This is a genomic window from Paraburkholderia sediminicola, assembly GCF_046027355.1.
GTDB classification, from domain to species: Bacteria; Pseudomonadota; Gammaproteobacteria; order Burkholderiales; family Burkholderiaceae; genus Paraburkholderia; species Paraburkholderia sediminicola_B.
The window spans coordinates 1-57671 of record NZ_JAQQEK010000028.1; the positions used below are offsets into that span (position 1 = coordinate 1).

Sequence of the window (57671 nt, forward strand, 5' to 3'; positions counted from 1 at the left end):
CCAAACACGCAAACCTGGCCGTCGGTCTGCAGGATCTGTCTGAACGGACTGACACGCCCTGCCCGTTCACGCGCCGTCCTTCAACGCTACGTGAGATTCAAACCGTTAAAGACAGAGTCAAACTCAACGTCAAAACCCGACATTTCTAAATAGCTGCCGCTACGACATCTTGAAATGGCTATGACATGTGGGTTCAGCTCGAACATCGCCCGGCCGAAATGCGTCACGCTGCTTCCCGTTTCATGGGCCTTGCCACTGCGAAACACGCTCGCCTTGTCGCTGTAGAACGCGCCAGGCTTGCCGTGGCCGCGATAGTTTTCTACATAGGTCTCTACTATGGTGGCCGTTAGCTGACTGACGGGAGTTGCCCATTCCTCCTGAGCCGGCGCAGGTTCCGGTCGCGGGCCACACCCGCAAGGGCCGTCCGGCGCTGCCGAAGGACCTGCCGCGCGAGCGCGTTGAATACGATCTGAAGGACGAACAGAAAGCCGCATTCGATTCGCTCGAGCGTATCGGCGAGGAGCGCAGCGAGACGCTGCACTACGAGCCGTCGAGGCTCACCGTCATTGAACATATCCGCTTCAAGTACGCGGCGAAGAAGGATGGCGAGTCGACCATCGTGACCGCAAGTGCCCAGCCTTCGCCGCTGCCGAAGAGCAATGCGAGCGCGAGCCTGCTGGCTAACATCCTGGTCAACACCTACGTCGATCACCTGCCTTTGAACCGGCAGGAGATGCGCTATGCACGACGTGGTGTGCACCTGCCCCGGGCAACGCTGTGCGAATGGAAGCTGGCGGCAGCCGAACTGCTCGAAGTGCTGCTGCCACCGCTACGGGCTCACCAGTTGCAGGCGCCCCGCATGCACGTCGACGACACGACGCTGCCATTACTCGAGAAGGGTCGCACGGCGACGCGCACAGCACGATTATGGGGATACCTGGGCGCGGGCCGGCGCGAGGAGAACGGCGTCTGGGTTGACCACCCGCCAGCGGTCGTGTTCGAGTTCGCCGAATCGCGCTCCGGTTCGCATCCGCTGCGGTACCTGCAGAAGTACAAAGGTTATCTGCAGGCGGACGCGTACAGTGGACATGGCGCACTCTACGAAACCGGAGACATCGTCGAGGTCGGATGTTGGGCCCATTGCCGTCGACGCTTCTTCGAAATCGCGAAGGCGCAGAGCAAACCGGGACTTGCGGCGCAGGCGCTGCAGTGGATTGCCAGCCTGTATGCGATCGAGTCGCGGATCCGGGACCAAACACCTGATCTCAAATATGCGGCGCGGCAAATCGATGCGCTGCCGGTGCTCGCACAGTTCCGGCAATGGCTGGAAGGCAACGTCATCGGTTTGCCGGCTCAGGCGCCGCTCGCGAAAGCCTTCGGCTATGCGTTACGCCATTGGCCGGCGCTCGTTCGTTACACCGAGAGCGGTATCCTGCTACCTGATAACAATGCTCTCGAGCGTCAAATTCGCCCTATCGCCCTGGGGAGAGCCAATTGGACATTCGCGGGCTCGCCGCGTGGCGCCAGGGCCGCCGCCACGATGTACTCGCTACTCGGCACGGCTCGGCTGAACGCCTTCGAGCCCTATGCATGGCTCAAGGACACACTTCAGAAGTTGCCGTCGTATCCTGTCAATCGCGTGCACGAACTGTTGCCGCTCGCCCGTTAAACGCCTAGACATTCATGGACATTCTCGACTCGCTTCGGCAGGCGCCCAGCGCCGAGTTGTATCGCCTCTATCTCGCCATCGGCAAAATGCTGGACGACCCGCGACGTATTCTCGAAGTACGTCAACACTTGCACCTGGGAATGGAGGTCAGTTATATCGGGGGCGATCCGCTCGCACCACCTTCGCACGGAACGGTGGTGGAGCTGCGGCAAACCCAGGCGGTGATTCAGGACAACCAGAGCCGTCAGCGTTGGTCGGTGCTCTACGCGGCGGTTATCCCTGACACTGCGAGCGGCCCAACCCACGCGCCTGCGTCGCCGCCACCGCGAGCTCAGCGAGAGGAATTCTTCATCGGCGACACCGTCGGCTTCACCGACAAACATCTGAGCGAGCGGGTCGGTATCATCGTCCGCCTCAACGCAAAAACCGCGTCCATCGCTGTTAATGATTCGGAAGGTCATTGGCGGGTCTCTTACGCTCTGTTGCGGAAGATCGTCGACATCTAACCGCGCGACACCGTCAACACGGGTTCCGCTGACGGATACGTCTCAACGAGCTGCCGGAATTCGTCGGCGGTGCTGACGACGTACGCGCCGCTACCGAGCGCGCGCGCACGGGGCCAGTGGTCCGATGGCTGAACGATCGCGACTGAGCTGCCCATCGTCGACCGGTTGATCGTCACTGCCATGCCCGTCGCAAAGCTGGCAGCCAGCAGGATCGGCGTGATCTCGTCGAATGCCCGCTCTGCCGCTGCGGCCCCGGAGTCCATGCCGGTCGCGTTCTCAAGATAGTAGGTCTCGCCCACGGGAAGCTCTTTCGGGCGCGACTCGATCGCCGCAGCGATTTTTGCCTTCGTCTCCGCAAAGCTCGGCATCTTGATCAGCTTCCACGGACCCTCGGGCGTCGTGATCGCCAGTTCGTCCGGATCGCCCGGGATCAGCAGGTTGATCACAAAAAAGCTTAGCATTTCGTCTCCTCTTTTTGCCGCTGATTGGCATGCGGATGATAGCTCGCACGCAGATCGCATACGTGGGCCCCGCCCTGCCGGTTTTCAAGGCCTGTATGGACCGGCGGCGCAAGAAAAGCCACCTTTCCAGTCCTGCCGAGAAATCGCGACATCTGATAACTGGAGTAATCGCGAACCGGCAATGACACGAACGCTGGCTGCCGGCAGGAACCCGCGCCCCAGCTCGACGGGCGGCAAACCGCAAGGGTGTGCTACGCGCTCAGCGACTCGCGGGCGGTCGGGGTCGAAAGGGTGCGCCGGTACTGATCTGCTTAGAGAAAAAGTAGATGGTCAAACCGCTTGCTCAGCTGGCCGTTCTGTTCACGCGGCGCGTCAGCCTCGCCGCTAACCTGTCGTGCGACAAAGTAAATCTATGGCAGCGATACTCGGCGCGATCATGCGCACGCTGAAATGGCGTCGACGGCTTCCTGCCGGCAGGTTTACTGTCGCCAACGCGATAGACTACGGCCTCGATAAGCTCCTGTTAGCTCGTAGACAGTTCTGTTCTGCGAGTGAAAGTGACTCCCCCACCGCATCGCACGGCTCGCGGGCAAACCCGCCGCTCACCGACGTCAGCGCGACGCTGGCGATGACCGCAAAGCGACATATAGAAAATCACCACATCTGAGAAGGATGGTGGTTGCCGGCATTGAAACAGTGCCGTTCTGCGTTGATGAAGGACTTGCACGCTCCTCTCCGTTTGGGCCTTCAGGCGTCACCGCCCTGTTGGGTCGAAGGAGGCGCGCTGACGCACTGGCCTCCGTCCGCCGCGCAAACTGCACGTGCCGTTCTCCGGCATGCACTCCCCTCCCGCGCCACCTCCCCAGTCGCAGCGAGCCATTTAGCCGTTTAGCCTTTAGCGTTTGTACTGGCACAGCAGGTAGACCTTTTCCACCTCGCCCGCATCGTGCGGGAAGAGGACCTCGATCCCCGGATGATTCTCGAGTTTTCGGAGCGGGCCGATCTCCGTCTCGAACAGCCCATAATAGAGATCCGGCCACTCTTCACTTCGGACACAGGAAACGTGCACTGGATGATCTTTTCGATGATGGTCGCTGCACAATACTTCGAGCACAAGGCATTCCGGTCCTCGCTCGTACTGGCACTGGCAATCGCCCGCTTCCGGGCAGTCGCCTTCGGCTCCGCGCACATGGAACAGCACGGCGATTCTCGTGATCGACACTTCATCCGAGCCGGGCAGGAACGGGAACATCTTCCGCTCCATTCGCACGCCGAGCCTCCCGTCGCGCCCTTTCTCATGGCGTGAGTTCCGCAGCATCTGCCACGCATCCGGAAATTCGTGGCGCACGTCAAAGAAACACCAGCCATCGCCTGGAAGATGCTTTCTCGCTGCTTCCATGGCCGCATGGCGCAGCACGCCTCCGCCCTCGCGCGAGGTGTAGCTCAGGTTAATGATGACATCGCTCAAGGTGTCCAAGTCGAAGTCATTGTTCTCGCGCGGCAGTTCGATTCGCCAATGGCTTACCGCGCCTTGAAACTCGAATGGCAGATACCGCTCGTCGCGGAAATTGAGTTCGAACATGCCGGAGTCGTTCTGTCCGCTCGACGTCGCTATGGCCTCCCTCGCCTCATAGGAACTCACCACGCGAAGATCGTGCGGACACGCATCGTAATCGTCGCCCGCACAGCATTCACTGCAGCAGCGGGTCGCGGGGCGGTCGATCCGTGGATCGATGCGGGTCCTGCTGCCAAGGAGCGTTGCACGGCAATGCACGCCGTTATAGGGTCCAGTGACGCAAGGGATGGTCAACGTCACATTCTTGATGCGGCGCATAAATTGTCCCGGGTAATCGAGGTCGAACATCCATTCCGGAAGCTCGATCTCGCAATGGCCCGTTTCCTTGATCCGCAGAAATTCCATCGGGAAGTGGTATCGCAGCGAGAAATGCTTAGTCAGTTCATATTCCCTGACATTCTCATCCAGATACGCTTTCTCCATGTGACGCAGGGCGAAGTCCAGACGCTCGCCAGCCATGAGGCCCTGGCGCAGGTGGTCCCAGCCCTCTTCAGGAATGAACCGCCGCGTCTTCTGGCCTCGCTCGAAGTTGAACGCGCGCTGAGCCTCGTCCGCCGCTCGATGCGCCATCTCGTACATCTGTCGATAAAGCGCTGCGGTTTCCTTTCGCAGGAACAGATAAAGATCCGTCGCGGTGAATTTGTCGCTCAGGAAGTCCAGCACTTCGTTCGCGTGCTCAATCTGCCTTTGTTGATTGTTCAATTCCTGTAGCGCCTGATCACGCCGCCTTTGCGCACCGAGGATCTGAAGCTCGATCTGTTGAATCTCGATCGGCAACGTCTGCATCTGGTGGAACCATTCGGCGGATCGGCGCGTCCAGCCGGCCTGTGTCAGGTCCATCGAGCCTGTCGTGGTTTCGATGTCGGCGACCGTCTGCATGATCCTCGCGATCGTGTCGAACATGAACGCCAACTTCTTGCCAGTCGGCAACGTAAGAAAACTCGACATCGCGCCAACGTTGCTGTCCGGCAGGATATGAAAAAACTCACCTGTTCCTGAGACGACGTTTGCTCCTGTACGCGTCAACATCGCGGCGGTTGTGAGGTTCAGGTTCTGGATTTCGTCGTTGATCAGGTCTTTCTGGTAGAGATTCGCGTAATAGAGCAGATTGGTCTGATTGACGTCCTTGGTCTGCTGGAGTGCCTGGACCTGCCAGTCCGCATCGCGCCATTGATCCTGGCGAATGCTGATGCCAAGCGTCAGCATGTCCCGTTCCTGTCCGGCGTGAATCAGGGCCAGCGCTTCGGCATCGCCTTTTTCGTACGCCCCCAGCAGTGCAGCACCGAGTTCGCGGACGCGCCCGACAATCTCGTGCGCCTTCTGGATCTGGGCCACGAATCGATAGGGGCTACTGCGATGGCACCATTCGGTTTCCTCCACGCAGGTTTCGGGAACCATGCGCCAGCCGTCGCGCAGCGGATCGTCGCCCCAGTACGGCATGTCGCAATCTGGCCGCCTGTTACGCAGCCGCCGCGCGTCGTAGCAGGTGCGGATTAGGCCCAGCCGGTCGCCGACCAGGCTGTAAAGATCCATGAGCCACGGGTTCAGCGGCGGACTGACCGCTTTAAAGTCCGTCACTGATAGCGCCGACGCGGGCTCAGGCAGCAGGATCGATTGCGGGACGCGACCCATGATCCTCGCCACCGTATCGTAAATGAGCCTCGCCTGTTGAAACGCTTCGGGGGAGCGGCGGCGCCGCATGAGCGCGTCGCCCCACTCGATCAGCGTCTGGCAGTAATGCAGCACCACTGCGCGCTGGCGTGCGACCTCATCCGTGACTTTCGAGCTGTCGCAGCACATGCTGTTCGAATAGGTCCCGCCGCCTGCTGGCGGGGCGACGGCGACGGGCGCGTTCGTGTCCGTCACCACAGGGGACCGCACGTTCACACCCGTCGGCGGCGGGACCTCATTCGACCCGGCGACGCCGACCACAACCCCCGTCGCTGTTCCTGTGGGTTGGATTCCAGACGCGCCCGGCGTTTGTCCTGTTGTGCCCTGCCCTATGCTGCCTCCGGCGGAATCGTCGTCGCACACCATCCACGTGCAATCGCTATTCAGCGGATCGAAGACGCGTTTGTACCACTTGAGCGCGAGTTCAAAATCGCAATGTGCCCGCAGCGCCTCGGCCACCGCCATCGAGGGCGAGAACCATGACTCGGGGAACAGGCGCGCGCCCGGGTCGTTCCATACGAAGTACGGATAGGAAAACAGTCCGCCCGGGAAAAGCGACGAGGTCGACAGCGGCGGAGGTTTGATCGCCTGGGGTGTCCCCACGGATTCGTCGTTTGGCAGATCGTAGCGGAAGCCCGGAGGGGAAGGATCCGCGGTGTAGCCCGGGGGAAGCGTGGCGCTTCCCGTCACCTGGAAGTAGAGCGAATCTCCACCCCGGCCCAGGAACACGAGATCGGCCGGGTCCGAGATCGCGACGAAATCGTCTGATAGACGCTGCGGTCCGAATTGTCCGTTGTGAACCCGACACCAGGCGAGGCGCACCGCCGGATTCGGTTGCCATTTCGCGAGCAGCGATGGTACCTGGTCCTCCTCCTGCCATTCCGCCGATTGCTGCTGGAACAGGTCGTAGTAGGAATCCTGGAATCCGAACTGATAGCTTCCGGTGAAGCTGATGTCCGGATTGCTTTGCGCGTCCGTTTGATCCGTGTAAGCGTAGAACTGCGTGTCCACCAGCCAGAAATAGTATTCGTCGACCAGCATGGGGTGATCGCAACCGCACTCGCGACAGCACCCCGTGCGCCGGGCTTCATGATGCGGCTCGAAACCGGACCAGGCTTGCGGCACGCCGGCCGCCGCGATGCGCACGAAGCGCGTCCCGAGCTTCATCGCCGATTCCATCCATAGCGGCACAGATGTGGGTTGTGCGCTGCCGTCCATCGCCGCTCTTGCGAGTTCGGGCACGGTCATCGATGGAGCCGACGGGGTTCCCGACCCGCCGCCCGGTGCCCCTCCTCCGCCAGCCGATGCGCTCACTGGCGGCACAGCCGCGAGCCATGTCGGCATTGCCGCGTATTCCGGACTGCCCAGCGTCGCCAGCCCCTCCCGCGTTGTCGAATCTGGCAGCGCAGTCAGCGGCTCGAGCTCGGATGGAATCGCTTTCTGCAGCAGCGTCGGCGCGTGTTCGAGCGATTTGACGTCGTCCTCCCACCAATCCAGGCCGCCGGGCGCTGCCAGCGTGAGCGTCGAGCATCGCAACTCGGACTCGAGGAACCGGAACGCCTCGATGCGACGGGCTTTGCCTCGTTCGGTCCACTCGATCCAGTTCTCGCGATAGAGTTCGCGGAGCTTGCACTTTTCCCAGACGCGATACGTACAAAAACGGCTATCCCACATCCGCGCGAACTCGCGGCCAACTTCCCAATCCGGCTCGAGGCCCAGGCGGCTGCGGCGGATGAACGTCTGCACGGCCGTGATCGCCTCTTCAATGCGGCTTGCTTTTTCGCAGATACCGGTTTCGACGTCGAGCAGCAGCAGGTCACTCAGATCCCCCGGCTTGCTCGCGTAGGTCGAGGCCGACCATGGCAGCGGCACACGGTTCGCGCTGCACAGATACGACACCAGCGCCTTGCGGCCGCGTTCGCGAAGCCCATCGTTCAGACGCTTGACGTTGCCGTAGCGGCGCGGATGCCCGTCGAAACAGCCATCGTTGAAAAACGCCAGCAGATTGGCATTTCCGGTTTCGGTAACACCGGAAGCCGGCATTGGCGCGCTGGGGTCGTCCGACGCCCACAAGTCCGGCCGTGCTTTCGAGATGTCTTTTGCGTGAAAATGATCCATCAGGCAGCGGACCCAGCGATCAGTATGCCACACGCGAACGAGCCAGCGATCGTCCTGCAGATCTGCGTCCTTCACCGAATAGATCGCGCTCGTCTGGGCCTGATAGTAGCTCAGGTCGAGTCCCCGATAGTTCGGCTCGGCACCGATATGCCGTAGCAGTTGTGCTGGATCCCCCGGAGGATTGACAAGCGCTTCTTCAAACATTTGCCACAGGGGCCCGCTGCACCGGCGGTGCGCCTGCCGGCGCACGACGGTGTAATCGAAGAGGCGCTCCCACCAGTCGAACATCGCCTGCGTTTGCTGGAGCGACGGCGCAGAGCGGCCGTCTGCGCCCGGCGGATCGTAATTGTCGTTGACAGGCAAAAAATTAAAGTCGAAGTTCACCAGGTGTTGCGTGAACGTGGAGGTAGCCGTCCGGTGGTAGGCGTATCCGGCGAAACTGGCGCCATTCGTGAGCATGTAGCCTAGCTCGGATTGATGCTCTTCCCGCCTTGCGGACAAACCAAATTTCCCGGCAAAGAGCACCGCCTTGAACGCGCGCTGATACGTTCGCCGCATATCGCGGAGCGTGCTGGTATAGAGCGCTTTCAGGAATGCCTGCGCATTCTTGCTGCCCGCCAGGAAGGGGATGCCCTGATCGAGCGTCTGGTCCTGGTGATCCCGATACAAGCGATGGACCGGAAGCGTGACGAGGCAATCCTCGCTATCGGGTCCGGCGTATTTGACCTGAAACCCAGTGCGCTTGTTGTGTGGATATGCAGTCGAAAAGTCGGGCGCGGGCTGGCTATATTCGACCACGATCTGATAGGCGCCGCGCCGCAACCGGGGCTCGTGAATTTCGGGCTCCGTGTTGCCGGGCCATTCGTGGTTGAGGACCGCGAAAACCTTCGAGCCTCGTTGCAGCGTGACACGCCATTGCGATTTTTCCGCGAGCTCGAAATCGGGTCTTTCTCCCTCAGGCGTCGGCGCGCCCGCATGGAACCGGTACTCACCCTCATGCTCGACAAGCAGCACGCCGGACCACTTGACGGAGATCGGCTCCGCGCCGCCGAGGCGATGTCCGTCGCTGGTCTTCACCGCGTAGCCGTTCGTCACTGCAACCAACGGGTTCGTCGTATCCGACAGCGTAAGCGGCGGCAGTACGGTGGGAACTGCGCTATTGGTGGCGTCGCGTTCGTGGCCGAAGGCTTCCATCGGACCACGCACGTCGCGCCAGACTACCTGCTCCGCGGTACCCGCGGGCGCGGCGGCCGCATTGGAAATTTCGTATTCGCCGAGCAGACCCGTGCCAACTAACCCAAGCAGTGCGGGAATTGCGCCGCCCGCGGGCGGTGGCGTCCACATCACACTCGGAGGCCCTCCAAGAGGCTCCCGATTATCGGCATCCCAGGGAGTCCCCGTGTTTTCGTCCGAGAAGAGGTGGCTGATCACGAGCCCGGCGACCGACTGCAGATCCTCCGCGCGGCAACCGGTCCGGTGCGCCACGTGTTTCGCCAGGTGCTCGGCAATCACCTTGCGGCGGGCATTGGCCAGCGCGAAGTGACGCTGGAACCAATGCCAGCGCTTGTGCTCGTCGCATTCCTGAATCAGGTTTATCTCCGCGCTCTGCCAGTCCGGGAACAGGAATGCGACGAACGCGAGATCGAGCCGTGGCGCGAAGTATAGATCCTGCACCGCGGCTTGTTCCGCGGCGTTCAATTGCGGCAACTGGCCGAGCTTCGCGGCCACCGCTTCATCGCCGAGAGGCAATTGGACCCACAACTCCGGCGCACTCGCACTCGAGTCGTATTGGAAAGGGCTGCCAGGCGGCGAGTTCCATGCCGTGGTCGACGCCAGCGCCGTACGATACTGCCTCTGCTTTCCGCTCACCGAGAATCCGGATTCTTCGAGCACGCACGGGAAGAAATGCTGACCTAGCGAGAGCAGCGGATCCTGCCCGGTCGGGGGCGCGTAGCCGAAATGATGCCGGAATTCGTTGACGATTTTCGACCACGACAGGTCGCGACAATCGTCGTCGCCTACCTCGACCCGCAGTAGCTCTTCGCGTAGCTTCCAGAGCGAATGATGTCCGCCGTCTTCCGGCACTTCAAGCGGATACGCGAGGACGTCGTCCGCATCCTGCATCGGGAACGGATTTTCGCAATATTGCGGCGGCTCAGCGTTAAACAAGTAAAGCAACTCCCCGATCTGGAATTCGGATGCGCACATTTTGGCCAGCACTTCGGCGAAGCGCAGCGTAGAGCCGGGATTGCTATTCCAGACGTCGGTGGATGGATCGATCGTTGTCGGAGGATTGAAGCCGGCCAGACGCGACAGCGCGTCCAGATTGTCGGCCATGTGCGCAATCTGTTCCTCGCGTTCGCGCGGGCAGCCGTAGCGCGAGCGCGCATGCTTCTCGACTCCTTCGAGTAAATGGTGCTTCGCCCAATTCCAATTCCATTTCTTCGCGCCGCTGCCGACCCAGAGCGCCAGCAAGGGCATGCGGTCGGCGCCGGTCGCGCCCGGCGTTTCGGCCTTAGGATCGCACAACGGCAAATGGAACTGGTCGCGCAACATTTGGAACGCGGCAAGTTGCCGGATAAATTCGGGGTTGATCGCCGACCCGTTGAACAGCTGCAATACCTTGCAAATGTCGAAGAGTTGCGCGAACGTGTATTCCGCACCGCACAGGCATTTTAGTTTTCTCCACAGGCGGATGAACACCATCAGTTGCAGCACCACCGTCTGGCGTCCGTCGCCCGGGAGCCGTATTTCGTAATCGCCCAGACAGCATGGCTCACAATCGGGCACGCTGGATTGCCGGTCGTCGTGGGCATTCGCGTTGCCGTGACGGGTGCCCAGGGCCATCGGGAAGCCGGACTTCGACAACTCCACGAACTCGCAATAGCTAAGGCAGGTAATTTTCAAAAATTCGGGCAATGGAATCACGCCGCTATCGGAGATCTCCGTGGCCTGACCCGGCGACAAGCCGACAACCTGCAGTACCGCGCCCTGTTCCGCTGGCGCCTGCTCTCGCTGGCCGGGGTTAGCCTCGCCCGTCTGCTGCGCGCACGGCTGCGGTACGCTCCCCTGGAAAAGCGTGACGTACTCTTCCGGCGTGATGCCGAGATACTCGATCGCCGTATCGATTCGCACCGGATAGCGCCACAGGAACGACTGGAAACCCACAGGCGGTTTCGTCGGATCGAGAGCGAATTCCGTGATGCACTTGCGGAAAGTCCGCATCTCTTCGAAACGGCAGCTGCCGAGATGATGCAGGTAGGTGCGCGAAACGTCGAGCGCCTGCGAGTACGGCAGATCGCATGAAGAAAAGTCGGCTTTCAGGTTGTTGTAGACCAGCGGCTCGACCGCCTCCTTCGTTGAGCCGGCCGTGGACGAAGCGGGGACGGGCGTGGCCGGCGTCGAGTATTCGGGCAGTGCCGCGTAGATCGCCACCGGATCATGACAATCGTGATCCTTTTTTTCACGATCGGCGTCGTTGCAAAGCGCGTATCCAGCTAATTCGTCCTCCGACGTGTCGTAAACGCATCCGCTGACGGTTGCGGGCGCCGTGCCCAGATACTCCAGGCACTCGTTGACGATATCGATCGCCGGCAGAGGCGTTTCGAGGTTCGCGCAGCTTGCCAGCAGAATGCCCAAGGGCCCGCGCCGGGCCGAGACAGCGCGACCCAACGTCGACTGACCCTCCGCTGGAGCCACGAACGGATTCTCGCACGTCGAGTCCTGCGAGAGGTTCAGTAGCTCCTGCAAATAAGCGATGGGACCGGTCGGCGAGAGACACGGCGGCGGGACGCAATTCATCAGCGAGCCGTCGGGATTGATCGGCTGGAAGTTCCCTTCATCGCCCGATCCTCCGGGCGTGGGCATGTGAGCCAGCATTTCCGCTTTCGTGTGCAGGGCAGTGGCGTAGTCGTAGGCGATCGTGCCCGTCAGGGCCTGCTGGAAGTCAGGAACGGAAAGTCGGCTGATGTCGCTCGCGCTGCGAAATCCCCGCGCATAGAGCGCTTCGGCGACGGAGAAACGCAGGCTTACCTGATTCGGCAACGTAACGCCAGTGACCTCGGGCACCGCGCTCGCGACCGTGAACAGATCGTTGATCGCGGTGATCGCCTGCACGAGCCACGCCTGCGCAGCCGGGTCATCGGTGAAGACATCCTTTACTGCCGTGCCCAGATCCGACGGCGAAATGGCGGTGCCGAATGTGAACTGGGGATGCTGAAGAGAAGACAGTTTTTCGACAGCTTTAAGAATAAAGTCGTTGGCCTGTCCAGGGAGATCGAACAGCGGAGACGGATCAGTCGCAGGCAATTGCGCCGCGGTGGCAACCGTTGAGACGCTGAAGAATTGCTGCACGGCGCGAATGAACGCGCGGATGCGCAAGGCCACATAGCCATCCTTGTGCGACACCGGTACGGACGCAGCGCCGGGCGCGACTGGCCGTGTGAATGGCGGCAGCCAGCTCGGGTTCCCTATGTACGTGAAGAAGCTGGTCCATTGCGACGCGGTGACCTGCTTCAAGGTCTCGACGGTGGGGCTCGCACCAGGAGGCTTCGTGGTGGTTGGCAGCCATGCCGCGATCTGGTCCGAGAGCGAGGTCGGGATGTTCACCAGTTTCACGAACATGACCTGGGTACCCTTCGGCACGTCTCCCCAAACAGCGTCGTGGAGTGTGACCGTTGTCGCGATCGTACTCTCGACGGCGGTGCCGGGCTGAATATTGATGCCGTAAGCCGACATTCCGGGGACAACCCCACTGGCATCCGCAAAAGTCAGCACGGTTCCCGACGGACAGTCGGCAGTAGTTGCGAGGACAACGTCCGCAACTGGCGCATTGAACGTGACGACATCGGTCGTCGCCACGGTTCCGGTGGTTACCGAGGTCAAGGTGACCGTTGTGGTGCTGACGCTCGACACCACCGTTGTGCCCTCGGCAATACTCGCCCCAGTGACTTTCGCTCCGGCAAGGATTGCTTCGACGACTGGCGTTCCTTGAAAGATGAGCGTGGTGCCCGCTGCGGCGTTCACGCTCGGCGTCGCCTTGAGCGTAAGTCCACCGAAGCTGAACGTGATCTCCGTAGCCGTGGTGACGCCGGGGCCCTTAATGCCAGGCGCGGTGAGCGTAACCGTCGTCACGGTATCGATCTTCTTGACCAGTGTGCCGGAAGCAATGCCGGTTCCCGTCACCGGCATGTTCGGAGCGATTCCCAGACCGGCGCCTTGAAAGTCGAGCGTCGGCGAATTGATCGCGGCGGCCTGGCTGGGACTGTGCGTAAATTCGTCGATGACGTAGCTTTGCGTCAACGTGTCCAGGTCTAGAAAGAGATAGCCCGTCGGATCGCTGGCGGACAACGTCTGGGACCAGATGGTGAAGTTTTTGTCCTCATAGGTCGGTGGCGGATTCAGGGCTGAACCCGGCGTCGGATCGATTTGCGAAAGCCAGCCGGCGACCAGTTGGGCGATCGGCGTGCCGGCGTATACCTGCTCCGACGGGCTGTTCGAGGCGGCGGAAATGCCGAGCGCGACGAGCCGGCGTGCCGCCTGGAAGGACCTGATGCTCCCGGGGATCACGAATGTGATCAACGATCCAGACTTCACATCGGCCGGGACGGAGCCGCTGAGCTTCACGGTTGTCGTCGTCACGGTTTGCACAGTCGTGCCAGCAGGGATGTTTAGTCCGGACACGGTCATGCCCGATTGCATGCCGCCGGTCGCCCCGAAGGTGAGAAGATCGGTGCCCTGTGGACAATCGGCGGTCGTTTTCGCGCTCACGCCGGCCGCCTGAAAGCTCTCGTTATCGACAATGGATCCGGCCTGCTCGGCCGCGCTGAACACGTGCAACAGGCGCTCGACCGTATCCCCGGTTGCGTGTTGGAAGCGCTGCTTGGGGGTCGCCGATTTGTCGAGACTCACGCCGATCGCGTAGAAAAACGCCGCAGGGACGCCGAAAACGAGCCCGCTCGTACCAAAGAGGCCGACGCCTTGCAAGAGCAGTTCGTTATTGACCGATTCGGCGAGGCTCAAGGTCGGATCGACCGGAAATTCCAGCAGTGCATTCGTCGAATTCGCGCTGGTCTGCTCGCAATACAACGCAGCGGATGCAGCTGCCACGAATTTCGTCAGGCGTTCAGCCGTGCCATCGCGCGTGGCGTAAAAGCTGTTAAGAGTGCCCTCGAATTTAAGCCGGTCCTGCTCGAGATTATTCGTTCCGCCACCGCTCTTCGTGCTGCCGCCCGAAGCCGGAGGAATCGTATAGAGCGATTCCAGGGGATCGGGCGCAGGCGGCAGTTGATTTTGCTGGCTCCATACAATGTCGTACGCCATCCTCGTGCACTGAGGCGGGGTGAGCTTACTCAGGTCGATATCGGCGCCGAAAAAGGTGAGATCGTTTGTAACGGCCTCCTTCATCGCCCAAAGCAAGCCACCAGGGGTCGTGCCGTCCCCGAAGGGAGGCGCGCTCCCGTCTGTTGGGATGATGAGTCCAATGGCGTCTGACTTCGGGGCCGACAACCGGAGATACAGGCTCGTCTGCTCCGGTGCGATGACTTGATACTGATCGGGCGTTAGAGGCGTCGTGGGGTTGTAGACAAGCACGTTGTAGTACGCGCTCTCGACAGGCAACGTGATGGTGCCTTGCGTCGCGACCACGGTGATGTCCAGATAGCCTGGGGGCTGGGGCGAGATCGGGATCAGTGCGGTGGCGACCGATGCGGAGATGGGGATGTAGAGATTTGAGGGGGCATTCGGCAATGGCTCAGTGTGCTGAACAACTCCGGAACTAAGGTTATAGGTGAACGTGACAGCGTCGCTGGGATTCAGGGTAACGTCATTATCGAGCTTCACCTCCGTGGCACTCACGGCGGTTACCGTGGTCGTGGTGTTCGCCGGCACCCCCGTTGCCGTCACCAACATCCCGACCGCAACGCCATTCGTAGACGCAAACTGCACAGTTTTGGAGTTGCTTGACGGCGCATTCGGGTTCAAAGCAAAGCTGAACGTCGGCTGGTTCGCGCTCCAGTCCACGTTGATGCTAGCGACGCCAGAAGGGGGATACGTAAAGTAGAAGCTGACTGCCTCACCCGCCACGATTGCTTGTTGAATGCCCTGATTAACGGTGACGGTCTCGGTAGAACCGGCCACGGCAGCAATGTTGTTGACGATAGTATTTGACGTTGGATCGACCGCATTGGTGTTGGACGGATCGATGACGGTCGACCCAAACGGTATGCCTTTCGCGCTGTCAAGAACAAGCGTAGTGCCAAACTTGCCCCCCGACTGCACCGTCGCCTCCTTGACATTCGCGGTTACCAATGCTGAGTAATCGCCAGGCGACCACGGGATTTCCGCAAACATGAGTTCCGAACCAACCGTCGAGATTTTGCCGAGCGGGGTGCCGTTGGGATCGTTGGCGGGATAAACCGTGATCGTGAGATCTCGAAGGTAAGTACCGAATGTCCCTCCGTCGACAGGCGCGTCGGGAATGAGTCGGACTACGACGTAGCTAGACATTTTGATTTCCCTTCTATCTTTTGCCAATCAGACTAAGGCTTCAGGCTTCCTGAGGGTCCGCAGGCTCTTCCCGCATAACGCAGCCGGCTGGCTCTCCAGGTAGGAGACACCCAGCGCTGCGAGCCTGCGCGCGACCTGAAGCGAAGTGATATTGCCGATAGGCGCACCCTGCGCGTTGAAGCCTTCCGAATCGGCGATCGACCCGGCTTGCTCGGCTTTACTGAACACTTGAAAAGGCGCTCGATCGTGTCCCCGGTTGCCACCGGTTCGACGTGCTGGATGATTCCGGAGTTCAGGTTCGACTGGAACGTGACGGTCGCGTTGTTGGCAAGGCTGACATTGTTACTGAGCGTGATCGAAGTGCCGTCGGTAACAGCAATCACCGTGGTGTTTGCCGGAACACCCGATCCCGGGATCATTGTCATGCCGACTGCGATGCCGTCCGAGTGGTCGAATTTCACCGTTGGGGAACTGGTGACTTTGCCTTTCACCTTCAAATCGAACTGGAAGGAGGGATCGCTTCCGGTCCAGGTCGGATTGATCTTGACGGAGGTGGCATTGCTGTCTGCGCTTCCGGGTCCGTATGCGAAGTAAAACGTGATGAGGGTGTCCGGCGCCACGAATTTTGGGATGGTCTGATTGAGCGTCAGCGTCAGTGTCGTCGGCGGATTCGACGCTATTGGAATGCTTGAGACGTCGGTATTGTCGGCAAAGGTCTTGTTATTGCTGGTGTTCGCCCCGTCGACCGGGGAGTCGGGGTGGATCCGGATAACCAGAAAATTCGGGTTAGACATCACTGTTCTGCATGAACGCCTCTCGTTTGCGATGGTTTTTCGCGTGTTCTGACTAACTGGTCATCACATACGATTGCGAGCGCAACCTTTCGACGTGTCATCCTGTAAAAGTTAATCTCTCTGCGCCACTGTTGCATAAAGTGGATTTGCAGCATCGTCGGCGACCAAACGGGACCGCCCAGCTCTAACCTTTGGATAGTGCGGCTCTATTAGCGCAACCGGTCTGGACCAGGCCACCACGCACCTCATTTCAGACGGTCTTGACTTACACACACATCAAATATGCGCACTATCTTGTTCTGGTATATCGGGTGAACGGCCTGTTATTGAGTTTGAATTCGTCCATCATCTTCCTGGCAAACTTAAAAATCTCCGCCTTACTGGCACCCTGGTTATCCTCGATCCACTTGGCCCATTTTGGATTCCACTTCATCGTGTGAATCGCAGAGTGCTCACCCTCGGTAATCGCAACCGCATAGTCATCCACATCGAGTCCCTTTGATTTAAAGAACGCCCTGAATTTCTGAGGCAATACATGGTGCAGAGGATCTCTTGGGTAGGCGTTGCCAACTCTCATTCCTTTGTCTGCCAATGCTGAAGCGTTGCGCTGAGTATTTTGCGGCCCTCGTTTGGGTTGTACGGTTATCTCACTTTCGGATGGTGGTGGGCCAGGCGGCATCTTCCTTACAGCTGGCGTTGAAGCCGACGCTTTCTTGCCGAAGACCGATGGGTCGTCAGCAGCAGCGGCGCCTACGCTTCGCTTTGCCGTCGGATTTTCTGCATGGAATTTGTTCCACGCTTCAACGTCATAGGGATCAGCGGGCGGCGTGGGCGTGTTCGCCGATTCACCGGGCTTGATAAGTGAGATACCTTTACCGACGACCTGACCACCTGCGGCTAACGCTCCACCAACAACTGCGCCAGCGGCTGCGCTTTTGATGGTCGTATCGGCGTACTTCCTGACGGAGCTGACCTCGCCCTTCTTGACGTCTTGAACTGCTTGATCTCCCGCTCCTTGTACACCCCCGCCAACAGCACCGCCCACTACGCCCTGCAGCACCACAGGCGCCCCCTTCATGGCATTGCCAGCGGCACCTCCAACAGCCATGCTGACGCCGGTTACGGCTGTGTGAGCCGCGAACTCTTCATCGGAAATATGGGGCTTGACTGCACGGGCGTCCCGTTCGTTGGTGGGTGCACCAGCCTCGCTAACAGCAGTCAGAGTCGCGATAATCACCACCGCGGCCACGAAAAACCAGATGATCTGGCCCGTCGGATCAGCGGCAATCGTTGGCCGTGCTTCCACATAGGCATATAGATTGACGCCACCTTCAATGCCAGATGGATCACAACTCGTCCACCTCCCCAACCACGGCGCGTAATATCGTGCGCCGTGATACATCAACCCGTTCTCTTGATCGCGCTCCTTCCCCGTATACCGGTATCGTTTTCGCTGCACTTCCCCGGCGTCACTCCCGAACTGATAAGTTGTATTTCCGTAGGGGCTGTATTCTTCGTAGGTGATCAGCCCCCCCGCTTCATCGACCTCAACGCTGGCCGAGCCCAAATGATTCGCCAGTTGATACCGCTGCTCCGGCGTCGGCGCCTGAATCGCGTCGCCGTCCTCAATGGTCTTGGTTTCCACCAGCGCGATGCGCTGCTTGTCGTCCATGATGTGCAGCGTTTCGCGCTCCATCGCGACCTCGCAGCCCGAATATGCGCGAAACACCTCGAAACCGCTGACATAGAACCGCTCGCTGCTTCGCTTGCCGCATTCGCTCTCGGTCACCTTGCGGGTGCGCTGTCCGCTCGCATCGTAGACGTAATACGTTGTCTCCGGCTCGCCAGAATTCACCACCTGCCGCGACGTCGCGCTGAGCTGATCCTTGTAATTCCACATCATCAAGGGCAGATGCGGCATGCGCGCCATGTTGCCGTGTGCGTCGTAGGAATATCGCTCGACTGGAGCGCCAAGGTGCGTCTCGATCGACGTCTCGTTCAGCCGGTTGCTGTTTCTTAGCGGCTCGAGCAGACTCGCTTCGCAATATGTATAAGCACGGGTCCAATTCCGGTGCGCGGCCCGATGGAACATCTTCAGAAAATTGCCGGCAGGATCGTAGGAATAGCACTCGGTGTACCGCTGAAGCGCCTGCAGGTCATTCAACCGCGCGGCGCCTTCGAACGGATAATCGCGATTGTCCCCTTGATCCGGGAAGAAATTTAACGCCGATTGACCAATATGCTCACGGCCCTTCGCTTCGACTAGCCGGTAGACCGGGTCGTACTCATATTCGCATATCGGATCGACTTCCTGGTTGGCATGAAACACCGTCTTGAGCGCACCATCTTCGATCCGCGTGATGTTGCCGACCGGATCGTACGTATAGTGCAGATCCTGAATCGTATTGTGATGCCTGAAAATTTTCGCGGACCGTCCGGATTCGACCGTCTTGCGCATGGTCTTAAGATGCATGAGGCGGAAGGTCTTCGGGTCATACTCGTACGTCGTCTCCATGCTGTTGGCGTAGCGGCAAATCGTGCGCTGGCCCTTGGCGTCATAGTTGATGTAGGTAATGAAAGGGGTCCAAAAAGGCCGCCCGTTCTGAGCGGCGCCGCGCAGATTGACGTCAACCACCTCAAGCAGATTTGCATCGTTGTACTTCGGGCGGTAGATGCTCCCATCTGGCGCAGTGACGGCAATTGCACGATTCAATGCGTCATATTTCATCTCGCTTGCATACGTCCGGCTTTCGAACGGTTGCGGGCGCGACCAGTCCGGCGCATGCTTATATTCGCGTGTGAAACGACGCGCGCTGTGTAGCGGATTACCTTTGAAGTCGTTGAGATCGGTGACTACCACGCCCGCGCCGTCGAAATGCCGGAACGCTTTGCCGCGCAGATTGGCTTGCTTGCGCTGCGCTTCAGAGAGTCCAGTTTCAGGTCTCTCGCCATAAATCGTTAGCTCGAACAAAATTTCGTGAGACAACGTCTCGCCTCTGACAAACGATTTCACAGGGCGACGTAGATCATCATATTCGGTGCGGAAGGCAAATTCGCGGCTGTTCCACGCGCGTACTGGCTTGCCGGCGGCGTCGTTGAGCATCCATCGCTCCCCCGCCTCCATGCTCGCCTGATGAATCCGCGTGCTGATCATGTCGTAGTCGTAACGCATCGCGACGCGGTCCAGTGAGTCGATCACCGCCTGCTGATTGCCCTCGATATCGAGCACGCTTCGGGTTCGAAAATACTGGCCGTCGCCGTTGTCGGCGATACTCAAAACCGTCCGGCCCAGGCTATCGAAATGGGCGACGGTCGGCGTGTTAGCGTCCTTCGACGCCTCGATCGCGGCCGTGCGCTCATGCGGCCCTTCCATCCCGTCGATTCGCTGCTGAAACCAGGTCGGTAGATAGTCACTATCAGGCAGGCGACTGAAGTACTCGCCCACATCCTTATCCGTTTTCGGATCGAACGTCACCGTATCGTTCACGTCGAAGGTGATCTGCTTCCATGGATCAAAGACCACTTTTTCGTACGTGTTATTCGGATGCAACGTGGCGACGACGCGCAGCACGGGATCGTAAAACAGCGTGTTGCTGACACCCCATTCCTCAATCCCGAACTGTGACGTCGGGCTGAAAAACGGCTCGTATTCGCGCACCGGCTTGCCCTTGTTGTTGTAGATTTTCGCTCCGGAACCCACCCAACGAGGATTGACAACGGGCGACCCCGGATCGTCCGGACGGAGCGGGCCGGGCTCCGCCTGAATCTTGCTTTGCGCTTCGCGTCCGAATCCGTCGGAATAGACAAAATGCAACTGCACCCTGCTCCGCTCGCCCGGGGCGAGATCGCTGACGTGAGTTTCGCGCGCGATGGAAGCGGCGCACATCGGGATTCGTTTGAGGTCGTAAAGGATCCGCGTGGTCGCGGTCCCAAGATGTTCGGAGGCCAACGCGTACGGATCGTCGGCATCGAAGAACGCCTGCACTTGCGAAGGCGTGAGGTCGGTGACGAACCGATCAAAGGAATCCCCTTCGACGGTCCCGATCGCCTTGCCGAGCAGCGCCGTACCCGCCAGCATTCCCAAGGCGTCGAAACGGGCCTGCGCGCGATTGCCGTTCGGATCGGTTACCTGTCTTGGCTGAAGCACGCGGTAATCGGGCTCCGAGGCCGTCTCATTGCCGGCGGCGTCGCGCGTATAGACGAGCGACAGGTTGTATTTTTCGTCGTAGGCGACGATGGTCGCGTTGCCGAAGGGATCACGGAACCGGTGCGGCAGAAAGAAATGCGCGCGTGCGTAGGCGAGCTCCTGCAGTGCGGTATCGTCCACGTCCGGCGAATAGAAAGCCTGGTCGGAGGGAATCCAGAAAGGCCCATCCCCGTCGAGATCGCGATATTGCGCGCCGCTGAGAATCGACCGCATCTCGCCCGGCGTGGTCTTGGCACGAAAAACGTCCAGCAATCCCGAGGTCAACGCGAGCTTGTAGCTCTCGCCGGGAAGCGCCATCGACTCCACGCGGCCCAAAGGCAATAGCCCTTCCAGATCGTTTTTCCGGTACAGCGATCGCTGCCGTTCGATCAACCGCTTCTCAATCTCTCCCCCAGTGGCCTTTGCATCATAGGGAATCTCGTTGGCATACGCCACGAGGAACTCGACGGCATTGAATTCAAGAGGCTGCGCGCCGCGCAACTCGGGCGCAGTAAGCTCGTACGTACTCACCTGCGAAGGAATTGGTGTTCGATACGCGTCCGGCTGGAGGATCGCGTTCGTGTGCTGGTGTTCCGAGAGCGTTGCCAGGACCTGGCCCTGTTCATCGAATGCGGGCTTGCGTCGCCCGTATCCAATGGACGCGGACGTAAGCACGTTGCCATACTCATCAACCGCGAGCGTCAGCACGTGACCAATGCGCGGATCATCCGGATCGCGCTCGTAGTGAAACGTGATGGTCTCGCGCGGATGGGTGAAGAAAACGGCGTAGCGATTCGCCGCAAGCGGCTGGACTGTGCGGATGGTGAAATTGCTTTCCGCAACCGAATACGGGATCTGTGCTTTCGCCGTGCCATCCAGTGCGTAAACTTCCTGGCGCAGCGTGGAACCTTTGAGCGCGCGGCAGGCCTCGCGCGTTTCGTAAGGCGTCAGCCCGGCCGGCAGAATCGTATCGTCGAGCGGCGCGTCATCCTGGAAATACTCGTGCGCCATGTGGCGCGAGATGCGCCCGCTGGCGAGAAAAACACCCGTGTGAGTCCACGTTTTGGTGAGTACTGGCGGCACGCTCGACGTCGCATCGATGTTGTCGCCGGTGGGGAACGTTCCCGGAGCCATCAGGCTGGCGATATCTTCCGTATCGAGCTGGTCGACGCGGCCGAAGCCTCGAAACTCGCGTTCCAGCCCGTCGTAAAATCCATGGTGATACGTGTAGCGGCTGACGAAGCGGTTGCGGCTGACCTCATCGAAAGTCTCAACGCGCTTCACGACGTGGACTGGAAACGGCAGTCTTGTGACCCAGGGCATTCCGGCTGCCTGATCCGCCAGATAAAATTCTGTCGAGGACGCGTATTCGATGCGCGTCTCCGCACCCGCATAGTTCACGACGCATTCGAGCAAATGGGGCTTGCGCCCGCACATCAGGTCGAGATAGCGAAGCTGCCGTCCCTGCGCACCCGGCAGTGGCGACGACCATAACAAACACGCCGTGCCGCGACCCAGAAAATCCATCACGTCGACCGCTGCGACGTTATCGACGGCCGGGAAAGGATCGACGCGCCGCGCGGAACTCCAGGCGTTGCCCGTCTCGTTTAAAAAAACCTCGACCCCGCTGTGACCTAGATACAGGATGTCGGACGTGCCGGAGCCGTCGGTATCCGCCAGCCGGATGCGCCGCTGGTCGAAAAGATCGACCTCGTCGAACCACGGCGAACGATCCATGATGATCCTGGCACCGAAATGTCCGTAGCCGAGGTTCGGCCAGTAGCAGACCTCGCCATTGCGGATGCGTACGAGGTCGGACAGACCGTCGCCGGTCATGTTGGCGAGATAGATCGACTGTGTGCCGTCGGCGAAAACCACGCGCGGGCCCGACTCCTCTCCTTCGAGCGGGATGTGCACGCGCACGGCCTCGCCATAGCCCTCGTTCAACAGGGAGGCGTGCCATTTGACGGCGTCGTCTTCGGTAATCAGGATGTCCGCGATCCCGTCACCGGTCACGTCGACGAAGCGTAGATTGGGATCGCTCCAGTCCAGCACCGGCATCGATCGGAACGCCCGGAACCCTTCCCATCCGCCTTCGATGTTTCGTTCGTAATAACCGGGTGAGGACGAGGAGAAATCGACGAGATCCAGATTGCTGTCGCCGGCCAGGTCCATCAGGTGATGGGCTCCGTCGCTCAAGGTCGCGAGCGCGGGTCGCACGCTCACCGCCGCGGTCTCACTGAGACGTCCTCCGCCGAGATTTGGCTTATAGAACCATGACCGATCCTGTTCGGTCAGGACGCCAGAGATGCCGACTCCGTCCAGATCCAGAAAGCGGTAGCTCCCGCCATCGATTCCACTGGGGAGATTACGCAGGCTCTCTCCGTCGACGTCCCGGATCTCGAAGCCTTTGCAGTCCGGATCCTCCAGAGGGCTCGACGTATAAGTGAGGTCCAGGGTCGGCAGGGAGCGCGTCAGATAACGGCCGTCTTCTGCAAGCGTGTGGCCGGATTGTTTGACCTGTTTGAGAAATGAGCCAATGGGCTTTTCATCATATTCGAACGACGTCGAGCGGACGAGGTAATTTTCCTCGCCCAGTTCCTCCGGGAAATGGTGGAACATCAGGGCGTGCCGGCACAAGCGATATGTCCGCATCTCGAAGCAGGAACGGAAGGACGAGAAAGGATCGCGGCGCACGGACCAAGGGCGCTGCGCATCGTAGGACGCAGACGTGAAGATCCGACCGTCGCCGTCCGGCTCTTCTTCCTCATAGCGGCCCTCGCCGTAATCGAAGACCAGACTGAACATCCATTGCGCAGCATCAACATCATGCTGCTCGACGTGCGGCTTGCGGAGGTCCGGCGTGTCCGGATCGAACAGGAGCGGAACACGATTGCCGTAGCGGATCCGCTGCACATACCGATTCGCGGACCGGTCGCGATGACGTTCACTGGCCAGATCGACGCCGACACCTTCGCCGTTTTCTTCGGCATAGTCATAGGAGATTGCATTGCCCTTGTCGTCGAAACTGCGGCAGATCAGCCAGCTAAATACGTGCTTCGGCTTGCGCGGATCAGCGATCTGCGAATCGGCATCGAAGCCATAGACGGTCAGAATGTTGTCTTTGGAGATTGAGCGCCAGTGCGTCGCACCATCGTCGAGACGGGTCCAACGCTCAATACGGGCGAACAGGCCCTCTGTGCGCGGACGATAGGATTTGATCGCGTATCCTTCGCGTGGCGAAGTCGGCTCGTCAATCCAGTGCCCATCTTCGTCGCGCGCGAGGAGAGGAACCAGATCCTCCGATCCCGACAAAATGAAAATGTCCGACTCTTCGCAATCCGCATAACGAGGCAGGCCCTTATCGGTTCTCCGCGTGATCGAGGGCAGGGAAAAGTTCCAGCCGAAACCGAAGGGTCCGTTGCTGCCGCTCGAATCGTAGGAAAGACTGAGCTCTGGACCGAATCCCGACCTTCCTTTGCTGGTCGCGATGGGAACGCTCAAGGCTCCAGCGCCCGTGAAGGGATTGGCGGCGAATTTTTCGTCGATGCCGCGGATCGCTCCCCCACCTTGCGGCAGACTGATGGTCGGCGCCCTGAACTCAGAAGCCCCTTGACTAGCGGCTTCCGGGGAGGTGGAACCTGCGTTATCAGGCATCTCTTAAATCCTCACGATCGCGGCTCGTCTCGGTCTGGCTTTCAGATACCTATACAGCACTGCCAAGGTACCGGCGCGACATCAAGCCGAGCGCGCCCAAAGCCACAGCCTCTTCGATGACGCAGCTGTCTACCTCGTCTCCGTGGACTGCTGCAATCAAGGAGTAAAAGACCAATCCGACATTTATCTCGGCCAGAACGTAAGGATGCCTATATAATTAGGCCTGCCTAATTATTCCTGTCATCGCTCGCGCACGAGAACCTGCTGCGCATCGCGCGCTTTCTCGCCGATACACAAGCTGGTAACACGGGTTGTCAAGGGGCGACCGCATGCATAAGCGCAGTGCTCCGCGCCGAGCTTATGGGACTGACGTTGTCACGCGATCACTTCTCCATTAATTAAAATAGAAGAGGCAGAACCAAAAGCAAGGTATTTTGGTGAAGTTTGAAGTTCATGGTTTTGTCATAACGGCGCCAGCGGTCACCTTGTCTTTTCGTTGGCCGGAAAATGCTAGGCGTAGAAAAGCACAAGAGCCACATTCCCCGCGCTCGTAGCACTGGCGGACGCCGCTAACAACGACGGCAAGTTCAGCTTCGTGTCGCGAACGAGCTAGCGAGGGAAAGACGACTTCTGAAATGTCGTTCAACTGGTGGGGGGCCTGCAGGTTGCACGAGACGTTAGTAATCGTCCACGTCCGGTTGCCTGATGCCCCGGGACCGTCGTCCCGCCCGGTCCACACCCACCAAGCCACGCATAGCAAGTGGCGACATGCAATCATAAGCGGTGGGAACGCTACATCTGCGCCCCGTTAATCTAACCTTCAGGTTCGAAGATTACTATCTGAGCAGAGCGTTCACCACGTCTTTCCGGGCATCTTCCAGCATCGCCCGCATTTGTCAGTGACGGACAGGCTGCTTGCAGTGGTTACCCTTTGGGAGGCCAATTGGATTCCACGAGAATTGAATCTATTCCGCCCGCCCGCCCAGCGGGGCAGGTGAATCCCAATAGCACAAGAGTCGGCCATGCGTCTGAGAGCGTCGCCGACACGATTGTTGACCCCCATATAAAGGATTCCTTGATATTTAGCCGGCGTTGCCGTTGCATGAACACTGTGTTTCTGCAAGCGCATGCATGGTCCGGTCGCAGTCCTGCAAGCCCTATACCACGGTGCGGATTCAGCAGCCTCGTCAGAACCCCGCGCTTCGGGGCAGCAGAGCCGTCGTGCGCATGCACGCCCTCCGACTTTGTGTCCCCTGGACTTGTCGAATTCACCGAGCACCGGCGAAAGAGCACGCACTCCGGTCCCCTATTCCCATGAAATGCTTTGGGCTCCGTGTGTTCGGTTTCCTTTCAGCTTGCTTTGCCAACGGCATATATAACGAGCATGTTGCACCTACTGAATTCAATGAGGATGTTTCCCATAAAGCTGAAAATAACTGCGTAAACATTTCTATAAAACGTATTGCGAGTTGATAAGTGAGGCATACTCAACATTGTTCAGTGAAAAACGATCAGCGGCGCCTCTTCGGTTGCATATACTTCACTTCGTGTCCGGCGCGTCTATTGCTGGATCATCGCACCTCGGGCCAGAAATAAAAAAAAGACAAAGCCAATCGTCCTCGTAATGTTGTGCCGAGCATTCGATGGAAGTCGCGCCCGTGACACTGGAAGAAAGGGTCTAAAGCGCTTTAGCGCCGCGTTGCGCCGCTATCTGCTTGAGTTGCTTAAAGGTCAGAACGATATCATCTCTTTCATGGATACGTTACCGCCAGGAAGCGCCCGCCCAGCAGCCGACGCTGACCGATACCACGAAGGGTTCGTCACGACGCTCCTCCAGAGCAGCGCTCCTTGCGCGCTCATCGACGAGGTCGGTGCGATCGTGGAATCAAATCCGCCTTTCGACGCACTTCTTCTCCCCACGAACGGCGCAATGCTCGCGGACAGATTCCAGTGCAGCGTCGACCTGCCTGCGGCCTCGGCTGGCGCGCCGAAGGCGATCCACGGGACGTATCGACGAGAAAGCGGTGAGCGCGTTCCAGCAGTCATGCATGTGACTCCGCTGGCGGGGCGTGGACAAGCGAGGGCTCTGATCGTCATGACGGACGGCGGCGCTTTCCGCCAGGCCGAAGCGCAGCGGTTCGAAAGCACACCTTGTCCAATACTTCGAGTGGCTGTTGACGGCCGGATAACCTTTGCGAACCAGGAAACAAGCAAGTCGTTTTCGCTTGATCTAAGTGAGTTGATCGGCGCCCCCCTGTCGATGCTGTTCGACGCATCGTTCGATCCCGAAGTTGCGCAGAAGGTGGCTGCGTGCATTAACCGCCCGGGCCCAGAAGCTCTCGATGTCACCACATCTGCGTATGGCCGTCGAGGCGCACGGCCTGTCCACTTAGTTCTCACACCCGACCCTGCTCCATGCGGGAAGCCGCTCGGCGCGCTGGTCGTCATCCAGGCTGCGACCCAAACGATTCGCGACAAGATCAGGATGATTGCTCTAGAGGCTGAGCCGAACGGCTCGACCGAGGAGCCGAAAAGTGATGCGGCCACCGGTGAAGCTGGTTCCAAATTCTGGAAGAAGCAATTCGATCGGATCCTGCAGCAAATCCACACGCTAATCGACTTCGACCACGCCAATTTCGGCGTATATGCGAACGATATAACGCTGTTTCACGCCGAGGCCATGTATCCTCCGGACAGTCCAAAATGGCCAGCGCGCTGGATGGATCTTCCGCCTGGGATAAAGGACTTTGTCCTTTCGGAGAAGACATGGATTCCCAACGTGCCGCGATTCGTCGAAGAAAATCCTAAGCTGCTCGAGAGTGAAGTCGTGCAGTGTTACCTGGAATTCGGAGTCAACTCGGCGGTGACGCTCGTCGTGCGGCAGGGCGACCAGGCCACCTCGGCACTGACGCTTTGTTCGAAGGAGTTTGCCAAGTACAAGGACGAGGACCTCAAACTCCTGCGGGAGCTGCATCTCGAGCCGGTGCTCCTGCGCTACGAAGAGAAGATCACCGCCGAGCGACAGCAATTCTGCGACTCGATCAGGGCGGTTCTCGAAAAGCCCGGGCGGCTGCGTGAGGCAGCGACGAAGATAGTCGACGAGATCGCTTCACATTTCAAGTGGGACTATGCGGGGCTGTTTCGCGTGAACCGGCACAGGGAACGGTTTGAGCTCTATTATCAAAAGGAATCACATCCGGACTTCCTGATGCCCGCGAACTACCAGCAACCCATCAGCAACGGAATGCTGGCATCGACACTTGAGGCCGATTGTGTGCGCATAGTCGATGAGATTGGCGGGTCCTGCGAGCAGTACAGATATGTCGGAGGAGAGAGAGGGGGCCCCGGGCGCAGGAATCTGAAGTCTGCGATGACTATTCCCATCCACCTCAATGGTCGGCCCCGATGGGTGTTGAACGTGGAGTGCGAGGCGTCGCACGCGTTTCGCGGTCCGGACGAAGCTACGCTTAAGGGCGTGATCCTGAGCGTCGAGAAAGGGCTTACGCATCGGATGCTGTCTGACATGAAGAAATGCCTGCTCGAGGAAACTGACCGCGGTGTCGTGGTGGTCGGCACGGAAGGCTCAATCATGGAATTGAACGAGACAGCGGAAATTCTTCTAGGCAGAGACGAAGCGCGATGTGTTGCCGGAAGCGCCCTATTGAGCGAATTTGCCGCGGATGACCACTCCCGAGAAGTGCTCGAGGGCCTGAGCCACACGTCGAAACGTCGCATTGAGCTGAACGTGCCGACCGGCCGCAATAAGGTAGTTCTCGCGACCCGTGTTGATCTCGATTCGAGCTTCGATACCAGCGTCTGGTTTCTTACGGATGTCGAGGGCGTGGAATGGAATCGGAGCATACGTTTTCTCCGCGAGACGGTATCGGACGTTGCGCAGCAGACCCGCGCGCCGCTCGCACTCGCGTCCTTGCTTGCTCGCGAATTGCCGAAAATGTTTGGTGCGACCGGCCCAAAGACCCGTTCAGTGGGCGCGAAAGCACGCGCAATCAGTACGGAAATGCTCGCAGAGATCGGAAAAGCCGACCTCACATTCGAGCGTCTGGCGGAGGCCGTATCCATCCGCAAAAATCCGCTTCGCGTCGAGGAGCGAGTCGACCTGCTGCACTGCGTAATAGACGTGCTTGACTGTCTGCCGGAGCGTGACAGGGCGAGCATAGATGCTAGGCTCCCGGAGGAATGCGTGTACGTTTCGGGCGACGGCGGTCGCATCAGGTTCGTCGTGCGATCCATTCTTGGGCATCTTATTCGCGTGCGCCCCGACGATAGTATTCGGATCGAGGCTTCGCTCAAGGTCGTGGAAAATTACGCCAAGCTCAAACTCAAGCTAAAGGTTCCGTTCGAACCGGTCGAGGGGGGCAATGAGCAGTCGTCCGGTATCGACAAGTTACTGGCCGCATCGCAGGAGGCGCGAGAAGCTGCGAGCCTGTCATTGGGTCCGATACGAAAAATCGTAAGAGCTCACCACGGGAGGCTGGTTACCAAGGCGGACTGCGTGCCCGCACCCGACGGGTCGCCGCGCTGGATTTCGTTCAGCCTTTCTCTTCCGCACGCATGAGGAGCATGCCATGGCAAGAACAACAGTGCAGCGGCCGATTTTGATCGTCACAGGAAAGGACCAGACTTCGACAACTATCTCGAAATCGCTCTGGGACCTCGAGTCCGCAAAAAAGCAATATCCAGAACTGAACTACTTCCTTGACCGGCACCAACCTATGCGTCTCAATACCGTGGAAGCGGCAAAGGAACTGCTTAGTCCAGGCGCTGGAGCGAACATCACTCCCGTCCTTATCATCCTTGACGCGCTGGTGTTGCAGTCAACGGCGCCAGCGGCTAGGGACGGCGCTGCCGCCGTCGACTTCATGGAATGGCTGGAAAAATTCCACCCAGCCATTCCCATATTGGTCGTTGCGGCCGCGTCAACTGAGAATGTCGAGCGAAAGGTGCTGGCTCGAACCAATGCTTCGCTATGGCGCATCGAGTTTTCCGACCTGCGCAACGTCCTGGCCGAAGCCCTGGCCGGCATCGCGCCCGCGAGTCCCAAGGTTCCTCGGGCGTGGGCGACGCGACGCATCACTATTGACGTCGGGCGTGACTCGGCACGCTATCGGGTCAGCAATGGGCGCTACGAGTTCCTGTCATCGAGCCCCATCTCCTACGAGAGACGCTCCACGCTCGATCGGTTGATTGCCAAGGTGGAAGGATTTACTCCGTGGCCTGCTACAGGACAACTCGTGCCGAAGGAACGTTGGTACGAGGATGCAATAGAAGATGGCCAAAAGTTGTTCGACGTTTTGATCAGAGACACCGTCGGCACCCATCTTATCGAACTGTTGAAGCATCCTCCGCTCGCTCCGGAGACCGAGCCACCCAAGCTCGATTTGCGCTTTGAGATCGATGTCAGTCTCTCCGACTACGAGAAGCTCTTCAAGCTGCCGTTTGAACTTGTCAACGACAGCGATTTCGATGGCGTGCTGTGCTCGCGCATACCGATGGCACGCCGCATTCGCATCAACCGCGGCGATCTGGAAGATCTGCAGGGCACGGACACGTTTGCGGACGCAGGGCGTGCGCTACGAATCCTGTTCATGGATGCAAATGTGAGTGGCAATGTCCGCTTGCAGAAATCCAAGAGCCCCGTCATGACGAAGAGCTACACCTTCGCGCCGCTCAAGACAACGACGAAGGAACTAGCCATTCTTCAGAACTGTGCTGCAATCATGGGTATGGAGAAAATGGAACCTCCGGAGGTGGTCGGACGGTTGGACGACGGCTTGGTCGGAGAGAGCCTGCGCGAGGAACTGCGTTCGAGATTGATCAGCAGGCGCTTCGATATCTTTCATTTTTGCGGACACTCGATCACTCTCGATGATGGTCTGACCTATCTCATCTTTCCTGGCGAGCCGGATGTGCCGTTCGCAGTATCGGTACGCGACGTCGCCGACTGGCTGCGCATGGGGCGTTGCAAGATGGTCGTGCTCTCGTCATGTGAAGGCGCGTCCGCATTGACCGCGATCGAAACCATGAGGAGAGGCGTGGAAGGCATGCTCGGTTTCCGGTGGAAGGTTGAAGAGAACCTTTGCGTGGAGTACTTCCAAAGGTTCTACGAGTCGTATCTGATCGGAAAACAAAGCTTTTGCGAGTCGTACCGTTCCGCTTGTAGTCAACTGCAGCAGTCCAAGGACGGGTCGCCCGCATGGGCGTCGGCGTTGGCAGTTTTGCGGGACTAAAGCGGGGCTTGTCCCATTCCAGTAAACCGTATTGGGAGTCTGACCGTGTTTGCCTTCATTGCCAGCATATTCGACCGCGACTCCGCTGGAAATGCGGACGGCGTGTTTTCAGTACCGAACCGGCGCAATTTCGACAGCACATTCAAAGCAGAAGCGGATAGCGAGGATCCCCGAGCCCATCGCCTTCGGGGCGACCCGTTTGTCCCGGAAGAAAGCTACTTTAGCATCAGAATCGTCGAGATGCGGATGGCCGAAGCCGGCAACTACGTTGCCACCTACCTTCCGATGTGTAGTTGCTTTCTCCGATACAGATACGGGACAGCCGAGCGTGAAGTGCCTTTCATCGTTGGATACGACATGATCCGCGGTCTGTTAGGCAAATGTGACACATCGAAGGGCGCTGGCAACATCGCATTCACGAATGTCTATGTGGTACGGGACGCTCCGGTCAAGGCGGGCGGCCTGACCATGTACGCAGCACTTTGTCGCGTCTCCGACAGCACCTTCGCTCGCGGCATGCTTGATCTGATAGGCGACACCGTCGCTGCGATCGGCGGCCCGGCGGTCGGACTTGTCGCCAGTACCGGCATCAACATGACCAAGCGTCTTGGAACCCTGCTCGGCTCGGACGGTGTTATGACCCGCTTCGGATTGTATGACGGCGACGCGCTCGTCGAGAGCGGGTATCGCGTATTGGCAGGCGCTGGACTCGATGCAGCCAGACTCGAAATGAAGGATGGCCAGCTGCGCCGGATGAACACGCTGGGCGAACTCACGCCAGTCGACGACGTCGACTACCTCATCGTCGCCTTTGAATATAGGAAGACGCTGCTCGATCAGTCATTTGGGTCGCTCGCCCATTTGCCCTTTCATGCGAAGTGGACCGAGTTGGCAAAGAAGCTCGTGAAAGGAGAAGCTGCTGGTGCCGAAGAAGACTTCAAGTTGCTTAAGGCAGAGATCGTGGCATCACCCGATCTGGTGGAAGCTGACCGCCTCGGGTTGCTGACGACTTATGTTGCCCAGTTTGAGGCCTGGCGCTACGCCCAAGCCGGAACCCCGACTGTAAGGGCCGGCGGCGAATCACTGAGCGCCGATCTAAGCGATTGTGCAGACAGACTGGAGGACAGCCACATGGAAATAGCGGCTCGCCTGCTCCGTACCGCGTCGAAGCATGTCAGCGTGTTTGACAGTGAATGGGCCGATCCCGCTAATGCGCTCTCCGACGACGCCGTCTTCAGCAAGATGCAGCAAATCAACTCGGACATCCAGACCGTGCAGGCCGATCCCGGGTCGTTGGGGGCAACAACCGCCGAGCTTCTCGCCGCCACGTTCGCGACTTGAATCGAGTGTCGCCCCAGCGCGTCGAGAGTGGCCGCGAATCGTCACGATGTCTCGCAACTTGATGCTGGGGTGGCTGAGTATTCTTTCTGTCCGCTTTCGGCGTATCCGTCAGCGGAACCCGTGTTGACGGTGTCGTGCGTATTTCACGCCAAGCTGGACAAGGATTTCGCGGCAAGCTGGACAGGCTTTTCACACGAAGCTGGACACGGATTTCACGGCAAGCTGGACAGCGATTTCACACCAAGCTGGACAGTAAGTTCGTAAAGTAGCGACGCAGGTCAACCGTGGCACCCTCGACGATTTCGTCGGGGCGTCTACATGGCATTTCCAAAGTTGACCATGCGTAAAATTCGAGAAGCGCTGCGCCTTCATTTCGATTGTGGCTTTAATCATCGGGAAGTCGCTCGCGCGTTGGGCACGTCGCCCACGACCGTTGGGCAATATGTTCGCCGTCTGGAGCGTGCCGGCTTAAGCTACCCGCTGCCGCCAGCACTCGGTGATGTCGAACTCGAGGCACGCCTGTTTCCGCCACCGCCGCGCGTGGAAGGGGAACGTCCTGCGCCGCACTGGCCGACCGTGAGGCGCGAGCTCGCCCGCAAAGGCGTGACGCTCGATCTGCTCTGGAACGAGTACAAGGCCGAGCACCCCGACGGTTACGCGTACACCTGGTTTTGCACTCGATACAGCGAATGGGCGAATGCGCTTCCGCTAACCTTGCGGCAAACACATGCTCCGGGCGAGAAGCTATTCGTCGACTACTCAGGCGACAAGGTTGCGATCATCAATGCGGAAACGGGTGAGATCCGGGAGGCCGAATTGTTCGTGGCCGTACTGGGGGCGTCGAACTACACCTATGCGGAAGCAACCTGGACCCAGCAGAGTTCTGATTGGATTGGCTCTCACATTCGAACATTCGAATTTATGGGCGGTTGTCCTGAGATCGTCACGCCCGACAACCTTAAATCGGGCGTGCACAAGCCGAGCTTCTACGATCCCATTATCAATCGGACATACGGAGAAATGGCCTCGCATTATTCTGTGGCAGTCATCCCAGCCCGCATTAAAAAGCCCCGTGATAAAGCTAAGGTCGAGCAAGGCGTGCTCCTTGTCCAGCGCTACATTCTCGCCCGACTTCGCAAGTACCGCTTCTTTAGCCTGACCGAGGCAAACTCCGCGATCGCGACACTCCTGGTCGACTTGAACAACAAAGCCTTCAAGAAGCTGCCGGGATCGCGCCGCAGCACTTTCGATGAATTCGAGCGCTCATCGCTGAAGGCGCTTCCGTCACTGCGCTATCAATATGCTGATTGGAAGGTAGCGCGCGTGGGGCCTGATTACCACGTCGACATCGACGTTCACTATTACTCTGTACCGCACCGCTTCGCGCGTCAACAGGTCGACGTTCGATATACGAACGGGACAGTCGAGATTTACCACCGAGGCACGCGTATCGCCGCCCACGCGCGAAGCACTCGGCGCGGTCACCACAGTACGGTTAATGCGGACATGCCGCCTCATCATCAAGAGGTCAGTGGGTGGGGGCCGCAGCGTCTGTACGACTGGGCTATACGCATCGGGCCGCACACCGCCGCCGTGATCCAGCACCTGCTTGGCGGCCGGCAGCACCCCCAACAAGCCTACCGCGCTTGCCTTGGCGTCCTTCGCCTCGGCAAAGACCACGGCAATGCACGGCTGGAGGCCGCGTGCTGCCGTGCCATCGATCTGAAGGCGCCAAGCTACCGCTTCATTAGCTCGACGCTTAAGAACGGCCTGGACCAGTCGCCTCAGACAGAAACGGATCAGGCCAGCTTACCGCTCACACATCCTAATGTGCGCGGCCCGGACTACTACCATTGAAGAGGCCATATGCTCAAACATCCAACGATCGACAAGCTTCACGCGCTGAGGCTGAGCGGCATGGCATCCGCCTTGACGCAACAGCAGAACAATCCTGATATCGAAGCGCTGGGCTTCGAGGAGCGTTTAGGCTTGCTTGTTGAGCGCGAAGCAAGCGAACGCGAATCCAGGCAGACATCATCGCGCCTTCGGCGTGCCAAACTGAAGTTCTCCGATGCGGTGGCCGAAGACATCGACTACCGCACCCCGCGCGGGCTTGATCGCGCACTCATGAGCCGCTTGCTAACTGGCGATTGGATTCGGGAGAAGCACAACACGCTAATTATTGGCGCGACCGGCCTGGGTAAGACCTGGCTCGGATGCGCGCTTGCCAATCAGGCCTGCCGTCTAGGCTACACGGTGGCCTATCTCAAGATGCCCAGACTCGCCGAGGACCTCGCTATCGCGCACGGCAGCGGTCGATATGCGCGAGCGCTCGCGCAGTGGGCCAAGACGGACGTACTGCTGATGGATGACTTCGCGATGGCGCCAATGCCCGACAGCGCTCGGCGTGATCTGCTCGAAATACTTGATGATCGCCACGGCCGTCGCTCAACCATTGCAACAAGCCAGATTCCGGTCGACAACTGGCACGGCGCGCTCGGCGATCCAACGCTTGCCGACGCCATCCTGGACCGGCTTGTTCACAACACTTATCGAATCAACATGAACGGTGAATCGATGCGAAAACTAAAAATTAGTTTGACCGAAAACCAGCAGTCAGAGTAAAAACAGAAACCCCCCTGCGTCGCTGCGCTCCGACTGTCCAGCTTCGCGCGAAACACCTGTCCGCCTTCATGCGAAACGCGTGTCCAGCTTCCGCGAAATACGCATATGGTCCATGCCATGACCATCTCGCGCCAGAATGCTTCGCCTTGCCGGGGGCGTCGGGTGCCCGTCGGTATAGCCGTCTCTCCCGTAGCGTCGTCCATCGCCGTGCTCCGTTGTTACGATGGCTACACCTTCGCACCGGGCTTGCGTGCGTTCAAGACGGGATGCGCTGACGGATACTGACGACCGGCCGCTGCCGATCGGCGCCCTGTTCTCCCCGGGCCCTGCGTCCAGTCCGGACGCGCCCGATATGGTAGCGGAATTAACGGACATCAACAAAAGCCAAGCCTAAAGGATGCGGGGTGACGACATTGAATTTCCAAGACCGCCTGATTCGGAAACACGGGGTCAACTGCTGCGAACCTTCCGTCTGTCCCGCGCTGCTGCTTTTGCCGGTAATGATTGTGGCTTCAACGTGGAGAGGAAGTCCTTCGTTTCGAACTTCATATGGTCATCGCAGTAGTGTCCGGCGGTTTGCGGCTCAGAAACATAAAACCCGCTGAATTCCCTAGGGCTAGCTGGCTGGCGCCGATCTCCCAATGGCGGCTCGTTCGACACCAGTAAATGCTTGCCGTCCCATTCGATCTCGAAAATAGAGCGCACGTCGTTCAATAGAAAGTGAACCGAAAGTGAATGCTCGCGTGAAAGCTTGTCCAGAGCGGCCAACGTCGGATCGTTTTCTCCAAGTCTGTCCGAGATGTATATGGTAATTTGTACGCCCCGCGCGAGACACGACCGAATCCTTCTGAGGATATCCCCGTCAATCTTGGAGAGAGACGGATTGGTCGTCGTGATCCGGATCGAAACCTCAGCAGTGTCCAAAGCCGAAGCAAGATAGTATTCGCCCTCGTGACATCGGACGGGAACTACTGGAATACGGTCAAGCTCCCGTGACACCTCCTCGAATTCAGATTCATAGCGAGCCTTCTTTTCTAGTAAGGAGTCGCTTCGCTCCTCGCCAAGGCGCATCTCGACTGCGCCCAAGTTGAACAGGAGGACGCTTCTGCGTTGAACGAGCGAAGCCACGTTCGGCCCTCCATCGCTCCCGCAGACCAAGTCGCGATAGCGTTTGCGAATCGCTTGGCTCCCTGCCTTGTTTGCGAAACCTCGCTCGACGCCGATTAACCTTGCCAGGCCCACCTGCGCACAGGCCGTGGTCAGCTCATTATCAATCGAACCATTCACAGCGAGACGTAAAGACAGCTCCCCACTGGATGCTCTATAGACCAGCGCAAGCGACGGCCTGAATCTTCCTAACGACTTATGAATTCCCGTGACCCGAAGCACCTCGAAACCCGGAGCAGTTGAATCCAAGGGAGAATTCGTCATCGTTCGCAGTTTATTGATGTCACCTACGTCCAGTTCAGCGAGTTCTGGCTGGCCAAATGCATTTGAGATCGGAGCGGTAATTCCAGACGGATCAGCGCGTTGTTTCGTATAGACAATGGTTCTCTCGAGCAGGCTCCTCTGTATTGGATCCCACAGAAGATACATTCGTCGGTCGGAAGGACTGGACTCCCCGTTTTCGCGCAATGCTTCTTTCCCGCGACGCATGAGCACATAGTGCCCGAAGGCATTCTTTCCTATGTACTCTCCATCGCAAAGGCTTTGTAAAAGACCTTCGCCGTAGGTGACATCCACGCCGAGAAATGCACAGATATCACTGCACTCAAATAGCCCGGAATCGATCACACGCAGACAGAACTCGATCGGCGCGGGCAGAGGCCGGCGATCAAGACCGATCACGTCAACAGCAAGGAGTTGTACGGGCAGATGTACCGTAAAATAGTCAACGAGCGCCTGTCCCTCAACCGCGTCGAATCTGCGTGCGCTTTCGTTTTGATCTCTCATAGCTCTTCCAGCAAGCAAAAATCGGGATTTGCGCGGACGTAATCGATCACATCGCGAAACGGATTCTTGCCTTTGACTCCATGACAAAAGTCAGCGTCCCCCACGATCACGAGGGCATCTCGTGCTCGCGAAAGCGCCACGTTGAGCCGCTCCTTCTCCCGCTGAAATCCGATCTTGTTAAGGGAGTTCGACCGCGTGACGCTGTACAGGCAAATGTCCGCCTCTCTTCCCTGGAACGCATCAACCGTGTTCACTTCAACCTTGAAGCCGGTGTGCACACCGATTTGCTGCGCTATCTGATCACGTAGCAGAGCGACCTGGGCCGAGTAGGCAGCGACAACCGCGACCTCCACAGGTTTTTTAGCCTTCCGAGTCTGACGGGAGATTGCCTTGAGTTGTTCAATGATCTCGTGAGCCTCGGTCCCATTCTCATATGTATTTCCTGGAGTCTCGGTCTCCGCGCGCTTTGGCTTCTTCGAAGTAGAAAGCCATGTCACAGCCTTGGGGTAGACGCGCACTATTATGGGATTGCGTTCATCATCTTCCCTAACGTTGATGAGCTTTCGGTCATAGAAGACCTGACTCACCAATGAGCCAATCGTGCTGCACATTCGACGTTGCTCAACAAGCTCTTCGACGTTCTCCGATGGCAGGCGCGACAAAAGGATGGAAAGAAGACTCTCCCTCGCCTCGACTGAAAACGGAGATTCACCGTTCTCGTTGCTGTCGGATTCGATATGCGGCGGAAGCTGCCTTGGATCACCGACCAGAATTGACCGCCGGCTCCGCGACATTGGGACGAGGGTCTCCGTGGCTGTGGCCTTGGATGCTTCGTCCACGATACATAGGTCGTACTCATCCTGCTGGAACGCTGGAGTACTGCCTAGTCCGATACAAGTACCCGCAACAATTCGGGCTTCTCGAAGGACAGCGCCATGGAAGGAGCGCTCAGATCCCAGCCGGTTCAACCAGTCGAGATGCAATTGCATGAGCGGCAATAGATCCTTGCGCGCGCTGTTCGTAGTGACAAGACCATCCAGCAAGCTTTCGAGATCACAGTCCTCGGCATCGCTGAAAACGGAACCCAGTCCATCCAGCTTTTCCAGGCTCTGCCACGTTCGGCTCAAACGCGCCTCAACCGACTCAATGTTTCTTCGAAGATCGTCTTCTTCCGTCAGAGTCTCCTCGGTCTGTCGCAAGATCTCGTGTGTATCGGGCACCTGGCCATCTTCGATCTTTTGTAGACGTCGGTCGTTAATCTCCAACTCCCTTCCCTTCAGTCTTTTTTCTCGGTCGCGTAACTCCTTAAGCACGCCTCGAGTCTCAATGTAGCTGCGGCCAAGCAACTCGACTTTGACTTCATAAGCGCTGATACCCTTGCGCTTAGCGTATGTCTCCATAAACTCTTCAGAACGTGCCTCAGCCTTCAGGCACCAGTCCTTGACCTTTCGCTCCAGTGTCAGCCGCTCTACCGACTTATTGACCTTGTGGGAGTTCTCAGACCCGAATGAAACGATGCGCACTACATCTTCAGCCAGGCCTTTCTCGTCCAGTTTGGCAATGATGTGGTCGAGAGCAACGTGTGTTTGCGATGAGAGAAGAATGCGCCTCGTGGGGTACCGCTTCAGATACGCACTGATCAGCTCTGCAATCAGCGTGGTCTTCCCCGTGCCGGGCGGCCCATTCACGACGAGCAGGCTGCTCACTTCCATCGCCTTGTCGAGAACTTGACGCTTGTCGTCGCTCAAGTGTTCAGGGAACTGGAGGCCTGCGGGCTCTGGCGGCTCAGCTGAACCTGGATCCGACAGGACATTGCCGATGACAGGACTAACAGCCCTGCCTGCCCTGATATCCTCGAGTGCGGCGCGTTGCTTCTGGAGAGCCTTTCTCTCGGCCTCGAAATTAGTCTGGAGGACCGCATTTGCGCGCGGTATATCCGCCCTTTTCCCGGAGCGGATGAAAAGCTTGACTTGATCCGCCTGGACATCGATGACAGTCAAGATTATCGGTTTTCCGCCCGCCGCCTGAAGGACCAGAGACGCCCCGAGCTCCTCTCTGTCGAAGTCGCCGTCAATCGTAGCTACCAGAAACTCTTCTTCGTCGTCTATCCTTCTCGCGAGAAAGTCCTTTTGCTTGGTTTTATAGAGGCGTTCCTTTTCCCGCAGAAATTCCGACCAACAGTCAAACCAGAATGAACGTTCCTTCTCCTGCAGTTGATTGGCGAGGACATCGTCCATGATCTCAAGCCGGCCGATGAACGTGCGCAAATCGTCGCGGGCCGCTTTTACGTTCCGAACCGATTCGGCTCGGAACGAAACGCCCGGCACAGTGGCCTGTGTTTCGCGGATTTCTCGTGCACGGTCAGGCGTGTGAACGGTCAGTTGGTCGACCGACAGATCGTGGTCCCCGACTTTACCCCTCAGCCGTATCGTGGCACCAACAATCTGAATAATCCCAGTCCGGACATCGCAAGCAGCAGTCCAGCCACAATTCAAGTCGTCTATGACGTACGGCGCGCATTGCCCCTCCTCCAGACCGGAGTACTCCTTTCTCAACACGTTTATGCACGCCTCGCCGAGCCGAATATAGGCCTGCGTCTGGATCTGCGCCCTTGTGAGAGCAGCAGCGTGATATGCATCGAGATCCGCAAGCAGGACAGTGGCTGCCTCCTGACGCTGGTCCGGCGAAACAGCCAAGGCCTTCTGTAAGGTCCCTTTGGGGCTGGAAAGCTCGCGCATTCCATCTAGCGCAAGACGCAAGTCTTCTTTTGTATGGAATACCTGACCGACGAGACACGACGTTGCGATCGCCGCCCATGAATATATGTCTCGCCTAGCACTGTGATAACCATCGTCCGCTTCTTCAGGCGTGTACGGCGGCGATCCCGATTGAAAAAAAGTCAAGCCGAGCTGCGGCAGATCCGTGTTACGCGCTATGCCGAAATCGACGATCTTCGGCAACCCCGCTCCATCAAACAGGACGTTCTGCGGCTTGAGGTCACGATGCGCCCATTGCCGCTGGTGCGCATAGGCCAACGCGCGAAGCAAGGGCCGACCGAGTGTTTCATAGAAATCGCTCCAGCTCACGGGGCCTTGCTCACGGATGCGCTTAGCTAAGTCACCACCCGGCAGCCATTCAAGCACGAGGTAGGGGGTGCCGGAAACGCTTCCGCTGTCGAATAGCTGGACGATGTTCGGATGGCAAAGGTCGGAAAGCGCGCGCTTTTCTCGCTCGACCGAAAGCCCCGATCGCGCGTAGTCTGCCCCTGGCAACGACACCTTTACAGCACGATCAAGCTTGTTTCCTAAGTCGGTCGCGCGACAGACTGCCGACATGCCACCATCGTACCGATCATCGGTGATCTCGTATTTGTCATCCAACACCAAGCCGGGTGTGAGGGGAAAATCGCCGTCCGCCATCGCGGTTCGCCCCGGCTCATCTCTCAGGTCCATTGGTCTCGTCTCACACAAGCTGCAGCGATTGGCGAGAGCCGACCGCGAGCAGATTTCGCCACCCATCCGGGTTCGTTTTGTCCCAGCAAGACTATCGTGATGTTAGGGACAACGCAAACACAAACCTGATGCGTGGCGACTCCGATTGACGGGAGTGCCGCGCGATCCCACGTACGTCGTAGGTGAGATCTGTGCTGCAAGTGCGGAGATCAGCACACTATGCGCTTCCACATGCTACAAATCCCGTCGCAGCAAGCGCTTCTGCGCCGGCGAGCCGCGAAGGCTTTCACGCAACCATGGCTTTAATTGAACGTCATCGGGCGGCCGCGTCGTTGTTGTCACGATGTACTGAAACAAGGGCGGCGCACGCGTCACAGAAGCGCCGGATGCCAAGATGCGCGATCGCCTGACCGGCCTTCGCTAATTCCGCGACTGACGTAACAAAAAACGGCATCGTCTCAACCAGTTGAGATGCAATCCCCGCTTCGTTGAGCCGCCGGCGCACGCACATCATCAGGTGATCACCGACGCGCGGCGCGAAGAGCGACCCGGGGTGCCGTCACTCGCTACGTTGCGTGGGACTGCCAGGCGGCATGTTGACGTTGTCGACCTCCGATATCTGGACATCGGACTGCGGTTCATCCAGCGGTTGCGCTTTGATCCGCTCGACATAACCCCAGAACGGCTCGCCGGCAACAGTCGTGCATGTAAGTCGGTAAAATGTTTCGCGGGGGTCAAAGCCACTGAGCATTTCCTGGACGACGTACGTGTCACCTTCGGCGAGGAACCGGATCACCTTGCTGTCCCGCGCTGGGCGTTCGAACAAGGGTTGTCCCACATAAGCTGCCGGAGTCTCATAAGGGTTGCTTTCGCTTGCGGTACGCGCAGCCCGGATGTGCTCATGCTTTCTGCGGATTGCCTCGATGGTCAGGTCAAGGCATCCGGATGCATTCTCACGGTTTGCACTGTTTGCCGCGTACGCAGCCGGAAGCCGGATGTACCATGCCCCACCTACTTCCAGCCGGATCACCTGGGGAGTCAGGCGACGGATGTTGTTGAGGGTCTGTGTGTTGATTCCCCATTCCATCGCATCTATTCGCCAGGTCTCGTGATTGATCTGGACGTAATCGAAAGGAGTCTTTACGTTGTCACGAATCCATTCGGCGTTGCGGGTCCAGTAATGAGCTTTCCACCCAGATCCCAAGATGGCGAGACCCAGGAGGCCGCCGGGCATAGGCTCGTTCGCTGGTCTATCTCGATACGGATAGATACAGTACTCGTTCTCGAACTCCAGAAAGAACGCCTTGCGCGCAGCGATCAATGCACGCGCATATTCGCCACCTGCCAGGGCAGACGCCGCGTCATCCAGAAAAGGCCGGGATACCGTGTTGCCAATGAGTTCGGTAAGGAAGATCTCTCTCAGTGGCTTGCCGACAGCTGAATTCAACACTGCGTCCATGGCGACTTTGGCCGCATTCAAATGGCCCTGGACCGTCAGGGGTTCCATCAATTGACCGTAATGCTTTGCGGTCACCCTCAGCTTGTTCATAGCCTTGAGGGTGCCGGATTTTGGCACCTTGATTCCTAGCTGACCGATCGCCGCAATCATTTCGTCGAAAGAGAGCTTTTCGATCGAGCGTTCTTCGTCCAACTGTTTTTCGATCAGGACGGCGAGAAAAACAAGTTCAACGGCGTCCTGAAGGACGATCAATGCTGCGGTTGCCCGATAACGGTCGCCAAGCCCGCTTTGCCGCTCCACCTGCTCGAGGAGCGCGCGCGCCGTTATGAGAGTCTGAAGCGTGGCGTCTTTCACGATGGGATCTAGCGGTCAGCGGATAAATAGGATGCCACAGGCGCAACGCGAATGGCCGCTACAGCAATTTTCCGCGGGCTATGGCCGCAGCCGCTTCGTTCGCGGCGGACCGCTGTCGTTTTCGTCGGCCGCTGGAGCATCCTGATCGGCGTCGCCTGGCACTTCGGGCCGCCGGGCCGCCCGCTGAAGTTCCGCGCGCAGCCGTGGCCACCGGATGGTCCTGAAGGCCTCGCTGGAGACACGCTCGCCGGGGATGCCCGGCATAAAATCGATACGGAACTCGCGCGCGGCGGTCCGCCCGGCCGAGCTTTTCGCCAGCGACGCCACCCGCTCGATTGCCTTCAACGCCGCTTTTTCATCGTCGCCCTGCAGGAGTTCGTCGATATAGGCGCGTGCCACCAGGACGGCAACGCGGGCTTGCATCACACCGTCGGCGTTTCGCTTGCCGGGCAGCTGTTTCAGGTTTTCAATACGACTGGCGAGCACGTCGAGCGGGTTCATTACCTGGAACTGGACCGCGCCCCAGTCGATGGTCGACGCGCGCAGGCGAACATCATCCGCATCGAGTCCAACCACGCGATGGATGACGTCCACGTTCACAAATTCCGTCTCGCTGGTTGGAATGGCAACCTGTCCGACCATGGCCGAGATGTCGCTCTGCGGCGGAAACGTCGCCACGCCCATCACGCCGTTGGCGATCGCTATGACGTCCTGGCGCTTGCCGAGAAAATCGGCATCGTCGCTGATTGACTTGTCGCGTAGGTTGATCTGTTCCTCGAGTCCATAGTACGAAATCCAGACGGCGAGTGCCTGGCCGCCGACGAGAACCGCGTCGGCCGAGAGCCTGGCGAGCACCTGCACGAGGAGCTCCTGGGTAATCGGAGCCTCTTGCCTGCTCAAAAGCCGCCCGTATTGTGACGGACCTTGAAGGTTCGGACGATGGCCGGCGCAATGAGGTACATCGACTCCTGCGTGCGCTCGCCACTGCGCACGAGCTCACGCGAGCGCGCCTGACGGTCGCGCTTGGCCGCTTCGAGAAACTCGTCCCTGGTGGGCGTGTCGGTCGTCTGCTTGTGCATGTGGGTCTGCCGTGCGTGATCGCCGCGCTGCGCTTCGGTTACCGAGCGCCGACGGATGACTCCATTATAGGGAAGTCAGCGGCAGCGGCAATCACGCGATTGCGCGGCATGTGCGCGGTCGTCCGGCTGGCCAGGCGCCCACACAACTGAAGTTGTTGTCACGGTTGTGCATCGCGAAATCTCCAGCGAACCTCCGGCCCGTAAGACTTCCGGGCCCAATCGCAATTCAACTAATGTTGTAAGCATCGCGTCGATGTCGGCAACTGAAATTGTAACGCGATGCGCGATTTCAACCAAAGTTGGATCTCAGCGGGCAGCGGGGAGCGGCCAGCCGGTCGTCGCGCGCAAGGTCGGTGGCCTGTTCCGGCGGCGACACCAGGCAAGGTGTGCTCCGAAGGGCGGGGCGCGCGGGTAGTCACGACTTCAGTTGAAATCTAGTAATAACTTCAATGGTGCAAGCGCGCCTCCGCTCACACAACTAATGTTGTAACTATCGACGTGTGGCCCGGAATCCCGCGGAGACCCCTGGCCAGCAAGGCACAGAGGCGGAATACGATTTCAACCACTGTTGTAACCATCGCGTCGACGCCGGCAACTAAAGGTGTAACCCGATGCGCGGTTTCAACAAAAGTTGTCACTCAATGTGCGGTGGCGCGCTGCTGAATGGTCGCAATGTGCAAGGTAGAGAACCAGTTCACGCGGCGCGACCATGGAACGGCGCACCGGATGGCAATGTGCCCGGGTAGTCACAAAATTAGTTGAAATCTGGACACAACTTTAGTTGCGTGAGCGGCCTCTGGACCCTCCTCCCCGCAATGTCCGCAAATGAAGGGTATGAAAGCCACAACTAACTAGGCCCTTCGTTTCCGGACAATTCTGCAACGGCGCTGATGAGAGCAATTTTCGGCGCAACATTCGACAATCAAGCCTCACTTGATGTCTACTATCAAAACTTTCTAAAATTTAATTTCCCGGTGATAACTTTCATTATGTCAAATCATAGTGTGCATCGAAAACCACCTGCTCAGCCAAATATTGAGGAGATCCGGAAGGACCCCGTCTGACTGCGCCCTAACGCTTTCCGCGTAGCCCCCCATCGGCCGCCGACCCGCTTGCGATCCGTCGATCATGTGCAGCATAATGCACATAATATGCTACATGGAGCCGCACATGGGCAAAGCCCTCGAAGTTCGTCCGCGTAAATCCACCAACGTCACCTTGCCTCCCGAGGTGCTGGAGCGGGCCAAACAGCTTGGCATTAATCTTTCGCGCGCGAGCGAGCGCGGTGTACGCGAAGAAATCCAGGAGGCCGAGGCGCGGCGGTGGGCCGATGATAACGCCGAACTGGTCGCCGCCTACAAGGCGATGGTCGATCGCGACGGGCTTCCGCTCGCGAAATACAGGACGTTTTGATGGCCCGGTTTGATCTCTACGCGAACCCTGACATTGAGACGCGCAACCTTGCACCTTACCTGCTCGACGTGCAAAGCGCCTATGTCGGCATTTTGCCGACGCGCATCGTAATTCCGCTGCGACCTGTTCGGCACCTCGCCTTCTCCGGCAAACCATCCGACCTTCTTCCCGTTTTCGAAGTCCACGGCGAAGAATGTTTCCTTGATACGCCTGCCATGAGCGCGGTCCCCCTGAAGGCTCTCGGCAAGTGCATTGGTTCCCTTTCAGATCGACGCGAGGCCATCCTCGCGGCGCTCGACCGGATCTTCGGCGCATACTGAGCGACAACAAATCGACTTTGTTCCTAAGGGGCGACCGTCGTATCAGCGAATCAACCTCGAACCTCTGAATATTGATTTCGCTGTTGCGCTTCACGCTGATACGGCCCCGGGAAAACCGCGATTGGAGATGCGATGCAATTGGACAAGCAACAAAAGAGGCTCAGGCAAAGTGGCGTAACTATGCGTCCTGGCCCGCCAAGCTTGCTGGCAAAGGTACTGGCCGTGGTGATAGGCGCTGCCCTGCTCGTCGTGGGGTTCGCCGTTTCGCTTGTAATGTTGGCAGTGGTTCTTGGAGCAGGAATTGTGATCGGCGGTTTTGTCTGGTGGAAGACGCGCGATCTGCGCAAACAGATTCGTGAGCAGGCAATACGCGCACAGCAGACGCACGAGCAGCAGGTGCGCGAGCGCGCGGGCCAGCGCATGGATATCGGCGACGTGATCGAGGACGTAGAGTTCCACGACGAGAATCGACAGAAATAAACGCTGCTACGTGACTGCGCATGCGCCGCCGCGCTACCGGTTTTGAGGGTTGCCGCAGCCAGATTCGATACAGAAAGTACGATTACCCCCACTCGCCCTCTTCGTTCATTGATTCGCGCCTTCGCTCAGGTGTTGCGCGAGCCGCGCAAGCATTGCATCGCTGCAATTGCTCAACTGTGACGCTCGTCCGGCTTTTGGCCCTCCTCCATGCTACCCGCTCCGCACACAACGGCCGGAATGCCCGCATTCGTAAAGAGCCCGCCTTCGGTGCCGAACGCTACGGTGCCGAAGTTGTCCGATCCGCTCAGATGGGCGAGCAGACGCGGTGCGTCGCTGTCGGGCGACGTGGCGAGTCCAGGGTACGCGTTGAGCGGCTGGAAACGGATATCGGTATCGGCCTGCACCTCGCGCATCTTCGGCAGCAGTTCGGTTCGCGCATAGGCCTGAAGACGACCGGCGACCGTGTTCGCGTCGAAGCCCGGCACCGAACGCACCTCGAAATCGAATTCGCATTCGGCAGGCACGATGTTCAGTGCAGACAACCTACCTCATCTCGCCCAAGCTAAAACGGCAAGTCGCGTGGGTCGTCCCGTCGCGCGAAACGCATAGCTGCATGTGCCCAAAGCGTCTTCCTGTTAGCGGCTATTTCGACCGAGGACGGATTCGTGACAATCCACGTTGGAAATTTTGAATTCTTTTCGTGCAGAGCATTGTTCAGACAGCGCTCGGCAAACTTGACACAGCGCTCGTTAATGGCCGGATCGCTACTCAACACTCCTGCGTTGCCGGACCGCCCCAAGGCCCGGTAACGCAGAAAGCGCGGCAGCGGATAAGTAAGGTCCCACGCGACGGCCGGCATCGAGGCTGCGTTAAAGCCTGAATCGTCCGGCAAGAAATACGCTCCCAAGTCAATGAGTCTGCCACTCGCCTCAATCCAGTAGTGAGCGTACGCATCCTCCGAGTTTGCGAAACCTTGCATTTTCGCGCGCTTGCCATCCCTCGCGACCACGAAACCAACAAAATCCCCGCCCACGATTTCCGCTTCGACGCGGGCGTCAGAAAGCAGTGCATGAACCCCGCCTGCAGCGTACAGACATCGTTTGTAGTAGCTGTCGGGAATTCAGCCTCAAGGAGGCCACCGCGCCCGCCGGATGGCATGCGGTCCTGTCCACTCGATAAGTTATCCTTCCCATAGGCAACTTCTCAACCTGCTTTCCTATTTGCATCAGAGCCCGAAAATCTACGCGCTTGCAGCGGGCGCGAACTGCCGCCCAACAAAATCGATGTGCGCGAACATTGCCTGCTGCGCTGCTTCCGGATTGCGTTCACGCACCGCCAGGAAAATCGATTCGTGCTGGCGCATGCGCATCGCGGATTGCACGGCTGCGTTCGCGTTGTTCGCGGTCGCGTCGAAGGTGTTTGCGGCGATATGCTCGCGCAACATGGTGATCACGCCGGCATAGAACTGCCCAAGCATCCGGTTGTGTGCCGCGGCGGTCAGCGCGGTGTGAAACTCACCGTCCATTCGTGCTTCGGCGTCGACATCGTGCTCGATGACCGCGTCGTGCATTCGCGCGAGCAGCGATTCCAGTCTGTATAGCTCATCCGGCGTCGAGCGCTGCGCGGCGAAACGCGCTGCCGCACATTCAAATACCATCCGGAATTCGAGTGTCTCCTCGCGCAGCGGCGGGTGCTCCGCGACCAGTTGCAGCCACGGTGACGTCAGTGCGGGGAGCCGCTTCTGCACCACATACACGCCACTGCCGCGTTTCGTTTCAAGCATCCCCTTGCTGACCAGATGCCGGATCGCCTCGCGCACGGTTGGCCGCGACACGCCGAAATGCTCCGCAAGCGCGCGCTCGGCGGGCAGACGCCCCAATACGGCCCAACTGCCGTCAAGCACATTTTTCTCGATCTGCCGCACAACATTGTCGAGGATGCCGGAAGAAAGTCTGTGAAATCCCATATCTGCCCCAACCGAAGTGGCCTGACCAATTTGCGCCGCAGCGGCGGAGAAACGACCATGTGCAGGAACGGACGCATTGAGGAGATACAAGAATCACGGGTGCGTCCGTCCCCCACGATTCAGGAGAAAAGCATGACGGATTCTACTTCACTGGTCATCAGGCTGCATGCGGACGACGACGTGGCGATCGCGCGCGGTCCGATTCCGGCGGGTACGACGCTCGCCGAGGCCGGTGGCATCGTTACGCGCGACGACATTCCCGGCGCGCACAAGGTTGCGCTGCGCGCGCTGAAAGCCTGCGATCCGGTCCGGCGCTACGGGCAGATCATCGGTTTCGTCACGCAGGCTATCGAACCCGGTGCGCACGTGCACACCCAGAACGTGTCCATGGGCGACTTCGCGCGCGACTACGCGTTCGGCAAGGACGTGAAGACTGTTGCGCCGGCTGCGGAAGCGCGTACGTTCATGGGTTTTCGTCGCGCCGACGGTCGCGTCGCGACGCGCAACTACATTGGGGTGATCAGCACGGTCAACTGTTCCGCAACCGTGACGAAGCTCGTCGCGCAGTATTTCTCCGCGCCCGGCAAGCTCGATGCGTATCCGAACGTCGACGGCATCGTGCCGGTCACGCACAGCTTCGGTTGCTGCATCGATCACCATGGCGAAGGCGTCCAGCAATTGCGTCGCACGATTGGTGGCTATATCCGCCACCCGAATTTCGCGGGCGTTTTGGTGATCGGTCTTGGTTGCGAAGCGAACCAGATGGGTGCGTTGTTTATCGCAGAAGGTGTCGAGCCGGGTGCAACCATGGTGCCGCTCGTAATCCAGGAGCAGGGTGGCACGCAGAAAACCGTCGACGCGGCAATCGCGGCGATCGAGACGATGCTGCCGGCCGCGAATGAGGCCAAGCGCGAGCCGTTGCCGATCTCAAACCTGAACATCGCGCTGCAATGCGGCGGCTCGGACGGTTACTCGGGGATCACCGCGAACCCGGCGCTCGGCGCAGCGGTTGATCTGCTCGTGCAGCATGGCGGCACCGCCATCCTCAGCGAGACGCCTGAAATCTATGGTGCCGAGCACCTTTTGACGCGCCGCGCGATCACGCCAGAAGTGGGCGAGAAAATCGTCGAGCGAATCCACTGGTGGGAAAGCTACGCGGAACGGGAAAAAGGCAGCATCGACAATAACCCGACGCCAGGCAACAAGGCGGGGGGGCTCACGACGATTCTCGAGAAGTCGCTCGGCGCAGTCGCCAAGAGTGGCTCGACTCCGCTGATGGGGGTCTACCGCTATGCCGAGCCAGTCGACACGAAGGGGCTCGTGTTCATGGACGCGCCAGGCTACGACCCGATGGGCGCGACTGGGCAGATTGCGAGCGGCGCGAACCTCGTTCTGTTCACAACCGGCCGCGGCTCATGCTTTGGCGCGAAGCCCGCGCCGTCGATCAAGCTCGCGACGAACACGAAGATGTACACACGCATGGTCGACGACATGGACATCAACTGCGGCGACATCATGGATGGCAAGGTGACCGTCGAGCAGAAGGGCCGCGAGATCTTCGAAATGATCATCGAGGTCGCGTCTGGCGGGCTGAGCAAGAGTGAGGCGCTTGGGGTCGGCAACGAAGAGTTTGTGCCCTGGATGATCGGCGCGCAGATGTAAGCGCACGGCCGAACCAGCCCGTGGCTGAGCCCGTAACAGGCTGCGCAGCCTGCGAGCTCCCCTATTCCATATGGACAACGGTGGCGCGCCATGTCCACAAAAGCGGGCGCGTCGACCGACGGAGACGAATCAAAATGAAGATCAAGGAAACCATCGAGAAATTTCCCGGTGGCATGATGGTGATTCCGCTGCTGTGGGGCAGCGTGCTGAACACGTTTTTTCCGCACATACTCACAATCGGCAGCTTCTCAACCTCGCTCGCGCACGGCGCGCTGCCGATCCTCGCGGCGTTCTTCGTCTGCATGGGCGCCGAAATCCAGTTGAAGACCGCACCGCGCGCGCTAAAGAACGGCGCGGCGATTACGCTTGCAAAGCTCGCTAGCGGGGTGGCGATCGGCTTGCTGGTCAGCTATCTGTTCAAGGGGCGCCCGGTGTTCGGACTGTCCAGCATGGCGATCATCGCGGCGATGACCAATGCGAACATGGGGCTTTACGCGGCGCTGACCAAACAGTTCGGTGACGAAGTCGATCGCGGCGCGCTCGCGGTACTGTCGATTCTTGAAGGGCCATTCGTGACCATGCTCGCGCTCGGCATGTCCGGCCTCGCCAAGATTCCCTTTATCGACCTGATCGCGACGATCCTGCCAATTCTGATCGGCATGTTGCTCGGCAACCTCGATCGCAACATGCGCACGTTTCTGAAGTCCGGCAGTGACCTGCTGATCCCGTTTTTTGCGTTCGGCCTCGGCGCGCAGATTAACCTGCACTCGATCCTTGGCGCAGGCGTGTCGGGCATTCTGCTCGGGCTCGTGACGCTCATCATCGGCGGCGTCGTCAACATCGCCGCGTCCCGTCTCGTCGGTGGCTCAGGTGTGGCCGGTGTCGCCGTGTCGACGACCGCCGGCAACGCGGTCGCGACGCCGACCGCGATTGCGGCCGTCGATCCGCACCTCGCGTCGCTCGTCGCAGTCGCCACGCCGCAGATCGCTGCGTCGACGATTGTCACGTCGCTGCTTGCGCCTCTGTTGACGGCGCTGTTTGCGAAGTATTGTGGCGGGCGGAAAAAGGTGGATGACGGAGGGTTCGCGGGTTCACAGCTCGCTGAGCGGGTAGATGGGGTGTAGGTGTCGTTGCTGAGTCTGCAGGAGCCGAGGGCTGGCGGGGTACTGTCACGTTGTTGGCAAGCCGACGGGAGATGCGGCGACAATAGCCGGCATGAAACGAACTGCCCAATCGCACCGCCCGCCCGCCAGCCCCGCTATTTCGTATGCGAGTTACCGCTTTCCGCCCGATGTGATCAGCTACGCGGTGTGGCTGTACTACCGTTTCCCGTTGAGCCTGCGCATGGTCGAGGAACTGCTGGCCGCCCGTGGCATCGATCTGACCTACGAGACGGTGCGACGCTGGTCGGTGAAGTTCGGGGTGGGCCTTGCCCGGCGTATCCGGTCCACCGCCCTTGCGCGAGGCGACAAGTGGCACCTCGATGACGTGGTCGTAACGATCAGCGGCAGGAAGCACTGGCTGTGGCGCGCGGTAGACCAGCACGGCGCGGTGCTGGACGTGCTGGTGCAAAGCCGGCGCGACCGGCACGCGGCCCGGCGCCTGATGCGCAAGCTGCTCAGGAAACACGGTCGCGCTCCGCGCGTGTTGATCACCGATAAGCTCAAAAGCTATGCGGCGGCGAACAGGGATCTGGGGATCAACGTCGAACACCGCCAGCACAAGGGGATGAACAACCGGGCGGAAAACCCGCACCAGCCAACGCGGGTGCGCGAGAAGGTGATGCGCCGCTTCAAGTCGGCGCGTCACCTGCAACGGTTCGCTTCGGTCCACGACCAGGTCGCCAATCTCTTCATGCATTGCCGATACCACACCGACGCGAGGCAAAAGCGGGCGTTACGCACTCAGGCCTTCGAGGCATGGGAAAGCGTGACGGGCGCTCCAATGCCGGAGCGCCTTGCAGCGTAAATTAGGTATCCTTCCGTACGGTGTCATCGGTCGCACGCCGGTCAACAAGTTGACAGTACCCCAGCGTTTTATCGTGAACTACGGAGACCGCTACCGTCATGGCGAGCCAATCACCTCGAGCTTCGTCGAGTCGGCTGTCAACCAGGTGGTCAGCAAGCGTTTTGTGAAGCGGCAGCAGATGGCGTGGCGACCGGCTCATGCGCAAGGCCTTCTCCAGGTAAGGACGGCCGTCCTGAATGAGCAGTTGCGATCATGCTTCGAGCGATGGTATCCGACGCTCGCGAGCAACGAGCACGCTCACGATATCGCGGCATAGAGCCCCCGCTTTGGCGCGGTCTCCTTCTCGAAGTACCTGAACAATCTGATCGAGCAGGACCATCGAAACATCAAGTCCAGGACGAACGTGATGCTCGGCTTCAAACGGTTCAGGGGCGCCGCGACCACGATTGCCGGCATCGAGTTGATGCATCGCATTCGCAAGGGACAATTTGGGCTTGCCAGCTTGCGACTCAAAGATGCGGCTGTACCCACTACCTGGAATGCAGTCCTCGCGGTTCAATAAGGTATCCTATATAAAGATATAACATCGTTCAGACCGGCAATTTGCACCAAATCCAGCGAGCCTGACTTCCTAACCGCCCTGGCCCCGGATTTCAACCAGCGCGCGATCCAATCCATATTTCCTGAGTTTCTGGTACAGCGTGCTCTTCGCAATACCCAGGTGTCTTGCCGCAGACGTCAGGTTCCCCTGCGAGATGACGATCGCGTTGCGAATCGCCCCCTGCTCCGTCGCTTCCAGCGTGACCCGGCCGTCGCGGCAAACACGCCCGTCGTATCCAGAGCAGATCGGCTCGTTGCCCACGCGTAGTTCCGGCGGTAGATCGTCAAGCGTCAGGCGCTCTGGGCCTGCCGTGAGCAGCATGCTCTCGACCACGTTGTGAAGCTCCCGGACGTTCCCCGGCCATGAATACGCGCCGAGCGCCGCAACCACTCCGTCGTCCATCGCCGGACAAGCCCTGTCAAGCTCCGTGGCAAACTTTCGGACAAGGTGCTCGGCGAGACGCCGAATGTCCCCCGGCCGGTCGCGCAGCGGCGGAATGCGGATACTGGTCACGGCGACGCGATAGAAGAAATCCATTCGAAAGCGCCCTTCTGCAACCTCCTTTCTCAAGTCGCGATTGGTCGCCGCGATGAGGCGAAAGGTCACCTTCCTGGGGACGTTTTCGCCGAGCCGATAGATTTCCCCCTGTTCCAGCACGCGCAGGAAATGCGGCTGCAGATCCACCGGCATTTCGCCAATCTCGTCGAGAAACAAGGTCCCGCCATTGGCCGCTTCGATCTTGCCGAGCGCGCCGCCTCGGCGTGCGCCCGTGAAGGCGCCATCGCCGTAGCCGAATAATTCGCTCGCGAGCAGTTCTCGCGACAGGCCGCCGCAGTTGAGCGCAATAAAAGGCGCCTCCTTCGCCTCACTCGTGTGATGGATTCCTTTGGCGAACAGTTCCTTACCCACCCCGGTCTCGCCGAGCAGCACAACGGGCGCGCGCGAACGTGCGATCTGCCGAGCCTTGTCGATGGCCTCGAGCAATGCTGGCGCTTCCCCCAGGATGCGCTCGAAGCCGGCTGCCGATTCACGGTCAACGCCACAACGGGATGCGCTCCTGAGCCCGCGCGCAAGGCAGCGGCGTTGCGCGAACGGAACGACAAGCAAACTGCCGATGCGCCTGCCGTCGTCGATCACCGGCTCGATCCAGTCTGGCTGGATCCAGTGAGGCAGATCGGCGGGCGGTACGTATGCAGCTGAGGAGTCGGTAGCGAGTGCCAGAATGCGCTTCGGTCGGGTGAGCGAAAGATCGCCGCCGGCGGCCGCGATCGCGGCTTCGGCGTGTTCGTTGACCTTGATCGGATAGCCGGCGTGATCGAACACAACCGCACCATCGGTCGCGAGCGTCGCCATTCGGCTCACGCAGCGATCGAGCAGCCGGTAGCGAAGTTCCATTGCCCGCGCAGCCAGACGGCTTTCAATGCGGCTGGCGGCCGTGACGACCAACGCCAGGCTATGACGATTGTAGGATTCAGATAGACCGGACACATCGATGACGCCAATGATTGTGCCGTCGCGCGGATCACGGATTGCATTGGCCGAGCAGGTCCAGCGCTTGATGCCGACGCAGAAGTGCTCGGCAGAATGGATCTGCACGGGCTGACCAACCTCGATCGCGGTGCCGATCGCGTTGGTGCCACAAATCATCTCGTTCCAGGAAGCGCCAGGCAGGAGCTGTATCCCGTGAGCCGAAGCGATTGCGGCCGGGTCGCCTTCCAGATTAAGAATGGTGCCAGCCGGCTCGGCAAGGGCCATGACGGTTTCGGTCTGTGCAAGAAAATCGCGCGCGTGCGCCATCACCGGCGCGCTCGCCTCGACCAGATCGCGGTGACTGCGCTGCAACGAGTACAGCAGGTGCTCGTCCAGTGGCGGCGGCGCATGGCCCAGGGTGGGATCGACCTGTCGCTCGAGACAACGCTGCCACGATGTGTCAACGAGGTGCCGCACGACGCTGTGCGGTGTTTCCCCGCCACTCAGGAATCGTTCCCAGGCAGCCATGATGACTGCTTCGTCGCCCGGGTTCGAGAACATCTGGGTGGCATCCGGCATGCTCATAACCTGTCTCCTTTTTCATGACCCTGCGGCAGGTCTTCGTCGCCAATGTCGCGCGGCGGAAACCGGGCGCTACCGCGTGCCGCACGCTTTCCGCGAACACGGACCGGTCCGCAAGGCCGCCTCAAGGGCAAGTTGTTGTCCGTCAAATGTTGGCGCGCATCGACGCGGACCGATCGGCGTCGGGCTTTGCGGGATTAACAATTCGGCTCGCGCGTCTCGCATGTTGCGACGCAACATGCGAGACGCGCCAGGCTCGTACGAGGAGAAGGGCAAGATCGATGCCACTGCGAGAATGCCGGGTGAGGACACCCGTCGCGTCGCGCAGCGTTCGATTTCCGGACGACGTACGGCACGGGCACCGTTTGACTTTCGAACGGTGCCGCTTGATCGCCCGCTTGTTTGGGCGCTCCATTTTTGCGTCGCAGCAAACTGCGTGGCGCCTGGAGGGACTGCCGGACACAGGAATACCGTCCCACCCTTTTCAGGATACTTGTCCGTCCACGCGAATCGATCTGATTGGGTCAAGTGAGCGCGGGTTTTCCAACGACGAAAGATCGCCCAGTTCGTGTCCAAGATACGCGTTCTTCACTAGCCGGCGAATGACCTTCCCGTTAAGGGTTTTCGGCAAAAACAGACCTGGGCTTCGCCCTTGACGTCATCGGGCACGCCCACAGCAACCGCTTCCGACACAACCGGATGCGACATTAGTGCGGACTCATAGTCGCCAGAGCCGATTCGCTTGCCGCCCACCTTGATAATGTCGTCGCTGCGCCCTTGCAAGAACCAGAACCCTTCGTTGTCGCGATAGGCACAATCGCCATGCGCCCAGATCTGCGGCCACCGCCGCCAGTAGGTTTCTTCATAGCGACCTGGGTCGCACCAGAATCGCTGCGTCATACCTGGCCAGGGACCATGCAACGCGAGTTCGCCGACCTCGGTTCGCGCGGGCTGGCCGTCAAGCCTTAGCACATCGGCGGGCATGCCTGGGATCGGCCCCGTGAAGGACCCCGGCTTCTGTGGCAGCCCTGGGAAGGACGCAAGAATCCCGCCACCGATTTCCGTCCCTCCGGTGTAATTGACGATCGGACGCCTGCTCTGGCCCACACGTTCGAAAAGCCACTGCCACGGCGTCTCGCTCCACAACTCGCCGGTCGAGCCGAACACGCGCAACGAGCACAAGGTGCCGGGCTGGAGCCACTGATCGCCGGCAGCCATCAACAGGCGCACGAGCGTGGGGGACAGGCCTAGATGCGTTACCTGATAGCGCTCGGCGATCTTCCATAGCCGGTCGGGCGCCGGAAAGTCGACGGTGCCTTCGCATAGCACGCAGGTGGCGCCGTGCAGCAACGCGCCGAAGACCATCCAGGGGCCCATCAGCCAGCCCATGTCGGTCACCCACATCAGCGTGTCGTCGCGCCCGAAATCGAAGGCCACAAGATCGCTCGCAGCTTTGATGGGGAAGCCCGCATGCGTATGCACGACGCCCTTCGGCTGGCCGCTGGTTCCCGACGTGTAGATCACCGCGAGCGGTGTATCAGGCTCACAGGCTGCGCTTTGGCTGCCGGTCGTCCGTGCCTTGACGAGTCCGTCATAGTCGCTTTCCGTCCAGCGTCGCACGGGTCCGGCGTGTTTCACCGGAGCATGCTCCTCGAGCAGACGCTGCACCACGACGAGATGCTGAACGGAATCACTTGCCTGCACGGCACGCCGGGCTTCACTGAGCATATCGACCGGTTTGCCGCGTCGATAATAGCCGTCGGCACACACGAGCAACTTTGCCTCGCAATCGCGCACCCGTGCTGCGAGTGCGTCGGCCCCGAAGCCGGAGAATAGCGGCGAGACAATCGCGCCAATGCGCGCGCAAGCGAGCAGCAGGACCGATGCCTCGGGCAACATCGGCAGATACATGGCGACTCGCTCACCTCGACGCACGCCAAGCCGGGTAAGGCCCTCGGCGAGGCGCGAGCTTTCGTCGAGCAGTCCCGCATAAGTGATGTCCCGCGTTTCGCCCCAATCGCCTTCCCAACGAAGCGCGACCTTGTGGGGAAAGAGGCGCGCCCAGCGTCCAACCAGGTGATCGAAGAGATCGAACGAGCCCCCGGCGAACCACCTGGGCCAAACCGGGCCGTCCGTGAGATCCAGCACACACCGGTAGGGGCTCGCCCAGCCGAGGTCCAGATAGTCAGCGACATGTGCCCAGAATGTCGACGGATCCTGCGTGGAACCGGCCTGCAGGTCCGCGAGCGAGCGATAGCCGTAGCGGCGGATGAACTCCGCCAGACGGGTGCTTTCCCAGTCGTAGCCCCGTGCGAGATAGGTCTGCATCGAGTTGTCGAGTGTCGGTGGAGTCCAAAGACCTAACGAGGCCGTAAGGCGGCGCCAACCGTTGGAATGGCGCCGCCTGCGATGAGAATCGGGCGCGAGACGACCGCGCCCTCCGCGGTACGCTAGTCCGCGCGCTCGGGAACTGGCAACCGCAACCAGTCCTTGTAGAACGCTTCGATGTCCGGCTCGAAATCGTGAATCACCGGATACCACGGCGTCGGCGCTTCGACGTCGTGCATGGTTGCGCAACTCGGACAGTAATACTCGCGGTAGACCTGCCACTGGGTGTCGGGTGCCATGAGCTTCGGATAGACTTCGAGCATGGCCTCCTCTGTGTCGCGCACATAGACCTTGGCATACAGTTTCCAGTTTTCGCGGTAATCGCAGAACTCATGGCCGCAGTCGCATTTGACCAGCCAGTGTTTGCTTTTCGCCGCCTGCACGATATGCAGGTGCGGTCCAAGCGGCAAGACAATCTTGTCGGGCCACGCGACTTTGCCCTGCAACACTTCGAGATACTGGCTGAAGCGCTCATGATCTTTCGGCATGGACAGCATGCGCACAGTCGTGTCCCAGTCGAGTCGTCCATCGACCAGATTGCTGACCTGCTCTTTCGTATAAGAAGACATTTCGATACCCCTTGATTCGGTTAAATATCGACGCCAGCGCCGGTTACTCTTCGACCTGAATCACTGTTGTCACGTCAGGCAGCAAGGACAGATCCATTCGGTATTTCGATCCGTAGGACGGCACATCCAGCTCTGCTTCCGTCATGTTCCAGTCGGCAGGCAGATCCCAGAACTTCCTGAAGTCGTTGAGGAATTTCTCCGACAACCCGAAGCTGGTCGCGAACATGTGACGCACCGGGCGCGAAGCATGTTTGGTGAGGACGCGCTCGCGCTCTTCCTTCATCCACTCCCGCGTCGGCAGCGAGCGGGCGAGCCGCTCCTTGCGGATTTCGCCACGATGCTTCAGGGTCGCTTGCGCATCGACTGCCCACACCCCCGCTGCGTCCTGCGACAGCACCGCGCCGTACACCTTCTCGGCAAATTCGGGGAGCAGGAAACCGTTGTTGAGATCCTTCGCGATGGCTTCCGTTTCCCGATCGAGCGGATCGCCAAAGCCCGGACCTCCGCGCAGGTAATTGAGGTACAGGTCGTGGTTTTCGTAGCAATCCTCGGTCGTCATGCATTGCTTGTCGCGCTTGACCTTGGAGGTCGCATCGATGTGCCGCTCGTAGTCCGGCGCGTCGGGGTTGGTGTCGCCACCGAGCGGCAGCGACAGCCCCTGCGCAATGCGCTCTTTCAGGCCCGTCTTGTGCGCTTCGAACCTGTAGCCGGTGGCAGATGGATAGCCGCCCATGAACCCCCAGTCGCTGTTCATATAGCCGTTGCCCATGAAGAACATGGTCCAGTCCTGGGCCTTCCACACCATGCGCAGGGTTTCGAAACCGCACCCGCCGCGGTACTTGCCATAGCCGCCAGAATTGGCCTTCACGTTGCGTCCGAGATAGAGCAGCGGCTCAGCCATCTCCCAGATCTCGATGTCGCCCATGTCGCCTTCGGGGTTCCAGATTGCCGCGGCATGATTGAGGCCGTCCTTGATCGCGCCGGCGCCGGTTCCGCATGAGGAGGCCTCGAAGCTGTTGACCGCGTGCACCTCGCCATCCTGGTTGATGCCCCCGCCTTGCAGCCAGTTCGACGTATTGGCATTGCCTGCATTGACCTCTTCGAGATAGCCGCGGCTGAAGTACGCCTGGCCGAGCCCCCGCCACATGGCGCTCCATCCCGATACCAGGAAGTGCCACGCATAGGCGTGCCCCGTACGGCGGTCGTCCGGATTCATCCAGGTGCCCTTCGGCAAGCGGAACTCCGTGCCGAAGTAGGCACCGTCGTTGATGCGCTGGGTCGGCACCAGCGTCTGGGTCATCATGACCCAGATGCCGCTCGTGAAGGCCACGTGGTGAGCGTTATAAGTGTGCCATCCCCAGCGGCTCGCGCCTTCGAAATCCAGCCGCCATGTGGCATCGGGCCGGATCGTCATTTCCACCGGCGAGTGCATGATGGTGTCGATCTTGGCAAAGGCCGAGGGCGTCTGGATATCCTCGTGGGCGTACGGCACATCCACAAAGGCCACCTTGCGATACTTGCCGGGCAGGGTCATTGCCTTGATGCGGCTTTGCAACCCGCGACGGCCCTCTTCGATGACCTCGTAACTGAACTTCTC

The 57671-nt window shown here is 59.5% G+C and carries 29 protein-coding genes and 4 pseudogenes (1 of these 33 running past the window's edge); 16 read left to right on the forward strand and 17 right to left on the reverse strand.

Annotated features, from left to right (window positions below; all coding sequences use genetic code 11):
- Positions 1 to 364: 364 nt before the first annotated feature.
- Entirely contained in the window at positions 365 to 1669 is a 1305-nt protein-coding gene (gene tnpC / locus PQR42_RS34395) for an IS66 family transposase (protein ID WP_408494783.1), read from the forward strand.
- Positions 1670 to 1683: 14 nt separating this feature from the next.
- On the forward strand, positions 1684 to 2175 hold the full coding sequence (locus tag PQR42_RS34400; protein WP_408428131.1) for a hypothetical protein: 492 nt from the start codon (positions 1684 to 1686) through the stop codon (positions 2173 to 2175).
- Here PQR42_RS34400 and PQR42_RS34405 read toward each other — a convergent pair.
- Positions 2172 to 2636, reverse strand: a complete 465-nt coding sequence (locus tag PQR42_RS34405) for a hypothetical protein (protein ID WP_408494785.1) — start codon at positions 2634 to 2636, stop codon at positions 2172 to 2174. The genes PQR42_RS34400 and PQR42_RS34405 overlap by 4 nt on opposite strands.
- A gap of 412 nt (positions 2637 to 3048) precedes the next feature.
- Here PQR42_RS34405 and PQR42_RS34410 point away from each other — a divergent pair, with 412 nt between their 5' ends.
- On the forward strand, positions 3049 to 3303 hold the full coding sequence (locus PQR42_RS34410; RefSeq protein WP_408494787.1) for a hypothetical protein: 255 nt from the start codon (positions 3049 to 3051) through the stop codon (positions 3301 to 3303).
- 228 nt (positions 3304 to 3531) lie between these two features.
- Here the strand turns inward: PQR42_RS34410 and PQR42_RS34415 are convergent, their stop codons facing one another.
- The 4 genes and pseudogenes from PQR42_RS34415 to PQR42_RS34430 form a co-directional block, all read right to left on the reverse strand.
- The gene (locus PQR42_RS34415) at positions 3532 to 15507 is read right to left on the reverse strand and encodes a Tc toxin subunit A-related protein (RefSeq protein WP_408494789.1); all 11976 of its coding nucleotides are present in this window, start codon (positions 15505 to 15507) and stop codon (positions 3532 to 3534) included.
- Between the two features lie 32 nt (positions 15508 to 15539).
- The gene (locus tag PQR42_RS34420; protein WP_408494791.1) at positions 15540 to 16301 is read right to left on the reverse strand and encodes a hypothetical protein; all 762 of its coding nucleotides are present in this window, start codon (positions 16299 to 16301) and stop codon (positions 15540 to 15542) included.
- Between the two features lie 125 nt (positions 16302 to 16426).
- Positions 16427 to 16553, reverse strand: a pseudogene (locus tag PQR42_RS34425) (IS5/IS1182 family transposase); the annotation flags it as partial.
- 37 nt (positions 16554 to 16590) lie between these two features.
- Positions 16591 to 24144: a SpvB/TcaC N-terminal domain-containing protein gene (locus PQR42_RS34430; RefSeq protein WP_408494793.1), complete on the reverse strand. Its 7554-nt coding sequence runs from the start codon at positions 24142 to 24144 to the stop codon at positions 16591 to 16593.
- Between the two features lie 1699 nt (positions 24145 to 25843).
- On the opposite strand from PQR42_RS34430, the gene PQR42_RS34435 reads away from it, so the two are divergent.
- The 5 genes from PQR42_RS34435 to istB all read left to right on the forward strand — a co-directional run bounded on the left by PQR42_RS34435 (position 25844) and on the right by istB (position 34358).
- Positions 25844 to 28720 (forward strand): PAS domain-containing protein, encoded by a 2877-nt coding sequence (locus tag PQR42_RS34435; protein ID WP_408494795.1) that lies wholly within the window; start codon positions 25844 to 25846, stop codon positions 28718 to 28720.
- A gap of 10 nt (positions 28721 to 28730) precedes the next feature.
- Positions 28731 to 30392: a CHAT domain-containing protein gene (locus PQR42_RS34440; protein ID WP_408494797.1), complete on the forward strand. Its 1662-nt coding sequence runs from the start codon at positions 28731 to 28733 to the stop codon at positions 30390 to 30392.
- 45 nt (positions 30393 to 30437) lie between these two features.
- On the forward strand, positions 30438 to 31733 hold the full coding sequence (locus PQR42_RS34445) for a hypothetical protein (RefSeq protein WP_408494798.1): 1296 nt from the start codon (positions 30438 to 30440) through the stop codon (positions 31731 to 31733).
- 318 nt (positions 31734 to 32051) lie between these two features.
- Positions 32052 to 33590: an IS21 family transposase gene (gene istA, locus PQR42_RS34450; protein ID WP_408494800.1), complete on the forward strand. Its 1539-nt coding sequence runs from the start codon at positions 32052 to 32054 to the stop codon at positions 33588 to 33590.
- A 9-nt stretch (positions 33591 to 33599) separates the two neighbouring features.
- On the forward strand, positions 33600 to 34358 hold the full coding sequence (gene istB / locus PQR42_RS34455) for an IS21-like element helper ATPase IstB (protein WP_408494801.1): 759 nt from the start codon (positions 33600 to 33602) through the stop codon (positions 34356 to 34358).
- 450 nt (positions 34359 to 34808) lie between these two features.
- Here the strand turns inward: istB and PQR42_RS34460 are convergent, their stop codons facing one another.
- The 5 genes from PQR42_RS34460 to PQR42_RS34480 form a co-directional block, all read right to left on the reverse strand.
- Positions 34809 to 36311 carry a hypothetical protein gene (locus tag PQR42_RS34460; protein WP_408494802.1) on the reverse strand — a complete coding sequence of 501 codons (1503 nt, stop codon included), beginning with the start codon at positions 36309 to 36311 and terminating at the stop codon, positions 34809 to 34811.
- Positions 36308 to 39763 carry an AAA domain-containing protein gene (locus PQR42_RS34465; protein WP_408494803.1) on the reverse strand — a complete coding sequence of 1152 codons (3456 nt, stop codon included), beginning with the start codon at positions 39761 to 39763 and terminating at the stop codon, positions 36308 to 36310. Before PQR42_RS34465 ends, PQR42_RS34460 begins: the two co-directional genes overlap by 4 nt.
- Before the next feature lie 559 nt (positions 39764 to 40322).
- Positions 40323 to 41576: a hypothetical protein gene (locus tag PQR42_RS34470; RefSeq protein ID WP_408494804.1), complete on the reverse strand. Its 1254-nt coding sequence runs from the start codon at positions 41574 to 41576 to the stop codon at positions 40323 to 40325.
- Between the two features lie 78 nt (positions 41577 to 41654).
- The gene (locus PQR42_RS34475; protein ID WP_408494806.1) at positions 41655 to 42437 is read right to left on the reverse strand and encodes a hypothetical protein; all 783 of its coding nucleotides are present in this window, start codon (positions 42435 to 42437) and stop codon (positions 41655 to 41657) included.
- A gap of 35 nt (positions 42438 to 42472) precedes the next feature.
- Complete coding sequence (locus PQR42_RS34480; RefSeq protein ID WP_408494808.1) at positions 42473 to 42655, reverse strand: hypothetical protein; 183 nt, start codon at positions 42653 to 42655, stop codon at positions 42473 to 42475.
- Positions 42656 to 43825: 1170 nt separating this feature from the next.
- Here PQR42_RS34480 and PQR42_RS34485 point away from each other — a divergent pair.
- From PQR42_RS34485 to PQR42_RS34495, 3 genes are all read left to right on the forward strand, one after another.
- Complete coding sequence (locus tag PQR42_RS34485) at positions 43826 to 44068, forward strand: type II toxin-antitoxin system CcdA family antitoxin (RefSeq protein WP_408494810.1); 243 nt, start codon at positions 43826 to 43828, stop codon at positions 44066 to 44068.
- The gene (locus tag PQR42_RS34490) at positions 44068 to 44388 is read left to right on the forward strand and encodes a CcdB family protein (RefSeq protein WP_408494812.1); all 321 of its coding nucleotides are present in this window, start codon (positions 44068 to 44070) and stop codon (positions 44386 to 44388) included. The genes PQR42_RS34485 and PQR42_RS34490 overlap by 1 nt, the downstream gene beginning before the upstream one ends.
- A gap of 132 nt (positions 44389 to 44520) precedes the next feature.
- A complete protein-coding gene (locus tag PQR42_RS34495; protein WP_408494814.1) occupies positions 44521 to 44868 on the forward strand; it encodes a hypothetical protein in 348 nt (115 codons plus the stop codon).
- An 82-nt stretch (positions 44869 to 44950) separates the two neighbouring features.
- Here PQR42_RS34495 and PQR42_RS34500 read toward each other — a convergent pair.
- The 3 genes and pseudogenes from PQR42_RS34500 to PQR42_RS34510 form a co-directional block, all read right to left on the reverse strand.
- Positions 44951 to 45404: pseudogene (locus tag PQR42_RS34500) on the reverse strand (peptidase dimerization domain-containing protein); the annotation flags it as partial.
- Between the two features lie 26 nt (positions 45405 to 45430).
- Positions 45431 to 45901 carry a hypothetical protein gene (locus PQR42_RS34505; RefSeq protein ID WP_408494816.1) on the reverse strand — a complete coding sequence of 157 codons (471 nt, stop codon included), beginning with the start codon at positions 45899 to 45901 and terminating at the stop codon, positions 45431 to 45433.
- Between the two features lie 207 nt (positions 45902 to 46108).
- Positions 46109 to 46834 (reverse strand): FadR/GntR family transcriptional regulator, encoded by a 726-nt coding sequence (locus PQR42_RS34510; protein ID WP_408494818.1) that lies wholly within the window; start codon positions 46832 to 46834, stop codon positions 46109 to 46111.
- Positions 46835 to 46966: 132 nt separating this feature from the next.
- Between PQR42_RS34510 and PQR42_RS34515 the strand changes: the two genes are divergently transcribed.
- The 5 genes and pseudogenes from PQR42_RS34515 to PQR42_RS34535 form a co-directional block, all read left to right on the forward strand.
- Positions 46967 to 48496: a UxaA family hydrolase gene (locus tag PQR42_RS34515; RefSeq protein WP_408494820.1), complete on the forward strand. Its 1530-nt coding sequence runs from the start codon at positions 46967 to 46969 to the stop codon at positions 48494 to 48496.
- Between the two features lie 134 nt (positions 48497 to 48630).
- Positions 48631 to 49620, forward strand: coding sequence for a 2-keto-3-deoxygluconate permease (locus tag PQR42_RS34520; protein WP_408494822.1), 990 nt, complete (start codon positions 48631 to 48633; stop codon positions 49618 to 49620).
- A gap of 91 nt (positions 49621 to 49711) precedes the next feature.
- A complete protein-coding gene (locus PQR42_RS34525; RefSeq protein ID WP_408494824.1) occupies positions 49712 to 50464 on the forward strand; it encodes an IS6 family transposase in 753 nt (250 codons plus the stop codon).
- A 61-nt stretch (positions 50465 to 50525) separates the two neighbouring features.
- Positions 50526 to 50780, forward strand: a pseudogene (locus PQR42_RS34530) (ISKra4-like element ISBte1 family transposase); the annotation flags it as partial.
- Between the two features lie 27 nt (positions 50781 to 50807).
- Positions 50808 to 51026 (forward strand): annotated as a pseudogene (locus PQR42_RS34535) (DDE-type integrase/transposase/recombinase); the annotation flags it as partial.
- 69 nt (positions 51027 to 51095) lie between these two features.
- Here PQR42_RS34535 and PQR42_RS34540 read toward each other — a convergent pair.
- The 4 genes from PQR42_RS34540 to PQR42_RS34555 form a co-directional block, all read right to left on the reverse strand.
- Positions 51096 to 53120: a sigma-54-dependent Fis family transcriptional regulator gene (locus tag PQR42_RS34540; RefSeq protein ID WP_408494826.1), complete on the reverse strand. Its 2025-nt coding sequence runs from the start codon at positions 53118 to 53120 to the stop codon at positions 51096 to 51098.
- 588 nt (positions 53121 to 53708) lie between these two features.
- A complete protein-coding gene (locus PQR42_RS34545; RefSeq protein ID WP_408494827.1) occupies positions 53709 to 55445 on the reverse strand; it encodes an AMP-binding protein in 1737 nt (578 codons plus the stop codon).
- 122 nt (positions 55446 to 55567) lie between these two features.
- Positions 55568 to 56074, reverse strand: coding sequence for an acetone carboxylase subunit gamma (locus PQR42_RS34550; protein WP_408494829.1), 507 nt, complete (start codon positions 56072 to 56074; stop codon positions 55568 to 55570).
- 43 nt (positions 56075 to 56117) lie between these two features.
- Positions 56118 to 57671 carry the 3' portion of a hydantoinase B/oxoprolinase family protein gene (locus PQR42_RS34555; protein ID WP_408494831.1) on the reverse strand. The gene runs 771 nt beyond the window's last position, so only the last 1554 of its 2325 coding nucleotides appear in the window; its start codon lies beyond the right edge, outside the window; the stop codon is at positions 56118 to 56120.

What these genes read in the sequence shown, in the direction of transcription:
- PQR42_RS34400 (WP_408428131.1), top strand. Translation starts at nt 1,684, where the DNA reads ATGGACATTCTCGACTCGCTTCGGCAGGCGCCCAGCGCCGAGTTGTAT.
- PQR42_RS34405 (WP_408494785.1), bottom strand. Translation starts at nt 2,636, where the DNA reads ATGCTAAGCTTTTTTGTGATCAACCTGCTGATCCCGGGCGATCCGGAC.
- PQR42_RS34410 (WP_408494787.1), top strand. Translation starts at nt 3,049, where the DNA reads ATGGCAGCGATACTCGGCGCGATCATGCGCACGCTGAAATGGCGTCGA.
- PQR42_RS34415 (WP_408494789.1), bottom strand. Translation starts at nt 15,507, where the DNA reads ATGTCTAGCTACGTCGTAGTCCGACTCATTCCCGACGCGCCTGTCGAC.
- PQR42_RS34420 (WP_408494791.1), bottom strand. Translation starts at nt 16,301, where the DNA reads ATGTCTAACCCGAATTTTCTGGTTATCCGGATCCACCCCGACTCCCCG.
- PQR42_RS34430 (WP_408494793.1), bottom strand. Translation starts at nt 24,144, where the DNA reads ATGCCTGATAACGCAGGTTCCACCTCCCCGGAAGCCGCTAGTCAAGGG.
- PQR42_RS34440 (WP_408494797.1), top strand. Translation starts at nt 28,731, where the DNA reads ATGGCAAGAACAACAGTGCAGCGGCCGATTTTGATCGTCACAGGAAAG.
- istA (WP_408494800.1), top strand. Translation starts at nt 32,052, where the DNA reads ATGGCATTTCCAAAGTTGACCATGCGTAAAATTCGAGAAGCGCTGCGC.
- istB (WP_408494801.1), top strand. Translation starts at nt 33,600, where the DNA reads ATGCTCAAACATCCAACGATCGACAAGCTTCACGCGCTGAGGCTGAGC.
- PQR42_RS34460 (WP_408494802.1), bottom strand. Translation starts at nt 36,311, where the DNA reads ATGAGAGATCAAAACGAAAGCGCACGCAGATTCGACGCGGTTGAGGGA.
- PQR42_RS34465 (WP_408494803.1), bottom strand. Translation starts at nt 39,763, where the DNA reads ATGGACCTGAGAGATGAGCCGGGGCGAACCGCGATGGCGGACGGCGAT.
- PQR42_RS34480 (WP_408494808.1), bottom strand. Translation starts at nt 42,655, where the DNA reads ATGCACAAGCAGACGACCGACACGCCCACCAGGGACGAGTTTCTCGAA.
- PQR42_RS34485 (WP_408494810.1), top strand. Translation starts at nt 43,826, where the DNA reads ATGGGCAAAGCCCTCGAAGTTCGTCCGCGTAAATCCACCAACGTCACC.
- PQR42_RS34490 (WP_408494812.1), top strand. Translation starts at nt 44,068, where the DNA reads ATGGCCCGGTTTGATCTCTACGCGAACCCTGACATTGAGACGCGCAAC.
- PQR42_RS34495 (WP_408494814.1), top strand. Translation starts at nt 44,521, where the DNA reads ATGCAATTGGACAAGCAACAAAAGAGGCTCAGGCAAAGTGGCGTAACT.
- PQR42_RS34510 (WP_408494818.1), bottom strand. Translation starts at nt 46,834, where the DNA reads ATGGGATTTCACAGACTTTCTTCCGGCATCCTCGACAATGTTGTGCGG.
- PQR42_RS34515 (WP_408494820.1), top strand. Translation starts at nt 46,967, where the DNA reads ATGACGGATTCTACTTCACTGGTCATCAGGCTGCATGCGGACGACGAC.
- PQR42_RS34520 (WP_408494822.1), top strand. Translation starts at nt 48,631, where the DNA reads ATGAAGATCAAGGAAACCATCGAGAAATTTCCCGGTGGCATGATGGTG.
- PQR42_RS34525 (WP_408494824.1), top strand. Translation starts at nt 49,712, where the DNA reads ATGAAACGAACTGCCCAATCGCACCGCCCGCCCGCCAGCCCCGCTATT.
- PQR42_RS34540 (WP_408494826.1), bottom strand. Translation starts at nt 53,120, where the DNA reads ATGAGCATGCCGGATGCCACCCAGATGTTCTCGAACCCGGGCGACGAA.
- PQR42_RS34545 (WP_408494827.1), bottom strand. Translation starts at nt 55,445, where the DNA reads ATGCAGACCTATCTCGCACGGGGCTACGACTGGGAAAGCACCCGTCTG.
- PQR42_RS34550 (WP_408494829.1), bottom strand. Translation starts at nt 56,074, where the DNA reads ATGTCTTCTTATACGAAAGAGCAGGTCAGCAATCTGGTCGATGGACGA.